General features: G+C 44.4%; 37 protein-coding genes and 10 pseudogenes (1 of these 47 running past the window's edge). 37 read left to right on the top strand and 10 right to left on the bottom strand.

What is annotated here, in order from left to right; genetic code table 11:
- The 5 genes from JCM10512_RS16955 to JCM10512_RS16935 form a co-directional block, all read left to right on the top strand.
- Positions 1 to 753: the 3' portion of a DEAD/DEAH box helicase gene (locus JCM10512_RS16955; RefSeq protein ID WP_044164854.1), read on the top strand. Its footprint begins 498 nt before the window's first position; only the last 753 of its 1,251 coding nucleotides appear in the window; its start codon lies off the left edge, out of view; it ends in the stop codon at positions 751 to 753.
- Between the two features lie 80 nt (positions 754 to 833).
- Positions 834 to 1,043: a YtxH domain-containing protein gene (locus tag JCM10512_RS16950; RefSeq protein WP_044164853.1), complete on the top strand. Its 210-nt coding sequence runs from the start codon at positions 834 to 836 to the stop codon at positions 1,041 to 1,043.
- Between the two features lie 96 nt (positions 1,044 to 1,139).
- Complete coding sequence (locus tag JCM10512_RS16945) at positions 1,140 to 1,502, top strand: phage holin family protein (RefSeq protein ID WP_044164852.1); 363 nt, start codon at positions 1,140 to 1,142, stop codon at positions 1,500 to 1,502.
- A 3-nt stretch (positions 1,503 to 1,505) separates the two neighbouring features.
- On the top strand, positions 1,506 to 1,760 hold the full coding sequence (locus tag JCM10512_RS16940; protein ID WP_044164851.1) for a hypothetical protein: 255 nt from the start codon (positions 1,506 to 1,508) through the stop codon (positions 1,758 to 1,760).
- Between the two features lie 121 nt (positions 1,761 to 1,881).
- Positions 1,882 to 2,445 (top strand): YdeI/OmpD-associated family protein, encoded by a 564-nt coding sequence (locus JCM10512_RS16935; protein ID WP_044164872.1) that lies wholly within the window; start codon positions 1,882 to 1,884, stop codon positions 2,443 to 2,445.
- 191 nt (positions 2,446 to 2,636) lie between these two features.
- Here the strand turns inward: JCM10512_RS16935 and JCM10512_RS16930 are convergent, their stop codons facing one another.
- Positions 2,637 to 3,608 carry a type I phosphomannose isomerase catalytic subunit gene (locus JCM10512_RS16930; RefSeq protein ID WP_044164850.1) on the bottom strand — a complete coding sequence of 324 codons (972 nt, stop codon included), beginning with the start codon at positions 3,606 to 3,608 and terminating at the stop codon, positions 2,637 to 2,639.
- A 438-nt stretch (positions 3,609 to 4,046) separates the two neighbouring features.
- Here JCM10512_RS16930 and JCM10512_RS16925 point away from each other — a divergent pair, with 438 nt between their 5' ends.
- From JCM10512_RS16925 to JCM10512_RS24665, 14 genes and pseudogenes are all read left to right on the top strand, one after another.
- Entirely contained in the window at positions 4,047 to 4,661 is a 615-nt protein-coding gene (locus JCM10512_RS16925; protein WP_044164849.1) for a flavodoxin family protein, read from the top strand.
- Between the two features lie 1,572 nt (positions 4,662 to 6,233).
- Positions 6,234 to 7,329, top strand: a pseudogene (locus JCM10512_RS16920) (aldose epimerase family protein).
- A 63-nt stretch (positions 7,330 to 7,392) separates the two neighbouring features.
- Positions 7,393 to 8,703: an MFS transporter gene (locus JCM10512_RS16915; RefSeq protein WP_044164848.1), complete on the top strand. Its 1,311-nt coding sequence runs from the start codon at positions 7,393 to 7,395 to the stop codon at positions 8,701 to 8,703.
- Between the two features lie 56 nt (positions 8,704 to 8,759).
- Positions 8,760 to 9,898: pseudogene (galK, locus tag JCM10512_RS16910) on the top strand (galactokinase); the annotation flags it as partial.
- 94 nt (positions 9,899 to 9,992) lie between these two features.
- On the top strand, positions 9,993 to 10,556 hold the full coding sequence (locus JCM10512_RS16905; RefSeq protein WP_044164847.1) for a Crp/Fnr family transcriptional regulator: 564 nt from the start codon (positions 9,993 to 9,995) through the stop codon (positions 10,554 to 10,556).
- 73 nt (positions 10,557 to 10,629) lie between these two features.
- Complete coding sequence (locus JCM10512_RS16900) at positions 10,630 to 10,953, top strand: DMT family transporter (protein WP_044164871.1); 324 nt, start codon at positions 10,630 to 10,632, stop codon at positions 10,951 to 10,953.
- Positions 10,954 to 11,076: 123 nt separating this feature from the next.
- The gene (locus tag JCM10512_RS16895) at positions 11,077 to 11,541 is read left to right on the top strand and encodes a cupin domain-containing protein (RefSeq protein WP_044164846.1); all 465 of its coding nucleotides are present in this window, start codon (positions 11,077 to 11,079) and stop codon (positions 11,539 to 11,541) included.
- Between the two features lie 92 nt (positions 11,542 to 11,633).
- Complete coding sequence (locus tag JCM10512_RS16890; protein ID WP_044164845.1) at positions 11,634 to 11,867, top strand: YecH family metal-binding protein; 234 nt, start codon at positions 11,634 to 11,636, stop codon at positions 11,865 to 11,867.
- Positions 11,868 to 12,070: 203 nt separating this feature from the next.
- Positions 12,071 to 12,874 carry an SEL1-like repeat protein gene (locus tag JCM10512_RS16885; RefSeq protein ID WP_044164844.1) on the top strand — a complete coding sequence of 268 codons (804 nt, stop codon included), beginning with the start codon at positions 12,071 to 12,073 and terminating at the stop codon, positions 12,872 to 12,874.
- A 77-nt stretch (positions 12,875 to 12,951) separates the two neighbouring features.
- On the top strand, positions 12,952 to 13,452 hold the full coding sequence (gene eco / locus JCM10512_RS16880) for a serine protease inhibitor ecotin (protein WP_148298456.1): 501 nt from the start codon (positions 12,952 to 12,954) through the stop codon (positions 13,450 to 13,452).
- Between the two features lie 108 nt (positions 13,453 to 13,560).
- Positions 13,561 to 13,893 carry a zinc ribbon domain-containing protein YjdM gene (locus JCM10512_RS16875; RefSeq protein ID WP_044164841.1) on the top strand — a complete coding sequence of 111 codons (333 nt, stop codon included), beginning with the start codon at positions 13,561 to 13,563 and terminating at the stop codon, positions 13,891 to 13,893.
- A gap of 687 nt (positions 13,894 to 14,580) precedes the next feature.
- Positions 14,581 to 15,654: a hypothetical protein gene (locus tag JCM10512_RS16870; RefSeq protein WP_148298455.1), complete on the top strand. Its 1,074-nt coding sequence runs from the start codon at positions 14,581 to 14,583 to the stop codon at positions 15,652 to 15,654.
- 176 nt (positions 15,655 to 15,830) lie between these two features.
- Positions 15,831 to 16,463 (top strand): Type 1 glutamine amidotransferase-like domain-containing protein, encoded by a 633-nt coding sequence (locus JCM10512_RS16865; RefSeq protein WP_044164839.1) that lies wholly within the window; start codon positions 15,831 to 15,833, stop codon positions 16,461 to 16,463.
- Positions 16,464 to 16,865: 402 nt separating this feature from the next.
- Positions 16,866 to 16,991: a hypothetical protein gene (locus JCM10512_RS24665; protein ID WP_262482619.1), complete on the top strand. Its 126-nt coding sequence runs from the start codon at positions 16,866 to 16,868 to the stop codon at positions 16,989 to 16,991.
- 12 nt (positions 16,992 to 17,003) lie between these two features.
- Here the strand turns inward: JCM10512_RS24665 and JCM10512_RS16860 are convergent, their stop codons facing one another.
- From JCM10512_RS16860 to JCM10512_RS16850, 3 genes are read right to left on the bottom strand one after another with little or no spacing between them, the layout of a single operon-like run.
- A complete protein-coding gene (locus JCM10512_RS16860; RefSeq protein ID WP_044164870.1) occupies positions 17,004 to 17,588 on the bottom strand; it encodes a nitroreductase family protein in 585 nt (194 codons plus the stop codon).
- A gap of 46 nt (positions 17,589 to 17,634) precedes the next feature.
- Positions 17,635 to 18,267, bottom strand: a complete 633-nt coding sequence (locus JCM10512_RS16855; RefSeq protein ID WP_044164869.1) for a flavodoxin family protein — start codon at positions 18,265 to 18,267, stop codon at positions 17,635 to 17,637.
- Between the two features lie 16 nt (positions 18,268 to 18,283).
- Complete coding sequence (locus JCM10512_RS16850; protein ID WP_044164838.1) at positions 18,284 to 18,577, bottom strand: Dabb family protein; 294 nt, start codon at positions 18,575 to 18,577, stop codon at positions 18,284 to 18,286.
- Positions 18,578 to 18,742: 165 nt separating this feature from the next.
- On the opposite strand from JCM10512_RS16850, the gene JCM10512_RS16845 reads away from it, so the two are divergent.
- Positions 18,743 to 19,597: a helix-turn-helix domain-containing protein gene (locus tag JCM10512_RS16845; protein ID WP_044164837.1), complete on the top strand. Its 855-nt coding sequence runs from the start codon at positions 18,743 to 18,745 to the stop codon at positions 19,595 to 19,597.
- A gap of 290 nt (positions 19,598 to 19,887) precedes the next feature.
- Here JCM10512_RS16845 and JCM10512_RS16840 read toward each other — a convergent pair whose 3' ends face one another.
- The 6 genes and pseudogenes from JCM10512_RS16840 to JCM10512_RS16815 all read right to left on the bottom strand — a co-directional run bounded on the left by JCM10512_RS16840 (position 19,888) and on the right by JCM10512_RS16815 (position 26,255).
- The gene (locus JCM10512_RS16840) at positions 19,888 to 20,823 is read right to left on the bottom strand and encodes a HipA domain-containing protein (protein WP_044164835.1); all 936 of its coding nucleotides are present in this window, start codon (positions 20,821 to 20,823) and stop codon (positions 19,888 to 19,890) included.
- Positions 20,813 to 21,148: a HipA N-terminal domain-containing protein gene (locus JCM10512_RS16835; protein WP_044164834.1), complete on the bottom strand. Its 336-nt coding sequence runs from the start codon at positions 21,146 to 21,148 to the stop codon at positions 20,813 to 20,815. The genes JCM10512_RS16840 and JCM10512_RS16835 overlap by 11 nt, the downstream gene beginning before the upstream one ends.
- Positions 21,145 to 21,366 (bottom strand): helix-turn-helix transcriptional regulator, encoded by a 222-nt coding sequence (locus JCM10512_RS16830; RefSeq protein ID WP_044164868.1) that lies wholly within the window; start codon positions 21,364 to 21,366, stop codon positions 21,145 to 21,147. Before JCM10512_RS16830 ends, JCM10512_RS16835 begins: the two co-directional genes overlap by 4 nt.
- 241 nt (positions 21,367 to 21,607) lie before the next feature.
- Positions 21,608 to 22,573: a glycoside hydrolase family 43 protein gene (locus tag JCM10512_RS16825; protein ID WP_044164833.1), complete on the bottom strand. Its 966-nt coding sequence runs from the start codon at positions 22,571 to 22,573 to the stop codon at positions 21,608 to 21,610.
- Positions 22,574 to 22,575: 2 nt separating this feature from the next.
- Positions 22,576 to 24,558, bottom strand: coding sequence for an alpha-L-arabinofuranosidase family protein (locus JCM10512_RS16820; RefSeq protein WP_044164832.1), 1,983 nt, complete (start codon positions 24,556 to 24,558; stop codon positions 22,576 to 22,578).
- Between the two features lie 138 nt (positions 24,559 to 24,696).
- Positions 24,697 to 26,255, bottom strand: a pseudogene (locus JCM10512_RS16815) (arabinan endo-1,5-alpha-L-arabinosidase).
- 177 nt (positions 26,256 to 26,432) lie between these two features.
- Between JCM10512_RS16815 and JCM10512_RS16810 the strand changes: the two are divergent.
- The 17 genes and pseudogenes from JCM10512_RS16810 to JCM10512_RS16735 all read left to right on the top strand — a co-directional run.
- Positions 26,433 to 30,712, top strand: a pseudogene (locus JCM10512_RS16810) (hybrid sensor histidine kinase/response regulator transcription factor).
- 295 nt (positions 30,713 to 31,007) lie between these two features.
- On the top strand, positions 31,008 to 32,819 hold the full coding sequence (locus tag JCM10512_RS16805; protein WP_044164831.1) for a LamG-like jellyroll fold domain-containing protein: 1,812 nt from the start codon (positions 31,008 to 31,010) through the stop codon (positions 32,817 to 32,819).
- Between the two features lie 19 nt (positions 32,820 to 32,838).
- Positions 32,839 to 35,967 carry a SusC/RagA family TonB-linked outer membrane protein gene (locus JCM10512_RS16800; RefSeq protein WP_052517274.1) on the top strand — a complete coding sequence of 1,043 codons (3,129 nt, stop codon included), beginning with the start codon at positions 32,839 to 32,841 and terminating at the stop codon, positions 35,965 to 35,967.
- A gap of 11 nt (positions 35,968 to 35,978) precedes the next feature.
- Positions 35,979 to 37,754, top strand: coding sequence for a RagB/SusD family nutrient uptake outer membrane protein (locus JCM10512_RS16795; RefSeq protein WP_044164830.1), 1,776 nt, complete (start codon positions 35,979 to 35,981; stop codon positions 37,752 to 37,754).
- Positions 37,755 to 37,769: 15 nt separating this feature from the next.
- Positions 37,770 to 40,954: pseudogene (locus tag JCM10512_RS16790) on the top strand (SusC/RagA family TonB-linked outer membrane protein).
- Positions 40,955 to 40,975: 21 nt separating this feature from the next.
- On the top strand, positions 40,976 to 41,542 hold the full coding sequence (locus tag JCM10512_RS24250; RefSeq protein WP_244437269.1) for a RagB/SusD family nutrient uptake outer membrane protein: 567 nt from the start codon (positions 40,976 to 40,978) through the stop codon (positions 41,540 to 41,542).
- Positions 41,461 to 42,765 (top strand): RagB/SusD family nutrient uptake outer membrane protein, encoded by a 1,305-nt coding sequence (locus JCM10512_RS16785; RefSeq protein ID WP_244437268.1) that lies wholly within the window; start codon positions 41,461 to 41,463, stop codon positions 42,763 to 42,765. Before JCM10512_RS24250 ends, JCM10512_RS16785 begins: the two co-directional genes overlap by 82 nt.
- Before the next feature lie 20 nt (positions 42,766 to 42,785).
- Positions 42,786 to 44,708: an arabinan endo-1,5-alpha-L-arabinosidase gene (locus JCM10512_RS16780; RefSeq protein WP_044164829.1), complete on the top strand. Its 1,923-nt coding sequence runs from the start codon at positions 42,786 to 42,788 to the stop codon at positions 44,706 to 44,708.
- A 168-nt stretch (positions 44,709 to 44,876) separates the two neighbouring features.
- A complete protein-coding gene (locus tag JCM10512_RS16775) occupies positions 44,877 to 46,016 on the top strand; it encodes an aldose epimerase family protein (RefSeq protein WP_044164828.1) in 1,140 nt (379 codons plus the stop codon).
- 68 nt (positions 46,017 to 46,084) lie between these two features.
- Positions 46,085 to 47,828: pseudogene (locus JCM10512_RS16770) on the top strand (sodium:solute symporter).
- A gap of 24 nt (positions 47,829 to 47,852) precedes the next feature.
- A pseudogene (locus JCM10512_RS16765) lies at positions 47,853 to 48,529 on the top strand (NUDIX hydrolase).
- A 56-nt stretch (positions 48,530 to 48,585) separates the two neighbouring features.
- A complete protein-coding gene (locus JCM10512_RS16760; protein ID WP_044164827.1) occupies positions 48,586 to 49,269 on the top strand; it encodes an L-ribulose-5-phosphate 4-epimerase in 684 nt (227 codons plus the stop codon).
- A gap of 40 nt (positions 49,270 to 49,309) precedes the next feature.
- The gene (araA, locus tag JCM10512_RS16755) at positions 49,310 to 50,818 is read left to right on the top strand and encodes an L-arabinose isomerase (RefSeq protein ID WP_044164826.1); all 1,509 of its coding nucleotides are present in this window, start codon (positions 49,310 to 49,312) and stop codon (positions 50,816 to 50,818) included.
- 118 nt (positions 50,819 to 50,936) lie between these two features.
- A pseudogene (locus JCM10512_RS16750) lies at positions 50,937 to 52,603 on the top strand (ribulokinase).
- An 86-nt stretch (positions 52,604 to 52,689) separates the two neighbouring features.
- Positions 52,690 to 55,067: pseudogene (locus JCM10512_RS16745) on the top strand (beta-L-arabinofuranosidase).
- Between the two features lie 47 nt (positions 55,068 to 55,114).
- A pseudogene (locus tag JCM10512_RS24950) lies at positions 55,115 to 57,051 on the top strand (glycoside hydrolase family 97 protein).
- A gap of 78 nt (positions 57,052 to 57,129) precedes the next feature.
- Positions 57,130 to 57,671: alpha-L-arabinofuranosidase family protein (locus JCM10512_RS16735; RefSeq protein WP_044164866.1), on the top strand; the 542-nt coding region annotated here is incomplete at its 3' end.

Genomic DNA, 57,671 nt, shown 5'->3' with positions numbered 1-57,671 from the left:
AAACGCATTCTTAAGCTGCTACCGGCCAAACGTCAGACACTATTCTTCTCTGCTACCATGCCCCCCGAGATAGAAAAGTTAGCAAACTCTATGCTCACTCACCCGGAAAAAGTAGAGGTAGCTCCCGTTTCTTCTACTGCCGACATGATCTCTCAATCAGTGTATATGGTAGAGAAAAAAGAAAAGAAAGATCTGCTTATCCATTTACTTCAGGATCCTTCCATCGAATCAGTATTGGTTTTTACACGTACCAAATACGGAGCCGACAAACTGGCACGTACACTGACTAAAGCCGGCATCGGAGCTGAAGCAATTCACGGTAATAAAACGCAGAATGCCCGTCAACGAGCTCTGACCAATTTCAAGAGCCATACACTTCGTGCCTTGATTGCCACGGATATTGCAGCACGTGGTATTGATGTCGACCAATTATCACACGTTGTCAACTACGAACTTCCGAATGTTCCCGAAACTTATGTACACCGCATCGGACGTACAGGACGCGCCGGACATGAAGGAATCGCTATTTCTTTTTGCGAATCGGAGGAACTCCCTTATCTCAAAGATATTCAGAAACTGATTGGTAAAACAATCCCGGTGGTACGCGATCATCCGTTTATTACCACTGCAGGAGTTGTTGCACAAGAAGAAAAGACTACTGAATTGAAAGAAAAGGCAAAAGAAAAGAAGATTTACAGAGGTAGCCGGAGCAATGGCGATTACTGGAGAAGAAAGAAAAGCACTAAAAATTAGTGAAAAAAAGTGATTGCTGAGAACATCTTTCCGATTAAAAATGTTATATTTGTGATATTAACATTTAAAAACACATAGATATGAAAGGATTGAATGTTTTAGCAGCTTTTCTGGGTGGTGCCGCTGTAGGTGCAGCCCTTGGAATTTTGTTTGCTCCGGAAAAAGGAGAAGACACCCGTAATAAAATTGCAGAGATTCTTCGCAAAAAAGGAATCAAGCTAAACCGTAACGAGATGGAAACACTCGTTGATGAGATTGCAGCTGAAATTAAAAGCGAAGTAGCCGGTTGATGCAATGGTACTGATTACTACAATTTGAGAATTGTAGTATTTCAGAGCCTGATTTATTTATTACTAATGAAATGAGAATTAAAAAACAGAGCGATCATGTTTGCAGACGACAAGAGCATTGAAAACTTTCAGCAACTTTTCTTTGAATTCAAGAAGTATCTTGAGCTTCAAAAGGAGTATACTAAGTTAGAACTCACAGAGAAGCTAACCATACTTCTCTCTACATTAATCATGGTTTTAGTACTTGTCATCTTAGGCATGGTGGCTCTGTTTTACTTATTATTTGCCCTTGCCTATGTATTGGAGCCACTAGTTGGCGGGCTAACAGTGAGTTTTCTCCTCATTGCGGGAGTCAACATACTACTCATCGCATTGGTTGCTATTTTCCGCAAACAGCTTATCATCTCGCCGATGGTCAATTTCCTTGCCCGCTTATTCCTCAACGATTCAAAAAAGTAAATTATGAACAATACGCCTACGCCGAAAATTACATTAGAAGACATTGCCCGGCAAAAAGCTGAGGTTTTGAATCAGATCAACGAACAAAAGATAGCAATGACGTCTACGGCACGTGCCATATTTGCTCCGCTTGTTCCGGCAGCAACCAAAGCCGATTCATTGATGCGTTCATTCAATACCGGCATGGCTGTATTTGACGGAGTTGTATTAGGCATAAAGATGATGCGCAAGATACGCCGTTGTTTCCGTAACTTTTAGATAACAACTCCCTTTTAATAAAACATCTTACACTGAATGTATTTCGGAAGAGTCAGGTAACCCAACTGACAGTCACTGGAATATACAATCTTATGTGAGGCTTTTTGAATCCAATAAATTGATAACAGATAAGGCACTTCATATAACAACAAGAACTGAATGGAGAGATTGGCTTCAACACAATTTCAATATTGAGAAAGAAGTTTGGCTGGTTTATGCTAAAAAGTCGACTGGCGAAGAACGTATTCAATACAATGATGCAGTTGAAGAAGCCTTATGTTTCGGTTGGATAGACAGCGTAAATAAAACTCTCGACAAAGACCACTCAATTCAGCGATTTACTCCCCGAAAAGCCAAGAGCAGCTATTCACAACCCAATAAAGAACGGCTGAAATGGTTAGTCCAAAACAATCTAATTCATCATTCATTTCTTGAAACAGTTCAAGAAATCATCTCAAAAGAGTATATTTTCCCATTGGACATTTTAGATGAGATAGGAAAGGACAAAACAGCTTGGGATAACTATCTGAAATTTTCAGAGCCATACAAACGAATACGAGTTGCATACATCGATAGTGCGAGAAAACGGCCCGAAGAATTCACCAAACGATTGACTAACTTTATACAAAAGACACGGGATAACAAACTTATTCCAGGCTTTGGCGGTATTGAGAAATATTATTAAGAATATCTACTTCTACACAACAAGAAACAACAAACCACGAACAGAGAACCTAATATTCAATAGATCGTTGAAGACGAAAAAGAATAAAAAGTAATAGACAAAAAACGATTCACCCCATTATGCTAAAAAAATAAGGCCGTCCCAACTTTTCAGTGTGAAACGACCCTATACTATAAAAACTTAGTTGTCGATTATACGTAAGTTTCGAGTAACTTCACTCCACCATCTTCAGGGGTGATAGTCACATTTTCGGTAGTAGCCGGAAGAAGAATAGACTCACCTGCTTTTACATCCAACTCATTCCCCTCATTATCCTTCAGTTTACATGAACCTTCCATGCAGATAAATATAACGAATGAATCAAGTTCGGAGTAATCACAATTAATCTCTTCGGTCATATCATAAAGCGAAGTCGTAAAGTACGGACATGCAACCAACTCTACCGGCTCATTCTGCTCAGCATCGTATTTAGTGCGATAATCATCAAGCACCTCGTAGTTAATAGCTTCGCGCGCCAATTCAGTATGAAGCTCACGCCCTTTACCATTAGCATCCTTACGATTGAAGTCGTAAATTCGATAAGTAATATCCGACGTTTGCTGAATCTCCGCAATAAAAGCACCTGCTCCTATGCTATGCACACGTCCTGCCGGCAAAAAGAAAACATCCCCCGGATGAATTTCGTATTCTTGCAATACCTCGGTGATGGTATTATTCAACACACGCTCTTTGTATTCTTTCGGGTTGATTTGTTCAGAGAAGCCAGAACATAGCTTGGCACCTTTGTCGGCCCCTATTACATACCACATCTCGGTTTTACCCATAGAATTGTGCCGTTTTTTTGCCAACTCATCATTGGGATGTACCTGGATAGATAAATCTTGCTGGGCGTCAATAAACTTAATAAGTAAAGGAAACTTATTACCAAACCGGGCATAATTCTCCTCGCCCACCAGTTCTTCGCGATAGCGCTTAACCATATCAGCCAGCGTAAGTCCGCGATCAGGTCCATTGGCTACAACAGACTCATTGTTTTCTACACCGGAGATCTCCCAGCTTTCTCCGACCCCTTCCAATTCTGAGTGTAAGTGTTTGAACGGGATAATCTTGTCGCCTCCCCAAAGCGTTTGCTTTAGAATAGGTTCGAATTTTAATGGATACATTTTCGTTTTTCTTGTTATAAACTTAGATTATTTTCTCACGGATTGTAATTATCCGGGGACAAACATACGAAAAAAAACAGAAAACAATATACGAAAAGTAAAAAGTTTCCGCATTTTTTAAATAAAGAAAATGAGTGTAACTTTCTGGTAGTTTATCCTCACCGACAAAATTGCTTTACGAGTTGAAACTGAGCATTCAACAACCGGAAAAACAAAGAGCGGAACTCAAAATAAATTAGTACGAGATAGGTAGAAAGGCAAATTACCAACCTTTATTTGCCTAGCTTCGGAACAATCTGCGGAAAAAGCCTATGCAGCTTTGCATATCCGGCAAATCAATTAACAAATAATAAGCCGCACACCAACACTTCTTTCAAGCGTTGTTTGTATGTTTGTGCATAATCTGTCAAACAGATAAAGATACATAAACAAGCGCATATGAAAGTTTTATTGATTAACGGAAGTCCCCGTAGAAAAGGGAATACAAATTTGGCACTCGAAGAAGTTGCCAAGGCGTTGGAAAGCAACGGTGTGGAAACGGAAATTATAGGAATTGGAGCCAAAGCTGTACAAGGTTGCATAGCTTGTAACAAATGTGCGGAGTTGGGACGCTGTACATTTCAGGACGATTTATACAATAAGGTAAGAGATCGTTTGGAGGAATCCGACGGAATCATTATCGGCTCACCGGTTTATTATGCCGGCCCCAACGGTTCGCTTTGCGCACTCCTAGATCGTTTGTTTTATTCTAGCTCGAAGCTATTAAGATACAAACCGGCTGCTGCTGTTGCTGTATGCCGCCGTGGAGGAGCTAGCGCAACCTTCGACCGACTAAACAAGTATTTCACCATAACTAATATGCCGGTGGTTTCTTCTCAATATTGGAATATAGTGCATGGCCTGTTGCCGGGTGAAGCCGCTGGTGACGCTGAGGGTTTGCAAACCATGCGTACATTGGGAAATAATATGGCTTGGCTACTTAAAAGCATAAAAGTAGGTGCTCAACCGATTCCTGAATCCGAACCCCGTGTAGCTACCAACTTTATCCGATAATTCTTCGGTGTAAAGGTATTCGTGGCATAACTATTTAGCCCATCTTATAATTTAATTGATTTCAAAGAGCGTGCTTTTTACACGCTCTTTGAAATATCCAGAAGTGTAAACTATTATCACACCACTAATCGATACTAAAAGACGTTGGCTTGATCTACCTCGCTCATTTTAAGTCGAGACAATTTCCACTATTTCAAAAAGGACCGATGTGGCCTCATACTTTCTGAGTACTACTTAAATTCCGACTCTTTACAAACTTTATAGTATCCGAGTAACCAATCTATGTCTATAATTTCATCATCGGGGCTTGATAGAAGCACTTTGCACAATGATACATCACTCTTATGTCATAGTCACTTTTTTGCATATCATTCAGTATATCAACACATTGCAATGCGCCTTCTTTTTTCAGATCACTTTGTTTTGAAAAGCGACAGCTAATGTAATGGAAAAAGATGCCTTTTACTAGTTGTTTACTACTATCTACCGAGGATATCTTGCAAAGTGCATAGCCTTCGGAAATCAGTATTATCTAATGAGTAGATCAGCCTGAGAAAAGTAGACGCAATATATCAAAATTATCAATCAGCTGTTTATGACAAAGAAATAGGATTATGACTAGATGTATTTTTACCTTTTGTTGCTCGCTTAAATTACCTATTTTACTGGTTGATTAGTTTATAGATGTAGGCTATTTTTCTCGTCTTTTGACTGATTTCAGTTAGGGGAAGTAATGAGCATTCTCTTATTAATGTGTAGATTAACAAAGAGTTATGTATAGTCCCCCATACTTTTGTAAGCGATCCCCTATTTTAGCAGTTTCAGCAGCATAATCAACTCCAAAAAACATTCTTCTCAATCCTGCGAAATTATCTAAATATAGTTACATACCACAAGCATTTAGAACAAAAAACAGAAATAACGATTTGCGAGTAGACACATTTAGCTGAGGAAAACACATTTTCAGCTTATACAAAATCAGCAAGCGTTAAAAAAGAAGCATTTCACAAATAATCAATAACTTAAATACCAATAGAACAAAATGGTCAAAAGTTAGAGGGATATATAAGCCTTTTGTCTATTTGTCCATCTTAAAATCGCCCTTAAATATCTAGATCTTTAAAAAAAAACGTTTGGACAATTCTTCCAAAAAATCGAGATATTTTCATACAAACGCTCCTAAGTTTTTCACCCATAAGCCCCATTCTTTTCATAATTCGCCTACATACCAAAATGATCCGATAGGAATAAGCTTCCGGAAGAGTATCCAATTCATAGCAAACACATCCCAATTAATCTCCCCATTTATGTGTGCAACATCCTGCATAGGAACATAAAAAGAGGCAATCCACTCAGACAATCATACTCAAAGCACCTGTATTCGAACAACCAGACTACAAACTAAATTTATTACCTTTTAATAACGTCTTTACGCTCACCTAAAAACAGATGTTAAAACATATGCAAAGCAATAAGAAAAATATGTAAAAAATGCCATAGATTTAAGGGGAATAATTTGGGAGTACCAAAGAATTTCCCTTTATTTGCAGGAAAATTTTAAATATACCAAACATGAATAACACATTCCCAGTAGAAGGAAATCTCTCAGGCTCAGCCGGAAAGATTTTCAAAAGGAGATAAACAATAAGAAAACCGATTTATTTATCCTTAAAAACGATATGGGAATGGAAGTAGCCGTGACTAATTACGGATGCGCCATTCTTTCGATTATGGTACCAGACAAAGCCGGAAAATACGCGAATGTCGTTTTAGGACATGACAGTATTGACCACGTCATCAATAGTCCGGAACCTTTCCTCAACACAACGATCGGACGCTATGGCAACCGGATTGCCAAAGGGAAATTCACCCTTTACGGTGAAGAACACGAATTGGCAGTCAACAATGGCCCCAACTCCCTCCATGGAGGCCCAACAGGTTTTCATGCTCGCATATGGGAGGCGACTCAACTTGACGAAAGCACCGTTCAATTCCACTACATATCAGAAGACGGCGAAGAAGGTTTCCCCGGAACACTGGAAGTAGACATGACCTATCACATAGAAGAAGAAGCGAATGCGCTAACCATCGAATACCGGGCTACAACCGATAAAGCAACCGTTATCAACCTGACAAACCACGCTTCTTCAATCTCGCCGGAATAGCCAACCCAACTCCTGTCATCGACAAACAGATTGTTACCATCAACGCTGATTTCTATACGCCTATCGACGAAGTTTCCATCCCTACCGGAGAAATAGCCAAAGTAGAAGGCACTCCAATGGACTTCCGCACTCCACATGCTCTAGGCGAACGCATTAACGACAAATTCCAACAACTTATTCATGGTGCAGGCTACGACCATTGCTATGTACTCAATAAACTAGAAGTAGGATCACTCGATCTGGCTGCTACGTGCAAAGATCCGGAGAGCGGACGTACCATGGAAGTATATACAACAGAAACAGGCGTTCAACTCTACACCGGCAACTGGCTGGGTGGATTTGAAGGAGCACACGGGGCTACTTTCCCCGCCAGAAGCGCATTTTGCTTCGAAGCACAATGTTTTCCCGACACACCAAATAAAGCACACTTCCCATCGGCTACCTTATTGCCGGGCGACGAATACCAACAGATTACCATTTACAAGTTCGGAGTGGAAGAATAAGTGTAAACTACATTGAAAAATATAACTAACCTAATTTTTATAAACTAACATTATTTTATAACCATGACACAAGAAAGAAAGAATGGTAATCTCATCGCGATTATTACGATGATTTTCCTTTTCGGTATGATTTCATTTGTTACAAACCTCGCTGCTCCAATGGGGATTGTGTTGAAAAACCAATTCTCCGTATCCAATGCACTGGGTATGCTGGGAAACTTCGGTAACTTTATTGCTTATGCCGTAATGGGTATTCCGAGTGGTATCTTATTACAGCGCGTAGGCTATAAGAAAACAGCACTCATTGCAGTAGCTGTCGGCTTTATCGGAGTGGGAATCCAGTTCCTATCCGGACATTCAAGCCCGGAAATGGCTTTTGCTGTTTATCTGACAGGTGCATTCGTTGCAGGTTTTTCCATGTGTTTGCTTAACACTGTGGTAAATCCGATGTTGAACAAACTTGGCGGTGAAGGAAACAAGGGAAATCAGCTGATTCAGGTCGGTGGCTCTTTCAACTCCGTAATGGCTACCATCACTCCGATGTTTGTAGGTATCCTTATTGCCGGATCAATTGAAAAAGCAACCATTTCTCAGATATTCCCTGTAATGTACACTGCGATGGCTGTGTTTGCATTCGCTTTCTTCGTATTGTTGTTTGTTCCGATACCGGAGCCTAACGCAGCTACATCAACCGAACCTATCGGCAGACTGATGGCGGGTGCATTAAAGTTCCGTCACTTTGTATTGGGAGCTGTTGCCATCTTCGTATATGTAGGTATTGAAGTTGGTGTACCGGGTACATTAAATCTATTCTTGACCGACCCATTGGAAAAAGGTGGTGCAGGCATTCCTTCCACAATCTCTGGTTTCGTAGTAGGAACTTACTGGTTCTTGATGCTTATCGGACGTTTGGCCGGTGCTTCACTGGGAGCTAAGATTTCCAGTAAAGCTATGGTAACTTTCACATCCGGACTAGGCTTAATTTTAGTACTCCTTGCCATCTTCTCTTCCACAGGAACAATGATCGACTTACCTGTACTTCAACAAGGTGCTACCGGAAGTTTGTCTTTCGGACTTGCCAAAGTGCCTATTAATGCCATGTATCTGGTATTAGTTGGTCTGTGTACTTCTATCATGTGGGGCGGTATCTTCAACTTGGCTGTTGAAGGATTGGGCAAATATCTTGCTGCTGCTTCCGGCTTGTTCATGGTATTAGTTTGTGGTGGTGGTATCCTACCGATTCTCCAAGGTTGGGTTGCCGACGTGGCTGGTTTCATGCCGAGCTACTGGGTAATCATTGTTGCTCTTGGATATCTGTTGTTCTACGGCCTAATTGGTTGCAAGAATGTCAACAAAGACATTCCGGTAGAATAATATATTGTATTAGATAAAGGTATTAAGATTTATTTATCAATTAAACTGTAAATATCATGGATATAGAACACGTAAGAAGCCGTTTTGCGAAACATTTCGACGGAGCTACCGGAGCTGTTTATGCTTCGCCGGGCCGTATCAACCTTATCGGCGAACATACCGACTACAATGGTGGATTCGTATTCCCCGGCGCGGTAGACAAAGGAATGATTGCTGAAATCAGACCTAACGGAACCGATCAGGTTAAGGCTTACTCCATCGACTTGAAAGATTATGTAGAATTCGGACTTAATGAAGAAGATGCTCCACGTGCAAGCTGGGCGAGATATATTTTCGGTGTATGCCGTGAAATGATCAAACGCGGTGTAGACGTGAAAGGTTTCGACACAGCTTTCTCGGGCGATGTGCCTCTAGGTGCTGGTATGTCTTCATCGGCCGCATTGGAAAGTACATACGCTTTCGCTTTGAACGAATTGTTTGGCGATAACAAAATAGACAAATTCGAACTTGCCAAAGTTGGACAGGCTACTGAACATAACTACTGCGGTGTAAATTGCGGTATCATGGACCAGTTCGCTTCTATATTTGGTAAAGCCGGTAGCTTGATCCGTTTGGATTGCCGCTCACTGGAATACGAATATTTCCCATTTAATCCGGAAGGCTACCGTTTGGTATTGCTCGACTCGGTTGTAAAACACGAACTAGCTTCGTCTGCATACAACAAACGTCGTCAAAGCTGTGAATCGGCAGTAGCTGCTATCCAGAAGAAACATGCACATGTAGAGTTCCTACGTGATTGTACCATGGAGATGTTGGAAGAAGCAAAAGCTGATATCAGCGCGGAGGACTATATGCGTGCCGAATATGTGATTGAAGAAATCCAACGTGTACTCGATGTTTGCGACGCACTCGAAAAAGGTGATTACGAAACAGTGGGACAAAAGATGTACGAAACTCATCACGGCATGAGCAAGCTTTACGAAGTAAGCTGCGAAGAACTCGACTTCCTGAACGATTGCGCTAAAGAATGCGGCGTAACAGGTTCTCGTGTTATGGGCGGTGGCTTCGGTGGCTGTACCATCAACTTAGTAAAAGACGAACTATACGATACTTCGTTAAAAAAGCACAGGAAGCTTTCAAAGCTAAATTCGGCAAAAGCCCGAAAGTGTACGACGTTGTGATTGGTGACGGTTCACTCGTTTGGCATAATACGCACAATCGACAAATAATACAGAGGGCTGTCCAACTTCGGGCAGCCCTTACTATTTAAACCATTGAAAAGAAAAAGGATGAACGCAATAGACCTTATTAATAAAATATATACCCTCCCTTCCGAATCGGGCCGTCGGCTGGAGGAGTTTATCACGGAAGCTACTTTTCCTAAAGGACACATTCTGTTAAGGGAGAACAAAATAGAGCGGGATATATACTTTATTAAGCAAGGGATTGTTCGTGCATACACATGCAAAGATGGAGACGAGGTTACTTTTTGGTTCGGCAAAGAGGGGGAAGTGATTCTCTCGATGAGAAGCTATATCCAAAACCAAAAGAGTTACGAGACTATCGAACTGCTGGAAGATTGCCTGTTGTACAAACTCCCCACCGATCAATTGCAACAACTATTCCGGGAAGATATCCATATAGCCAACTGGGGGCGCAAACTAGCCGAACAGGAGCTTATCCAAACAGAGAAAAGACTCATTTCCCGCCAGTTCAGCACAGCCGCCGAACGTTATGAGGAATTGATTCAGCATGATCCTCAACTGCTTCAACGCGTACAACTGGGACACATCGCTTCCTACCTGGGCATTACCCAAGTGAGTCTGAGCCGCATTCGCGCCGGCATCAAATAAAGTACCCTTCATTATTTATCATTTGTAAAAAACCGCCGCCCGCATTTTGCCTACCTTTGTCGCTAAAAAGAAGATGAACTGGATTATATTAGTTATAGCCGGGCTATTTGAAGTAGCCTTCGCATTTTGTTTAGGTAAGGCCAAAGTCGTAACAGGCAACGACGTTTACTGGTGGTACGGTGGTTTTCTCGTAACACTCACAATCAGCATGACCCTATTGATGAAAGCGACTCAACAGCTACCGATAGGCACGGCATACGCCGTATGGACAGGTATTGGGGCCGTAGGAACGGTGTTAGTGGGTATCTTTATTTTCAAAGAACCGGCCTCATTCTGGCGTATTTTATTCCTCATTACACTGATCAGTTCCATCATCGGATTGAAATATGTATCGTAGCTAACAACCCGGCTTCAGCCGCAATTCAACTCTTTTGAACTTTTTTTTTTTGTTTTGATTCCCGCATACAATTTGTATATTTGCATATCAGAGCAGTCTATCAAAACAAAAAAACGTACAATTATGAATGCAGCAGCTTGGATTAAGCATCTCGATCTACGACTTCATCCCGAAGGTGGATACTATAAAGAGATATACCGCGCCGAACCCATATCCGATGACAGTAAGGCTTCTGTCACCTCCATATATTACTTATTGGAAGATAATCAGAAATCCGCATTTCACCGGCTCAAGTCGTCTGAAGTATGGTACTATCACACCGGCTATCCTTTGATGTTATACATTATCCATCCGGATGGTGAACTGACTACCCACTTGATGAATGCCGATCCTGCCGGCGAACAGCAGGTAGCCATTGCACCGGGATGTTGGTTTGCCGCCGAACTTCCCTCCCACTTCGGGTATGCATTGGTCAGTTGTGCCGTTGCTCCCGCTTTCAGTTTCGATGATTTCGAACTGGGAAGCTTTAAAGCATTATCGCAACTGTATCCACAGCACGAAGAGTTGCTGGAACGCTTGTGCAAATAAACTTTTTCTATTCCTTGTAACATAAGTTACAGAGCCATTCGGATAACAAGCTCTATCTTTGTCGCAGTTAAATGAATTAAAAGCTCAAAAGTATGGAACAGTTACATGCACATGAAGTCCTCCACATGATGGAAGGCAACAGTTATAGCATCGCGTCACTCAAAGAAGCGATTATCGAAAAGTTCGGCAAAGAACAACGTTTTCACGCCTGTTCTGCTGACAATATGGATGTAGACGACCTAATCGTCTTTCTGCAAAACAAAGGAAAGTTTATGCCTGCTGACAATGGTTTTACGGTAGACATAACTAAAGTTTGCGATCACTAATCTCTCCAACGAGAATACATAGTCAAATTTCGCAAGCCATCAGTCTGCTAACAGATTGAACGGCTTGCGAAATTTTAGTTTATCCCCCTTCCCTCGCATCACTCGTCAAAGCGCATTAGGTAGTGATATTAATTGAAAGGACTTCTTTATTCATTGAAAAAGGATATATTTGTACGATATAAACTATTCTGAACTAAAGACCAATGAATCAAATTAAACTATTCGTTCTGACTATTCTTTCTCTTTTCGGCATAAACAGTGCCGCTTATGCTCAAGAATGTTCTATTACGTTATCGGGAACTTACCAGTTTCATCCTCAAGGAAACGATGCGACTTTGTATAATAGCTTCGTTTTCGATGGTGCCGGAAAGGTCGATATTCAGAGTTTGAGCCATGCAAAAGGTGACTTCTTTCAGGTAGGCGATACTGTGATTATTTATCCCGACCGAAGCACTTTTATCTTTTTGCTAAAAGACGAAAACACATTGGTGGGTATTAGCACATGGGTTGAGGATTTGATTTACAAAAGAATGGAAAACGACACGGTTGCGCCTCCGGCAGTAATTCGGGACCCACGTTATGCTTCACTCTTTTATGAATATTACAAGCTGACCAACCGAGAGGCGCCTACGCTTTTCACCTATATGAATATCAATACCGATACTACGCTTCGCGAATCGATGGAACGGCTATGCGACGAAGGTTTACCAAGAGCCTGCATAACCATGGCTAATGCGTTTATGCTCAGCAGCCCGGAGTTACTGTCTTTATTACACGACCCTAGCGAGGTGAAAGAGAAATCAGCTCCTAACAAGGAGGTCTTAAATTATTTCGCAAAAGCAATCGAACTGAATGAGTTGGATGCCATTGCACAGCTAGGAGCCTATCTTCTATTGCTCGGTCACAAAGAAGAAGCAATCAATATTTTTGAGAAAGGATGTGAACTTGGACATGCAGGATGCTGCTTCTCACTAGCCGGAATCGAATTACAACCGGACGAAGAATAAGCAGGCCCTGAAAACAATTCCCACCACTCATATGTTATTCAGTTGGTAATTCATGTAAAATATAAAGAATAATGAAAATGAAAAATCTATCTACATTCAGTTTAGCTTTAATAGCAATCTGTTTTTTCTCATTCATCGGAGTTGCTGCCCAAGCACAAAACAATAAGAAGAGTGAAAGCGAAAAAGCGCTCGAGGCTTTCCCCGCTGCGAAGACCGGTATGGTGAGACACATCATCCAGGTTAAGCCACAGAAAGATGAATCGGCGTTCCAGGTAGAGATCATACCGGGCAAAACAATGCTTGTGGATTGCAATCGTCACCAACTGATGGGTACACTCGAGCAAAAAGACCTGCAAGGTTGGGGCTATAATTACTATGACTTCTCTTCCGACGGTAAAACGATTTCTACTTTAATGGGTTGCAATCAGCCGGACGAATACCGATTTGTTCAGTCAAGAACTCTAATTGTGAGATACAACAGCCGACTGCCAATTGTAGTCTATGCGCCCGAAGGCTTTGACATCAAGTATAAAGTATGGAAAGCTGACAAAAAAATGTCCGATTCGGTTATCAAGTAATATCGAAAAATCGTTCTCGTAAACAAGTTGATTCTCATTCCACGCTCGATGGTGATTTGCCCAATACTTATATTTGTAGTATCTTTGCGCAAAACATTATAAAAAATTATGAGCGAAATTACCGTATGCCCACAATGTAGCGTAGATAACTGCTACTTTGACGGCACATTGAATGTATGCCCCGATTGTAGTCATGAGTGGAATGAAGGATCAGAAAGTGATGAAGAGACAACTGCTGTTGTCCGAGACAGTAACGGAACTATTTTAGTGGATGGTGATGCGGTGACGGTTATCAAAGACTTGAAAGTAAAAGGATCGTCAATGGTCATTAAACGCGGTACGAAAGTGAAAAGTATCAAGCTTACCGATAACGTTGAAGAGGTTGATTGTCGAATCGATGGAACTAGCATGGTACTGAAAACTTGTTTCCTCAAGAAGTAACACAGCAGTAAAGGTACCATCAAGTCTATTCTAGTACTAATAAAGATAGTTTCTAGTACTAATAAAATTGTTTTTATCAAATAGATAACTGCTTTTTGGTTACCAACAATCTATAATTGAAGGCTTTGATTTTATAAATGAAGCTTTCAATTTTATAAACCACGCTTTTGTTTATATAAACAGAAGCGTGGTTTATAGTTTATATATAGTCGACAGGATGTTAGCGGCAGCAAATAAGAACTTATCCAGCGATGGATCGGAAGTTATCTATTACTAGTTTAAGGCCAAACAATAGGACATCGAACCTCATTGAACAGAACCCCGACACACAGCAAACAGACAAAGAAGTACATTTCCAACATTTGCATGGCAATGTTATAGCATAAGAGATGGCAAAAACAATCAAATTAGTATGAGAGATAGGCAAAATTGAATGAGAGATACCCCTTTTGAAGCCCTTTTTTACCTCAAAATGATGAGAGATAGCCTGTTTGAAAAGTATCTCTCATTCAATAAAACATTTATTATCAGGATATTAAGGTAAAAAGAATGAGACTATGAGAGATAAAAAAAAATCTTTCTAGTAGAGGGGAGAGAGATAAAGAGTAGCAATTATAGATTATAATAGAAATAGTTTTACTATCTTAGCAACCAACGACAATTAATCCTACTAAAACCCCAAGCAACATGAGAAACCTATTACAGTTAACCACCCTTATGGCAATGTGTATCCTCATCTTATCCTGCCAAAAGGAAAGGCCTGCCAGCAATGCATCTATCGTTGTAAATGAGTTCCCTATCAACCTGAAACTTACTCCAACCATAGCTCCTGAGTTTGATGAAGAAATAGGGCTTATATCTATTAGCAAAGTCGGTAAGTATATCTTAGCCACAAAAGCGAAACAAGATTACTTTTTTACAATTTTCGATTCCGAGCATACTAAACTAATTGATATATGCCGCAAAGGGAATGGTCCTAATGAGTTTATAGCTCCCATCTACCTGGAACAATATGAAGTGATCGGCGGTGAAACGAAAATATGGGTACTTGAACGGGTAACAAACACTTTTTGCTTAATAAATATAGAGCAAACTATCAAAGAAAAGGAACTAGTTATTGATAACCAGTATGACTTTCACAAACTAAACAAAACTGAATTACGACATCTATTCCAGATCAATGATAGTATATTTATCGGAACGGCCCAATGCAGCGAATCGTTAGAATTCAAAGTCACGATATTCAATATAAAGAATAATACAGTTACACCCAAAGATAACTTTCTTCCTTTTATCGAAGATGCCCCTGCACAAAACTATCAACTAACTCAAAACTGGCTTTCTCTAAAGCCTGATAAGAGTGCTTTTGTTTCCTCTTTTTCCCAAATACCGGAACTCGATTTATATAAAATATCCGGAGAAAGGTACCTATCTTTGTTTTATAAAGAGATTTTAACTCCTGCCGACCTTTTAAAAACAGACACTTCTGTTGAAAGAGACGAATTAGGACAAACATATGCTACCGATTCTTATATCTATGCACTCTCCACCGATTGGAAAGAGCAAGGTCTGTACGAGTATTACATACTTGTATTCAATTGGGATGGCAAACCGATCGTTCGGCTGAAAATAGCTCCAACCGATAGCTTCTTCGTCGATGAAGAAAGTCGCAAGATCTATACGGTTTGTTTTGAGAAAGATGAAGGCAATGTGATGACATACGATCTTCCCGATTTAACCCAAACAGTCTCAGCAGAGTAAAGAGATGCACCCCGCACGAACAAAATCAGGTGAAACAATTTTCTAATTAAATCTTCAAAAAAGAGACGGTAGTGAGGTCGATTTATCAGCAATTGAATGTATATTTGCCATAAAGAATCCGGAGACCCCGTAAAAATGTGGGTCTCTATATCCATTCATTCTAAAGAGAAAAAACAATGAAAAAGCTATTTCTAACGTCTGCGTTCACAGAAGTAGCTGCTTTATTAGCAGCCACTGTCAATGAAGATCTCCAAGGAAAGACAGTTACGTTTATCCCTACGGCAAGCATTCCCGAATCAGTCACGTTCTATGTTGGAGCAGGCAAGAGAGCACTTAAAAAGCTCGGGCTGATAGTCGACGAACTGGAGCTGACTACCGCTAGCACGGAAGAGATTGCACAGAAGTTGAAAGCGAACGATTATATCTATGTAACAGGTGGTAATACATTTTTCCTTCTTCAGGAGTTAAAAAGAACAGGAGCCGATAAGATACTGATCGAACAAATCAATAATGGGAAGTTATACATCGGAGAGTCGGCGGGATCAATCATCATGGCATCTCAGATTGAGTATGTGAAAGACATGGACGATTGCAGCGAAGCTAAGGATCTGGAAGATTTCTCCGCACTTAACATCGTGGACTTCTATCCGTTGCCCCACCACACCAACTTTCCTTTCAAGAAAGCTGTGGAGAAGATTATCGCTAAATATGAAACGGAGTTAAAGCTCTATCCTTTTAGTAATTCACAGGTCCTATTCGTTGATGGTGCCAGCGGAAAGGAGATAGAGGTTATCACGAAGCAGAAGTAGAGATATTCAGTAACTATAAATACACGCTTGCTTTCAGAAGAAGATGAAAGTCGTGTTTATCCTGGTTACTATTACCTGTAAATTACCCAGCAACCTACTTTAGTGTACCAACGTAACTGCTGATAACCACCAATATTAGCATATAGTATTGGTGGTTATCAGCAGTTCGTTATAAGAAACAATCAACAGCACAAAGGAAACTATGACAGGAGTAGTAACGACCAGCCACTGAGCCCCATACATAAGTAGTGGACCAAATGGCATTTTATCGTTTACGCTATATCAGAAATTCATAGAATCTGCATATTTTACTTTTCATACTATTGCCAGCGTATTGTGTATCATATAAATAAATTCACTACATGCCTGAATAGGTCCACTGCATAGTATTCCGTATCGGTTATGAATATTCTGACACACGGCTCTTTCACTTGGAACTTCCTGTTTTTACAAAAGATGTTTTATCAAGATGTCACTCCTCCCCATCTGAATCGGATTGGTAGTGCAGGCATTTGGAATTACACATAAACGTATTTTTTCCTAAGGTTGACCATAACGACCGAAGTGCTGTTTGTCAAAATTCAATTCACTATCATCATGTGCAGGCGTATCGGTTATTTTGTGACCTAAAGAGATATAACAAAGCACTTCGAAGCGATTAGGTATATCAAGCAATGCCTTGATTTCATCACTGGCAGAACGTTGTTGACCACTGCGTAGGTGTATCTGATTCCAACAAGCCCCCAGCCCCTCAGCCTCTGCGGCGAGGAGGACATAAGTAGCTGAAACCGAAGCATCCTCTACCCAAAGTTCACCTTCGGCTGTTGTGGTATCAGTGATCACCACGATGGTTGCGGCAGACTGTGCGACAGAAGGGGCACCCATACGCTTACAGGCAGCTAACTTTTTAAGCATTTCTTTATCATCTACTACCACAAACTCTGTAGTGTGCTTTCCATAAGAGGAAGGTGCATACTGAGCCACGTGAAGGATACGCTTTAGTGCAGCCCGATCTATTTTCTTATCGGCATATCGACGCACGGAACGGCGTGACTTTACCAGTTCAAGCAGAGATTTGTCGTCACTCTCTTGTTTCGTCCGAGCATTTGTACAAGATGTTGTCATAAATAGCATGAATAATAATAGAATAAAATATCTTATTGTCATTTTTTTAGCGAATGAAATTGGTTGGTGTAAATTCTTCTCGCTCAGGGGCGTCCAGCCCATTCTCCCTGCCCAGAGCAAAGCATTTTAGCATCCATGCCATATTGTTACCCAATAGACGCATGATTTGCAGTCCCTCCTTGTCTTGCTCGACCTCTTCGGGAGTGTTTCCGTGTACTTCATTCCAATACTGAGAGGGAACAATAGGCATAGAGCTGAAAGCTAAATACTTGTTGAGTTGATCAAAGGTAGCGGTGGCACCGGCACGCCGGCTGCTGGTAATAACTGCGGCTGGTTTGCCCTTGAATATATTCTGGCCAAAACCGCCTGCAAAGAACACACGATCCATAAAAGTCGTCATTGTACCAGTCGCTGAGGCGAAGTGTACCGGCGAACCAAAGATGAAACCGTCATACAAACCGGCTATCTCCAAAAACTCGTTCACTCGGTCTCTGTGAACACACTTACCGCCAAGTTTCATGCAGCTATAACATCCGGTGCAGCTTTGCAGAGGTGAATTACCCACCCAAAAGAAGTCAATTTCTATCCCCTGTTTCTTCAGAGTTTCTGCTATTTCTTGTAGAGCTCGGTTCACACAACCATTTTTATGAGGACCGCCATTTATCATCAGTACTTTCATTTGTATTTTCTTTATATTAATATTCAATCTGATATCCACATGATTTCTCTAAGTCAAATACTTCAGAAGCCACCTCATCGAGTGCTGTATGTTCAGCGCTCGTGACAAAAGCTTCCCAATCTGATTTGTTTTTAAAGTCGGCTATTACAATCAGTACTTCCTGAGGTGTGTACCACTGTAAATTGCGACCAATAGTAACCGACTTGGCTTGAGGAAGGGTCTTCAATACCTGAAGGGCATCTAAACGGGCTTCAATAGTTTCTTCACTGATGCCTTCTTTTACTACTCCATTAAAAATGTGTCTGTACATACTAATATATTTAATTGTTTTTATTACTTGTGCAAAGGTAATCTGCAATGGCCATAACCCCGTTATCCATTTCTATTCATTATTTATCCATTCCTACACGATTATTGTTTTTATGTGTTTTTTCAATGAAAAGAGTTATCTTTGTATTCATAATCCATGTGTATTATGACTAAAAAGATAAAAGAAGTACAACTTATATCCATCAGCGACTTGCTGGATATTGAAAAATATAAGGAGAATGGCGCATATTTCTGTGAACGCTTTGGGATTATGATGAACTTGGGAGATGTTCCGGAAAATGAATGGATGAATCCATATCAGCCGTACCGTTCAAAAGAATGGCGTATAGCAAGAATAACAAGCGGGGTGAGCAAATATATCATTAATTTGCAAGAACATGTGCTGCAAAAGAATACGATCCATATTCTACCTCCCGGAACTTTAGTGATGAAAGTTTCGCAAAGCGACGACCTCTCCGCGGAGTTTCTCTCCATTTATGATTTGGATGAACTAAATTCACGTATTCCGCAAGGTCATACATTATATTATACGGCAGATGAGGAGACAGGGTTGCGTTTTCATGAATATTACAAACTCATTTTGCGTATGACTCAAGATTCACGCACGCCTTTCACCTCCATACGTCTTACAGCATTTGCATTAGCCGAAGATATGATCTCCCAACAAGAAGAGATACAGGGTAAAAACAAAGATAAAATAAAGCTCAACCGCCACCAGTTACTTAATGACCAGTTTATGGAATTGCTTAATCAACAGGGAACGCTCAAGCATGAAATCCGCTTTTACTCCGATCTGTTGTTTGTAACGCCCAATTACCTGAGCAATGTAGTGAAAGAGATCAGCGGACAAACTGTTTCTTGGTGGATTAATTATATGGTAGTAATGGAAGCCAAGATGCTTCTGCTTCACAGTAATCTACAAATAGGTGAGATTGCGACCGGCTTGGCTTTTCAAATCTTCCTTTCTTCAGTAGGTTCTTCAAGCGTGAAACAGGAATGACGGCAGTAGCATTTCAAAAACAGTTCAGCTAAACAAGTTCTACGAGCAACAGACTCAAATGGTTAATATGTAATAACACTTGAATCCCAAAGTCAATATTTGATTTCACGGACATATTTCCGTTCGTTAATTGTCTTTTTTACAAAGTACACATAGAAAGAATTGTAGGTAGCAATTACAATATAGAAAAATATAGGATGGCGAATATATGCAGTTTACTCGTTTCTAAATCGTTACCCATTATAGAACAGACCTTTTACTATATCCATGAGGCTATCTATATTATATCTCTATATTCTATTTTGAATAAGCTCCTTGTACTCCTCCTTCATCTCCTCGTTCAGAAATGACTTATCAATAAACTCTAGCCATTGAGGAACAATCTTTTCAAATTTAGAAAAGATGTTTTCTCCCACTTTTTTATCCAAACCTGAATTGGCAAAAGCGGTTTCAAAATCAGATCGCTTCAGTTTTCTCTTTTTCCCATTAAGATTAAGAGCTAGTTCCTCCGTATCTTCTGGCATCACTAGCTTTGTCGAAAGCATATCATAAGCAGGAGTCAACGAATAGAAACCTTTTTGAGTACTGTATAGCGAAAAGTTCTTCAAGTGCATATCGGAATTTCCAGTCAGCCAACAAAAATAGACTTGTTCCCAAAAGTTAACCAGATCCAACATAGGGACATTGGAGTATTTTGAGATTAACTTAGCTATTTGTTCATAAGAACCTTTGTACTTATACTCGGTCAATCGTTCAGCGAGTTGGCACATATCTTCCATCGGAAACTTATTTCCGTGCTCATCCCGATCGATACGGCGAGTGATATAACAAAGTTCACCATCAGCAAACCGAATTAACGAATGAGGTACGGTTTTAATTTTAGCTATTTCAGCAAGATGCATCGTTAAGTCTTCCAATTCGGGCAGATTTGGATACAAATCTGTTTGAGGCTTTAAGATGTATCTCCCCCATACGCCTACAATCGTAAAGCGTTTCGGATCATTTTTCTTTTCCGATGACTCTATATCTAAAGACAACTTTGGCTGTACGCCGGTTATAGTCGTTTGACTGCGTACTACTTTTTCTGCCAAGCCAGCAATATTATCCTTTGTATACGGTAACTCAGGAACAGTTGTTGTCCCGAATATATTTTTCGCACAAGCAGGATGAAAGTCCGTTTGCCCTTCTTCCAAATCCTGATAGCAATACAAACATCTATTCTTCATCGTTTTCATTTTTTACAGATGCAACACTAACAGCCCCAATACAATCTTTACAGCAAGCCAATAACAACGACATTCGATCTCGTTGACTTATTTTCCAACTGCGTTCTGCGATATCCAAGAGCCAACCCTCAGGTATTAAACCATCAAAGAATGGAAACAATACTTTATCGTGATAGGGTTCGTTTTTCAAAGGCATCGTTAAGCTAATCGCTTCCGAAGCCGCATCATTTAAGTAATCGGAATCGTACTGAAAAGTAAAACCGTTCTCATCTTCGGTCAGCATTCCTGCTAACTTATCGTGCATATATATTTTAGCCTGTTTCATAATCCGAATTTACTTCTATCCATTGGAGCGGGGGTAAGTTCCGCACCAAATAGATTTAATACTTGATTGACTTTATCCATTCGCAGAGTTTGTTTGCCTTGTTCCAGCTCACGAACAAAACGAAGTCCGACCCCTGCCTTTTCAGAGAGGTCGACTTGCGTTAAGTCATATTGCTTTCGCATTTGCTTAACATAGGCTGACAACGATAACTTTTCCATAATTATACCCTTTTGGGTGCTAATATAGTAAATAATCACAGAAGTACACCTCTTAGGGTATAAAAAGTGATTCAGAATAGCGATTATACCTTTTAGGGGATAATTACGCATGAATTCAAATAGAAAAGGAGGCACCCTTTTGAGACACCTCCTTTGTTGCAAGACAGTCCGAAAACAGTCTTTACACCTACCAAAAACTAAACCTATTAATATCTAACCCTATTATTAATCTTCTAACAAATTATTGTATGCCCTCGGTAGTCATCTGTACGCGTTTCATCGTACCATCTTCGTTGTAATACAAACGGTCGATACAAGTTGACCGACGGAAGCTTCCCCCTGTGGGATTGATGCTACCGTTGTGGTAGATAAAGTACCAATCGCCTTTAAACTCGATGATGGCCTGATGGTTGGTATTCGAATTACCCGCCAATTCGTTCAGTATTCCTTTGTATTCCCAAGGTCCGGTGATGCTGCGACTCATCGCGTAACAGATCTTCTCCGGAAACTCGGACGCATAAGAGAGGTAATACCAATCACCACGTTTGTGAATCCACGGCGCTTCAGTGAAGCGAGGCAAGCTAACGGGAACAATCGGACCGTCTAGCTCAATCATATTCTTTTTCAGCTTGGCGTAGTAACATTGCGTATTTCCCCAAAAGAGGTATGCCTGGCCGTCATCGTCAATAAAGACCGTAGGGTCTATATCATCCCAACTGATCTGTGTATATTGAGTAGTCATATCGTTGGTAACTAAAGCCGAACCACGCGCATCGACAAACGGGCCGATCGGCGAATCGGAAACAGCCACACCGATGGATTTACCCCGAATGGCTTTATGCTCTACCGTAACGTACCAATAAAACTTCCCGTCGCGTTCGATCACCTGACTGGCCCATGCTTCTCCCCTCGCCCAATTGAAATCTGTTGCTTTCAAGGGGATGGGATGCTCGGTCCATGTTTTCAAATCGGACGTAGAGAACACATTCCAATGATTGATCAAGTAATGTTCCTTGGGTGGTGGGCATTCGTCCTCTCCGGCATACAAATACACCTTGTCGCCGTGCACCAAAGCAGCAGGATCGGCTGTATACTTATATTTCACAATCGGATTCCCATTCGCTACGAATGTCGTATCATTCTGCGCTGACAACCCCCAAGAGGTTGCCAGTGCGAATGAGCAAACAATTAATCTAACCCTATTCATTATTATTTCTTTGCAAATTTATAAACAGCGAAAGTCTTCGCTTCCAGTTCCGTGCTGAATGTATTCCCTTCCATGCTCACCGAACTCTCTTGCGGAGTGATAGCCGAAGGCTGTTCAATTGTATTGTCTTTATCCAGATCGAGAGAGCTTAGCTTGATGCACTTTCCATCGGCCAAGACATCTTGCTTCTTCAATCCTTGGAAGTTCAGTGTCAGCGATTGAGCTTTATCCGATGTATTTGCCACTTTAACGATATATTCATTCTTGTTTTTGTCGAATACGGCACTGGCGAAAAGCCCGTTCTGGCCTTCTGCACCCGTCACCGCCTTCTTATCCATCGTAAGCGGAAGTACATTCGTTCCCATGTTATGAGCAAACAACTGTTGCACATAGTAACTTACCGTACGTACAGAGTTCAAGTTATCGAACCAGATCATATCCGGACGCCACTGCCATCCTTCTACATGAGCGAACAGCGGTGCATAAGTAGCCATGTGTACAATGTCAGCATTACGTTCCAAGCCTGTCATGAAAGCCGCTTCCAACAAAGCCGCGTGGAAGTGATTCCATTTCTTTCCCTGACCGTGACAAGCATATTCACCGGCAAACACTTTCGGTCCCTTACGATCGTAGTTATCGTAACGTGCTCCTTGGCTGAGGAACCAGCTTTCCGGACGATAAAAGTGCTCGTCCACCAGATCTGCTTTCAGACGTTTCATTTCCGGCCATAGGTAATCGAACTCTTTGCCTTCCGAGTTTGGACCCGAACTACCGATTATTTGGATTTCAGGATGCGCTTTGCGAATCGCTTTGATGAATGGTTCCAGACGTTCCGGATATTCCTTGCCCCATTGCTCATTACCGACACCTATAAACTTGAGGTTGAACGAAGCGGGGTGTCCCATATCTGCACGTACTTTTCCCCAAGTGGTATTTACATCGCCATTGGCAAATTCAATCAGATCGAGAGCGTCCTGAATATAGCTATCCAGATTGCATACATCGACATGCGCTTTCGCCTCATTATTTTGATACTGACAAGCAAGGCCACAATTCACAATCGGAAGTGGAGCGGCTCCCATCTCTTCAGACAGTAGGAAATATTCATAGAATCCCAGCCCGTAACTTTGGTAATAGTCGGGGAAGAAGCGATGCGCGAAGGTGTACTGCCAACGATTCTCATTCAGCGGACGGTTCTCTACAGGACCAACCGATTTTTTCCAGTCGTAACGAGTATCCAGATCGGTTCCCTCTACAATACAACCGCCCGGAAAACGGAATACACCCGGATGAATATCCGCCAAGGCTTGTGCTAAGTCTTTACGCATTCCATTCTCATGCCCGTTCCAAGTATCAACCGGGAAAAGTGAAACGTGTTCCAGATCGACTGTACCTTTGGAAGCTAAGAAGATACGCAAGGTAGCCTTCGGATTAGTCTCTCCCGGTTTCAGAGTCACTTGATATTTTTTCCATTCTTTAGAATCGATCGTAAGTGTTTCGGCAGAGAAAGCCTGGCGTTCGCCCATTGACTTGGTATCTACCAGTTCGATACGTATTTTCTCACCCGCTCCTCCTTGCGGCAATCGGGCCCATACAGAGAAACGGTATTCTTCACCTTTCTTCACGCCAATACCGAAGAAGCCTTCGTTATCCAATCCGGTATGTTTGTGATCGTGTCCGGGATAAGCGAGACGAACATAGTGTGGATTACGTTCAAACGGTCCGTCGTTCATCAGTTCCACTTTCCCGTACGTATTCCATCCCATCAGATGTTGAGGAAACTCGAAAGAGCGGTTCTTTACCAATTCGGCATACAAGCCACCATCGGCAGCATAGTTAATGTCTTCGAAGAAGAGTCCGTACATGGTCGGTTGTATTTCCGCGCCCAACTTCTTCGTTTGTACCACCAACTCATTGGTTTGCGCATGAAGTGTCATGCTTGTTGATAAGGCCAATACAGCCCATAATTTAGTGTACATATTCATGTTTTTTAGCCTCACCCTCCTTCCTTTCCTTTGCGAAGGACGAACAGGGTTACTCAGGTTAATTAAATTTATATTTCGACTATCTTTTCTTTATACTTGGTTGTACGTATGTTTTTCAAAAAACAAAGGTGCTTTCCGCTACTTCCCCTTGGTAGAAGATTGAGCAGAAACTTTGGGCGACATAATTCGTTTGCCCCATACGGAACGTCCCCGACTATCGAGTCCGGTAAAAAGAACCGTTTCCGTTTCATTCTCCCAATCGTGTCCTGCAAAGATAATCAGATTATCGATTTTCTCTGTTCCAAAATCGAGCGTTAATAGACGTTTATCCTTCAAAAAAGACCAATTTCCATTCACACCCATCCGTTTGCCGCTGATGTCAACCAGTTCGCCGGAACAAGTTCCATCTGTTGCCAACGCCATGCGAGTTGAGAAATTGCACTCTTCCTGCTTCAATTCACCCTCGCCCCAGAGAATTTGTCCGGCTTCAAGTTGCCGTTCGTACCGGGGTTCCTGCACCCGGATCACTTCCCATACACCGGCTAAATCGGCTGCCTTGAAATTACGGGGAGCCGTACCCGCATATCTTTCGGGGGAAACAACCGGCCAGCCCTCAGGCGTAAAAAAGAGTTGTCGGAGATGAAGCACCATCAATTGGTTTTGCGGTGAAAGCCGTCCCTGATGTGCCAGGTAGTAGTTGCCTTCTCCATCGGAAAATACACCGCAATGCGCTGTTCCTGCCCACCCCGGATGGTTCTCGAACCGGTAAGGTGCTGTCAGTATCGGTACATTGTTGGTGGTATCTTTCACCTCTTTTCCGAAGTAATCGGTAAAGCCGTCTTCCACACTCGCCGAACGACTGACCCGAATATTGTATGTTGTCATCAACGGGTCGTACGAGGTGAAGAGGAAATATTGTTTCAGTTCCGGGTTATAGATAATCTCTGGTGCTTCCAGGTTGTCTTTCTGATAATTGGCACGACGGGCAACCAAATGTCCCAGATCGCCCTCATGCAAAGCGAGTCCTGTCTCCGGATTCAGTTCCATGCAATATAGTCCGCCGAAGAAGGAACCGTAGTGCATCCACCACTTCCCGTCTACAGGATCGACAATAACGCTCGGATCAATCGCATTCATCGCAGTCGACTCGTCCGTCTTTGCCACACAACCCAGTTGCGTCCACGGGCCTTCGGGAGAATCGGCTTCAGCCAGTCCGATGTACGAGGTTTTACGTCCGAATGCCGAAACACAGTAATATAGGCGATACTTGTTTTTATACGGAATAATATAAGGCGCCCAGATATTAGTCGCTCCTTGTCCGTCGGCATGTTCCTGCACCCAGCGCACCGCTTCTTCCGGTATGCGGGGAAAAGCCCACCCCACGAACTCCCAGTGTACAAGATCTTTGGAACGCCGCATTTGGACATAGCCCAAAGGTACGCCTTTCTCCTTCGCCTCTTTCCGGTTCTCTCCGAAAATGGCATCCGTAGAATACATATAATAATAGTCGCCCAGCTTTCGGCAGGACGGATCGTGTACGTTGTATGTGCCCCATTGGCGGTAATCTTCCATTTTCGCTACAGATAAATAATTATCAGCCAAGGGTTCGGAGAATGGGTTGGTGTAAACACGCCCGTATGGCAACTTACAAGCAAGCTTCCTGCCAGCAGAAGTGCCGGTAAAAATAGGTTTCTCATAACATCAGTTTTTTCGTTACATCAATCATGTCACAAAAATACGCCCGCATAGCCTCAAGGAGGGTGGACATACGAACACGAATGGTGGACAAACCGACAACCAAGCGAAAAGCGCCCTACACAGTTTTTGCAATTTGAGATATTCTCCTAACTTTGTATCTAATAATACGCACGTAGATGAAAAAGCACCTATCCACCTATCTTATATTCTATATTCTTTGGCTTGGCGTGTCCGCAAAAGGACGAGCGCAAGAGCTTTTCGCCGATCGCTATAACGTCACCTACGTAACGATGAATGAGGGGCTACCTCACAACTTCATCGATGATTTATACAAGGATAGCCGGGGATTCTTATGGATTTCTACAGCCGGAGGAGGCTTATCGCGGTATGATGGCTACGAGTTTGTAAACTACAACCCCAATACCCCGCACTGCAAGCTGAAAAGCAACTTTATCCGCAATGTCTGCGAAGATAATTTCGAAAGACTCTGGATGGTTTCGGAGGGTGGAACGGATATTCTCGATCTGAAAACCCTGAAACCTGTCGCACCTGCCGATCTGGGCGACGTACTCCCCAAGCTGACCGACCAACCCGCTACCCATGTGATGAAAGATTCACAGGGTTGTATCTGGCTACACTGCAACAATGCACTCTACCGCATCGCATTCAACGCAAAAGGGGAAATAGACAACCTATCGACCTGAGCCCTGTCTACCTGAATGGACCGGACATTGCCTTGCAAGATATTGACAGCGATGGAGAGATCTGGATCGGGATGAATGGGAAGATACGTAAAATATCGCCTACCCCACAAGGTAGCCTGACTACAGTCCCCATGGCCGACGCTGTCTCTTTTGAAGCCAACACCTATATATCGGACTTCGTGAAGCGGGGTGATGAGGTGTGGATTGCTACCGACCGTGGGCTATACCGGTATAACAAGAAGAAAAATACCGTGAAACGATATGAGAATAACCCGGGCAACCCTTCGTCGCTTTCACAAAACTACCTGACTGATTTAGCTCTCACCCCGAACAATCAGCTGATTGTAGCGACTTTGCGGGGAGTCAACATCTATAATCCCGCGATAGATGGCTTCGAGCGGATCGCATACAACCTTCAGAACGGCGGAACGAATCTGCTGAATAGTAATTTTATAAACTGTATACTGGCTGATGGGGACAATATTTGGTTTGGAACGGAAACCGGAGGTATCAACAAATTGAATCCGCGCCGACTGGCAATCCGCAGCTATCGGCACGACAAAGAGAATCCATCCACGCTTTCGGCTAATCCGGTGAATGCAATCTATGAAGACGCTTACGGTAATTTATGGATTGGTACGGTGGAGGGCGGACTGAACCGGAAAGAACGGGGAAGCGATCAGTTTACCCACTATACCCGGGAACAAGGCGGGTTGAGCCATAACTCCGTCAGCGCATTGGCAGCGGATAACGACAACCGGCTGTGGGCAGGTACATGGGGCGGTGGAATTAATCTGTTCAACTTAAAGAATCCCAAGCAAGTAGTGGAAGTTATTTCCTCGCAGACTAACGACTTCCCAATCGACTTCATTGGCGCGCTGACTTATGACCCCATAAACAAAGGCATGTGGATCGGAGCCAATCAGGGATTATATTTCTACGACTTGGCTACGCAGCGCATCATTTCTCCGTTACCTGACAAGACAGCCGAGAACATCCACGGATGCGTCGGCTCTATTATAGATAAGGAGGGGCAGCTTTGGGTGGGCTGTATGGAAGGGGTATATATTATCGACTTACACACGCGTTCTTCCAAAGGCCTTTTTCCGTATCGACATCTACATTATAAGCTCGACGATCCGTCCTCCCGGCTGGTGGAGAAGATCACCTGCTTCTATGAAACAAAGGACGGGGTACTCTGGTTGGGTAGCAACGGATATGGCATTTATAAAAGGGAGGTGGATGAGAAGGGGACGGAACATTTCGTTTCATACAGCACCGCACAGGGATTGCCGAACAACAGCGTGCGTGGCTTGTTAGCCGACAGTCATGACCATCTCTGGGTATCTACCAACAACGGGCTCTCCTGTTACCGTCCGCAAGAGAACCGCTTCATAAACTATACGCCGCAGGATGGACTTTTGGACGCTCAGTTCTACTGGAACGCATCCTATCATTCGGCCAACGACCTTCTTTATTTTGGCAGTGTCAGCGGACTGATAGCTATCGAGAGTAACCGACAGGTTGCATCGCTCCCTACGGCCAAAGTATGCTTCACTCGCCTGCGCATCGGCAACGAAGAGGTACTGCCGGGAAGTGAATACCTACCACAAGATATCGCCATTACACATGAGCTACGGCTGCACGAAAAGGAAAAGTCTTTCTCGTTGGAGTTCTCGGCTTTGAACTTCGCTCCGAGTAATGCGGCTACTTACAGTTACCGCCTGCTGGGTTTCGATGATAAATGGATTCAGGTAACGGGCAACCGACGTTTTGCCAGCTACACCAACCTTCCTCCGGGCACTTATACTTTACAAGTGAAATATTCGCTCGACGGAGAGAACGAAGGCGAGAATGTTACGGAACTTACAATCACCATTGTACCTCACTTCTACAAAACAGGTTGGTTTATTCTCTTGATTATCGTTCTTTTATCAGTCAGTATCTGGCAGTTCTACCAGTGGCGTATCCGTACCTTGAAACGGCAAAAGGAGCATCTGCACCGCACGGTAGAAAAGCGTACCCGGGAACTCGAACAGCAGAAAGAATTGCTCGAGAACCAAACGGTGGAACTCTCCCGCCAGAACCAAATGCTGACGCATCAGAATGAGAAGATTACCCGGCAGAAGGCTCAACTAATCCGTATGTCGCGCAAGGTGCAGGAGTTGACGCTCGACAAGATTTCGTTCTTCACCAATATTACGCACGAGTTCCGCACGCCGATCACGCTTATTATCGGTCCTATCGAACGTGCGTTGAAGTTGAGCTACAACCCGCAGGTGATTGAGCAGCTGCACTTCGTAGAACGTAACTCGAAGTATTTGCTTTCGTTGGTCAATCAGCTGATGGACTTCCGCAAAGTGGAGTCGGGCAAGTTGGAAATAGTCAAGACACAAGGTGACTTCCGAAAGTTCGTTGAGACGCTGATCCGACCGTTCGAAGTCTTCGCCGGCGAACGGAATATCGTCTTACAGCGTTACTATCGCATGGATGTCCCCGAAATCTTATACGATGAAGAAGCGATGCACAAGGTAATGACCAACCTACTGAGTAACGCAATCAAATTCACACCCAACGGGGGAACGGTGTCAATCTACATCGCTTTTCTTCCGTCTTCCCCCAAAGGACAAAAAGAGAATCTTTACATCAACGTGAAAGATAGCGGAACGGGAATCCCCGAAGAAGATCTCAACCGGATATTCAATCGCTTTTATCAATCGCAAAACCAAGTAAAGTTCCCCGTGTACGGACAAGCCGGAACGGGCATCGGTTTGTATCTATGCAAACGCATCGTACATCTGCACGGTGGAATGATCAAGGCGCATAATAATCACGGTGGCGGATGTTCATTTCGGGTCCTACTCCCCTTGCAACGCAAAGAAGAGCAGGACAACAGCGGCATCATTATCCACAGCGACACAGATTCTATCTTGCAGGTTTCATCTTCTCCGACAGACAATAAGCCGAAAGATACGCTTACAATTCTGGTTGTGGAAGATAACGCAGATATGCGAGGCTATATCCGATCCATCCTTCTCGAACAATATCATATTCTGGAAGCAGCCAACGGTGAAGAGGCTTTACATATACTGAACAGCAACCCGGTGGACTTTATCGTCAGCGACCTGATGATGCCTGTCATGGACGGTATCGAGCTTTCACGCCGGGTGAAAGAGACGTTTGCCATCTCTCACATACCCTTCCTGATGCTGACTGCCAAGACTTCACCCGAATCTCGTTTGGAGAGTTACCGCATCGGTGTAGACGAGTATTTGCTGAAGCCTTTCGATGAAACGTTGTTGCTCACGCGCATTCAGAACATTCTGGACAATCGCAAACGTTACCAGCGGAAATTCACGATTGATATGGATGTAGAATCGCTTCACATCGAAGAAGAATCGAGCGACAAGAAATTCCTCAACCAAGTAATGGAGGTCATTAAGCAGAACTACAAGAACTCTTATTTTGAAGTAAGCGATTTTTGCGAGGCCGTAGGAGCGAGTAAGAGTCTGCTAAACAAAAAGCTGCAAAGCCTCATCGGACAACCTGCCGGACAGTTTATCCGTAACTATCGCCTCAACATTGCCCGCGAGTTGATCATCAAAAACCGGACCACCAAGAACATGAATATTGCCGAAGTAGCTTACGAAGTAGGGTTCAATGACCCGAAATACTTTACCCGTTGCTTTACGAAGCATTTCAATGTTACTCCCAGCAGTATGCTAAACAATGAGGAGTCCGCTACTTCTTGATTCTTTGCCCTGGGCTTTCTGTCAACAGCCCTGGGCTCTTTATCCAATTGCCCTGGGCTTTCGACCAAGTAGCCCTGGGCTCCGAATCATGTCCCCGGTAAGTCAAGAAAGTAGAGAATAAAGAGGAAATGCTTAAAGCTAAGAGCTGTTGACACTCGCAGTGTAGAAAAGACACTCATAAGATCAATTATCCACCTCGCAAAATCATTTGTCCACCTGAAATACTACCCTCGATTGTATCTTTGCCGCAGTACAAGTAAATAATTTAATTGTTTAACCATTAATATCAATACCTATGAAGACAAGAAAATGGCCATTCGTGTTTATGGCGTTTCTCACTGTTCTTACATTCAGTTCCTGTCAAGATTGGGGAGAGTCAGATCCTCCGGCAGGAAACCAGATCTTTCCTACCCTCGAAAAGGTAGCCAGCCTGACCTTCGATGAAGAACTTATTCCCGAAGAAATTCAAACGTTCGCTTATGAAGGGGGAGAAACTCCTACATTAGCAACTGATGACGTTCACGGACAAGTACTCCACCTCAACAATGGCTACGCGCGCATCTCTAATCCTTTGAATAAAGTTAAGATACAAAATGGCGTCTCGCTCACTTTCTGGATGAAACAGAGTTCCACACCCAAAGCTGATTCCGTTGAAAAGCCGGAACAGGATGTGAAAGGGGCTCTCTTCTCATTCCAAAACGAGAACGGTACGCAACGGATGTTCTTTACGGCCAACGGATGGCTCAACTATGAAGGCGTAGACGGAAGTTATGAGGATAACAATCCTTCCGACTATAAGACCGGACTGATGAGTGCCGATGAATGGCATTATGTGGCTGTGAAGATACGCAACAACGGTTATGAGATATATGTGGACGGACTAAAGAAGATCGATAAAGAAGTCAGCGGCTTCGATTTCAATAAAATCATCAAGTTCATGGGTGCCGTACCTTATATATATATAGGATACGGTTCGGACACACCTACTCAGGAATGGTACATAGACGACTTAACAATTTACCGCAATCAAATCACCAACAACGAAATCAAAGTTCCGGGAACCGGCGGAGGTGAAGAAGAGAATAATTACATCCTCGTAGGTAACAAAGATTATACGACCGGTTGGTGGTCTACTTTCTCGGATGTGGTGTCAATGAAAGGCAACCAGACAATTCACTACGGCTTCTACAACTATACCAACGGAGCCAACAACTGGAACAACTGGATTGTAGTGTTAAGCAACGGAAAAGCTCCGGGTGCAGCGGGCTACGCTGAATACTTTGTACTTCGTGCCGATGCCTACGGATGGTCCGGCGGTACATCATACCCGGGCGACGGGCCGAACATTACCCATAATTTCAATTTTGACACATTCAAGACGGATATGCAGGGGGCATACGTTGATATGACAATCAAACGTACCGACAATCGGATCGATCTGGTTGCCAAGATTACGACCAAGACCGGTTTGACATACAACTACAGCTTCTACTATGTCGGAGAAATGGAAGAGACAGTGGGTGCCTTTCTCACCTGTGAAGGGTCGTACTTGGAAATCGTACCGGAAACGGTTTACGCAGGCGAATCATACGCAGCCGGTTCGTATCGGGTCGGACCTGCCGATTGCAGCGCCGGTTGGTGGGCGTATTTCTCCAAACTGTCGGTCATCACAGGCAACACACCATCGCCTTTCGTTCATACATTCTACAACTACACCAATGGCATCAATAACTGGAACAACTGGTTATTGGTTATCACGAACGGAAAAGACAGAGATGAAGCCGGTTATGCCGAACACCTGGTACTCCGTGCCGATGGTTTCGGATGGGGGGACGCTTATGTAGCTGCTAATATAGCACATACTTACAATTGGGACACATTCAGAGAGCAAATGAACGGAGCGTATTGCACAATCCTTCTGAACCGTACCGGTACCCGATTAGACCTGACCATTAAAGTAGTCACGGCCTCCGGAGAGAAATTGGGAGACTACACGTACTACACCGAAGGGATTACAACGAATAACATCGGCATATTCTTACTCGTAGACGGTGCCAGTCTCGACATACGTACGGTAGGTTACTATCCGTTCTTAAACAAAGAATAATTACTATAAAACACTAGATATGAAAAATAAGAACTTATATACGCAGTCAGCACCGGGAAGTATTCTTTCCCGACTGCTCCTGATCGTTTGCTTCGCAGCGCTGGCTCCCTGGGTTCAGGCACAGAACAAGCAGATAACCGGACGCATCGTCGACTCGAAAGGGGAAGCGGCCATCGGAGCAAGTATTCTCGAGAAAGGTACTACCAACGGTACCATTACGGACTTCGACGGTAACTTCAAACTGAATGCCGGACCGAAAGCTGTTTTGCAAATCAGCTATATTGGCTATAAGACACAAGATATAGTGGTAGGCAACCGTACCAAGCTCAACGTCACCATGGAGGAAGATTCCGAAATGCTGGAAGAAGTAGTAGTGGTAGGTTACGGTGCTCAGAAGAAAGAGAGTGTCGTTGGAGCCATCTCTCAGGTTTCATCCAAAGAGTTATTGAAGTCTCCGGCAGCTAATATCTCACAGGCTATCGCCGGTAAGATTTCGGGTGTGGTAACCTCGCAAACCTCAGGTGCTCCGGGTGCCGATGACGTGAAAATCTACATTCGCGGACGTGCTTCTTTTGCTGGCGACAACCAACCCCTGATTCTGGTGGATGGTGTAGAGCGTCCGTTCTCACAGATCGCTCCGGATGATATCGAATCGATTTCGACATTGAAAGACGCTTCGGCTACTGCGGTATATGGGGTACGTGGAGCGAACGGGGTTATGTTGATTACCACCAAACGTGGTAAGGAGCAGAAACCGACCGTGAGCCTGACCGCCAACTGGCAAACTCAGTCGCCTACACGTAGCGACACCTATCTTAATTCATACAATTCGGTGGTACTGCTCGAAGAAGCTTTGGCCAACGACGGACTGGCTTCTCAGTACTCGGCCTCGGATATCGAGATGTACAAGAAGTCTTCTGCCGGACAGTTGAGTGGAATCGATGCACTCCTCTACCCCAATGTAGATTGGTACGACACGGTATTACGCAACAGCGCACCGGCTCAACGCTACAACATCAACATTCAGGGCGGAACCAAACGTATGCGTTACTTCACGTCTCTGGAATATTACAACCAACAAGGTTTGTTCCGTAACTTCAGTCTGGATGAATATGGTAACAAATCGAATACCAGCTTCAAACGCTACGCTTTCCGTGCCAATCTGGACTTTCTGCTGACAAAGGATCTCACCGCATCGATCAACTTCGGCACACGCTTTGAAGAACGTCACGGCCCGAACTCGAATGAAAGGTTGGATGGCACGTATAGCCAGATATTCTACGAATTGAATCATACACCGAGTTGGCTATTCCCCGTTTCTTACAACGTAGGCGAAGGCGAAGATCAGAAAACACTGTATGGTGGTAGCTCACAATACCAGAACAATGCGGTAGCTCGCTTGGCTAAAGCGGGTTTCTACAAAACGACGAATACCATCAACGAGACAAACTTTATTGTCGACTATAAAATGGACTGGCTCACGCCGGGATTGGCTGCCAAGGGTATGTTGTCATTCGACTACGACGCACAGTATCTCCGCGCATTTAATGCCAATTTTGCTACATACGAACTAAACGATCGCGACAATTATACTTCGATTGATGCGTACAACCAGTTCAATACAGATACTGAGTTAGCGTATCAGGGCGACAATCAGGTGACGACTTACAAACTTTATATGGAGTTTCAATTGAATTGGGCACGCAAGTTTGGCAAGCATGATATAACAGCTATGATGCTATACAACCAAAATGATTATCGCTATCAGGCTAACTTAGCCGAACGCTATCAGGGTTTGGTGGGACGTGCCACTTACGGTTACGACGATCGTTACCTGGCTGAGGTAAACTTCGGTTATAACGGTTCGGAGAACTTTATGCGTGGCAAACGCTTCGGCTTCTTCCCTTCTTTCTCCGTTGGATGGAGAATCAGCAACGAAGAGTTTATGAAAGGCACGGAGGATTGGCTGAACAACTTGAAACTCCGCGCATCCTACGGACAGGTCGGTAACGATGTTTATAAGGTTAACGGGGTTAAGCAACGTTTCCTCTATCAGGCCGTATGGTCACAGGTTGCCAACGACTATTTCTTCGGAACAACCGGATATACGGGTATTTTTGAAAGCCAATATCCAAACTATGCAGTAACCTGGGAACGTGCAAACAAATATAACCTGGGACTTGAGTTCGGTTTCTTCAACGGCCTGCTGAATGGTAATATCGACGTATTCTACGAAAGACGTAACGACATTCTCACGCCATACCTCACTCGTCCGCAATGGGTAGGCGTCAACATGGCTGCCGGCAACTTGGGAAAGACGAAGAACAAGGGATATGAAATCGAGCTGAAGCACGCGAACCATATCGGTAAAGACTTCTCTTACAATGCAGGGCTGACTTACTCGCATGCACGTAATGAGATTATGAATATGGATGAACCTGCACTGAAAACGGCTTACCGTAAACAGGAAGGGCATCCGATTAACCAATATTTCGGACTTCTATGCGATGGCTTCGTCACGCAGGCCGACTTGAATAGTCCCGATTTCCCTGTATCGAGCTTTGGAGATGTGAAAGTTGGTGACCTGAAATACCGCGACATGAACAACGATGGCTTTATAGATAGCCGCGACGAAACATTCATCGGCTACAGTGATATTCCGGAAAACACGTACGCTTTGACGCTGGGATGCGACTACAAAGGTATCGGATTCAGTGTCATGTTTCAGGGTGTAGATCATGTATCACGCTACTATGACGCGGAAGCGATGTTCGCCTTCGTCAATGGCGGTAAGGTGAAAGAGCATCATTTGCAACGTTGGAATCCGAACGAATCGGAAGAATACAACCTGGCGAATGCCAAGTATCCGTTGCTGCACTACGATAACTATGGTGATCACAATCAGCGTAAAAACTCGTTCTTCTTGAAAAACGGCAACTTCCTCCGTCTGAAGAATATTGAACTAAGCTACTCGCTTCCGGCTAAATGGATCAGCAAAGTGGCCATGAGTGAATGTCGCCTTTATGTAAACGCGAACAACCTGATTACTTGGGATAACCTCGACGGGCTTGGCGATCCGGAAAGCGAAGGATCTAATCGCTATCCGATCATGAAAACCGTGAACTTTGGTGTAAACATTAAATTCTAATACAAAGAGATATGAAGAAGACAATACTATACGCAGCTTTCTTACTGGCTATGGCAGGAACGTCGCTAACCTCTTGCGAGGATATGTTCGGCGGTTTCCTCGACAAGCAGCCTAGTAACGAACTGACCGAAGAACAAGTGTTCAGCGAATGGAAAACAACCATGCAGTTCCACTTCGACACGTACAATTTCCTGCGCCACGGTGCTTGCCGCATCAACAACTCTTGGATGGATGCTGCTACCGATCTGGCAGAAACAAGTTATGCTTCGGGCGGAGTACGCACGAGCTTCAACATCGGTAACTATTATGCAAGCAGTGCCGCCGCCGAACTGGTAGACACCTGGGAGCATTATTATCGCGGCATCCGCAAATGCAACATGATAATCGAACGGATTGACAATGTACCGAAAGCTACGGATGACAGTCAGGAGAAGTACGAAACGGATAAGAAGAACTACAAAGCGGAAGCTCATTTCCTGAGAGCTTACTTCTATTGGGAAATGTTCTTGCGCTACGGTCCGGTACCCATCGTTAAAGAGGTACTCGATCCGGATGGTGATCTGCTGAGCAACTACACAACACGTCCTACGCTCAAAGAGTTTGTAGTCGATTTCGTACTCGAAGAATTAAAGCAGTGCGAAGCCGGCCTGATGGACAAGGAGACTTCTACCAATGCAGGTAATCAAGGACGCATCAACCAGCCCATGGCACGGGCACTTTATGCTCGCATCATGCTTTACATGGCAAGTGATCGTTTCAATCAGGCTTCCGGCATCACATGGAGTCAGGCAGCAACTGCCGCTAAGGGCTTTATTGATACCTACGGATCACTTTACGGACTGTATACGACCGACACAGATGCGTCGACTCGCTACGTAAATGCGATCCTGAAAAATGCGCACGATGGCAAGAACAATGAAGTTATCTTCTGGCGTAATGATGTTAAAGTCGGCTTTGGGGCTATCTATAACGACACTCCGGTGGGAGAAGGTGGGAATGGCGGACTTTGTCCCTCACAAAACTTAGTGGATATGTACGATATGGCTAACGGCACTTCTCCGTTTACGGGGTATGATGATACGGGAGCTCCGTTATACAGCATAGCTAACGCACCGACCATCAATGCGGCAAGTGGTTACAAAGATACCGATCCATATGCCGGACGTGATCCACGCTTGAAAGCAACGGTGCTTTACAATGGATCGAAATGGGGCAATGGAACGATCAATGTTTTATCAGGACAGCGCGACAATCCGGTAGGTAATGCGAATGCCACTCCGACGGGTTACTATGTACGCAAGTATATTCCTGAAAATATATTGGACGACAACCATACGGGAACAAACTACCGCAATTGGATCATCATCCGTTATGCCGAAATCTTACTCAACTATGCGGAGGCGCTGAACGAGTCGGGAGAAGGTACACGCGAAGAGGTTCTCAACATCTTGCAACCGATACGCGACCGGGCAGGTATGACAGCGAAACTAATCAACCGAACCGATCTGCAAACCAAAGAGGAACGCCGTAACTTCATTCGCAAGGAACGTACCGTCGAACTGGCCTTTGAAGATCACCGTGCTTGGGATGTACGCCGCTGGAATGTAGCCGAGGAAGCTTTGTCTCGCTCCATCTACGGCATGAATATCACGCAGTCAAACGGCAGTTTGGTATATACACGTAAGATTTCCCAAAAACGGGTATTCACGGAGAAGATGTATCTCTATCCTATTCCCGAAGGCGAAGTATGGAAAACAAGCATAGATAATAATCCGGGGTGGAACTAATAAAGCTCAATAGATATGTATACAACAAAACTTAAAAATATACGGGCGGGATTCAGTAAACTCCTGCTTACCGCTTTCTTCCTGCTGGTTGCCGGTAGTGCCGGGGCACAAGAAGCGAAAGTCCTGAAAGGACGCATTGTAGATACCGATGGAAACCCGATTGTAGGAGCTGTCATCAATGTGGCGGAAGCAAGCCGCATTGCGCTCTCTGATAAGGAGGGTTACTTTTCTCTGAAGAACGTAAAGAATGCCGACGAGCTCTGCATCAGCAGTGTAGGATATCTGTCGGCTACAGCTATTGCCGAGTTCACCCACGATTTCAAAGTGGTGATGGAGGAAGATAAAGATCTTTATGCCCACACCACTCCGGTAGCTTTCGGACGCAAACCGATCAAGCTGATAACGGAAGCTACTTCGGTCGTAACTGGTCAGGAGCTAGTGAAACATCCGGTGACGGTCTTGCAGAATGCGTTTACTTCTACCGTTACAGGCGTAGAAACTTACGAGCAACGTTCTGAACCGGGATGGAGTGAAACAGCCATGTTCATACGTGGTATACGTACCATGAATGCACAGGCACGTGCCCCGCTGGTAATTGTCGATAACGTGGAACGTGACTTATCGTTCCTCGACGCTTACCCCATCGAAAACGTTACGATATTGAAAGACGCAGCCGCATGTGCCATTTATGGTATGCGCGGAGCCAATGGCGCAATCATCGTAACGACTAAACGAGGCGAAACGGGCAAGACGAAGATCAATTTCACGCAGGAGTTCGGCTTCCAGACCTTATCGGGTGTTCCTGAAAATCAGAACTCATACAACATGGCACTGACGCGTAATCAGGTTGCTTACCTGGATGGCGGAAAGCGGTATATTCGGATGAGGATATTGAGAAATACCGTCGGGTAAGCAATGGCGAGCAACTGGATGGTATGGACAAATATAAATACTTCAATACGAACTGGAATGACGTAATGTATCGCGATGCTGCTCCTCAATATAAGACGAACTTGTCAATCAGTGGTGGAAACGCACGTGCTCGCTACTACGTTTCTTTCTCTTACCTACGTCAAGAGGGTATGTGGAATAGCGAATGGACTGGTCAGAATGACGGTTACAGCACACAACATGCACTTAATCGCTACAACCTGCGTTCCAACATCGATATTGATGTTAATAAATTCCTGAACGTATCACTTGATTTGGGCGGACGTATTGATAATATTTCGCAGCCGGCTGCCACAACCTGGACACTGACTACGATGGGTTATGTGGAGAACAGTCCGATGAATCCGATATTCTGTCCCAACGGTGAGTTCTTCTTCCCGAGTGATAACGACTCAAAGAACGGTGCGGCGTTATTGGTCGGTTCCGGTATGGAGAAGAATCGCCGCCGTAACCTCTACTCAACTGTGACGGCTACCGGTGATCTGGGTTCTCTCGTTCCGGGGTTAAAAGCAAACGTTACTTTCAGCTTTGACTCCTACGAAACGTTCCAAGCTCGTCAGACAGCGGACATCAATGGTTATTATTATAATATGAACGAGGCGGTTTCGGATGTATCGGAATACAAATATACACGTATGCGTACGTATGCCGCACTCTCCAACCCGACTACTACGCCACGTGAATATTATTACAACCTGAATATGAATGGCGGTTTGAGCTACGATTATACGTTTGGCAAACATTTGATAAACGCACGGGCTTTTGTACGTTCATATCAAAATGTAGTGCGCGGACAAGAATCCTCTCACCGGTATTTGTCATACAATGCACAAGCAACGTATGCGTACGATAATCGATATATCTTCTCCGGTAATATCTCCCGCATGGGATCGGATAACTATGCCGACGGTGAACGTTTCGCTACGTTTCCCGGAGCTTCCATCGGCTGGGTAGCTTCCGAAGAAAGCTGGCTCAAGAACTCTTTTGTTGATTTGCTGAAACTACGTGCTTCGTACGGACGTGCGGGACAGGCTGCAACCGGTGCCGGTCGCTATCCTTACCAAGGTACATTCCAAGAAGGGTCAGGCTATAACTTCGGTACATCACAATCGTATACGGAAGGGGCTTACGAAGCAACAGCTGGTAACCGCAACAATAAATGGGAACTATCCGATATGCTGAATCTGGGTGTCGACTTCGACCTGTGGAATAAGAAGATATATGGTGCAATAGATGTATTCAAAGAGTGGCGCTCGAACATCCTGGTAAACCGCTCGACCGTCCCTACCCTCTTTGGTTTGAATGCTCCCCAGGACTCCTACGGAAAAGCGGAAAGCAAGGGTATGGAGATAACATTGGGACACCGCAACAACATCGGCAAGTTCAATTATTATGTAGAAGGAATGTTGAGTTGGAACACCAACAAGATTACGGAAATGGATGAACTGACTCCTGACTATGAGTACCAAAGAAAAACCGGAAGCCGTATCTTCGACTACGGGCAAGATTATCTCGGTGGCAGAACGGTAGGTGGATTCAATATGTTAATCTTCGACCAATGGGCAAGTGATCCGAACTTGGTTGCGACTTCTCAACAAGATGCGATCGATCATCCGGAGAAATACCCGTACCATGTATCCAGCAACGGCAAACAAACCCTAGGTACTGCTGTATTTAAGGACTTAAACGGTGACCGTCAGATTGACACGAATGATAAAAAGCCTAATGGATATACGAATATTCCAGAGTTACTTCCTTCGCTACGTCTGGGATTTGAATGGCATGGTTTCGATGCTCGCGTGGTATTGACTGCCTATCTCAACCGCACAGTAGCTACACGTGAAAACATGGCTTACTCCGCCTGGGGTAAAATGGGTACACATGAGGTGACTAAAGCATGGGGATACTATACGGACGATCCGACGGATTCACGCAACATCAATGCTAAGTATCCTCGCATCTCGAACACGTTCAACAGTATCGACAGTAGTTATCCGTACAACGAGAACTCGATCTGGCTTGTGAATGGCGACTTTCTTTCTTTGCGTAACGTAGAGTTTGGTTATTCGCTTCCCAAAACCTTGATTTCCAAAATCAGCCTGACGCAATGCCGTTTCTATTTCAGCGGTTACAACTTATGCAGTTGGAGCCATATGCCGAAAGGTTTTGATGCGGAGAATCCACAAAGTTATGTATGGAACTATCCTAAAACCAAATCGTTCTCATTTGGTGTAAACATTGGTTTCTAACCCCTATAATATAACGATAGTATGAAAAAAGTATATATATATATCGCCACAGCGTTGTTCCTGCTAATCGGGAGTTCGTGCAATGACTACCTTGATAAGGAATACGACGCGTCATTGTCGGAAAAGAAAACGTTCGGTAATCCCAACCTGACCCGCCAGTTTCTGGCTAATATTTACACGAACTTACCCGATGGGTTTGCTCCGCTCAATGATCCTCAGTTTACGGGAGCATCACGCGACTGCATGACGGATAATGCAACCTCTTGGTGGAGTCTGCACTATTACGACAAAATTGGTTCGGACATCTATACGGCTGCCGACCATCCGCTACTCGGATTCTGGAATGTTGATGTTTACGGCATTCGTAAATGCAACGTTTTCCTGAAAAATGTACAAGCGTCTGTTGTGGGAAATAATGAAAAAGAAGGTGACGATAATCGCCTATACGAACGTTATCGCGCAGAAGCCACCTTCTTACGTGCACTCTTTCATTTCGATCTGATCTCTTGGTTTGGCAATGCGCTATTATCGCTGAAGATGAATCGGGCACACCTATTGTATTCGACCTCGCCGATCCTTCAGCCATGAATATGCACCGTACATCTGCTGCGGAAGCGTTGGAATGGGTAGCCGCTCAATGCGATCTGGTCAAAGATGTGCTCCCTTTCCGCTACGCTAACGAAACCTCCAACTGGGGACGGGTTAACGGAGCAGCTGCTTATGCGTTGAAATCAAGAGCCTTGCTTTATCGGGCTTCTCTGCTCAACAATCCTTCTAACGAGAAAAGTTATTGGCAAAATGCCGCTACGGCAGCCAAAGACTTTATCGCCAAGAACCTATTGCAAAGCGATCCATACAAACTATACGATACCGGAAAGCCTAACAATGACTATTACGAGTGCTTTACGACGAATCCGGTATATAACGACGAGTTTATTCTCTGTCGCTCAGTATGGAACACCAACCAGATTGAGATGGTATTCCTCCCACCGGGATTCACCGGCTCGTTTACAGCCAACGGACGTACCAACCCGACACAGAACTTTGTAGACTGCTTTGAAACAAGTAGCGGCAAGACAATTGAAAATGATGCGACATACGACCCGAGTCATCCTTATACGAATCGTGACCCACGTTTGGAACAGATTATCTTCCATCAAGGATCTGTATGGGGACGTGCGGATAAAGATGAACAGCGGAAGATCGACGTACGCTTCAACTCTGAAACAGATTTTGGTGTCGATTATAAGACCGCACACTCCGGTACGCTAACGGGGTATTTCCTAAAGAAGTTTGTCAACAACATTTCGAGTAAAGAACCTTCGACTTTCAATCATGCGTGGACTATCTTCCGCTATACAGAGATTCTGCTGAATGCGGCAGAAGCTATTAATGAAGCTGAAGGACCGGCTAACGCTTATCAGTATATTAATGAAATACGTGATCGGGCCGGTATGCCGAAATACAAAGATATGACTTATGCGGTATTACAGGAACGTATCCGCAACGAACGTCGAATTGAACTTTGTTTTGAAGATCACCGCTTCCTGGACGTGCGTCGTTGGAAGGTTTTCGAAGGCGTAACAGCAACCAGCGAAAAGAGCAAACCACGTTACCAACAAGTATACAACCTCTACGGAGTGTCGGTAACCGGTACAGCAGACAATCCAACGCTGACTTATGGACCTGCGCAGACGAATAATTTACGCGTATTCAATAGTCCGAAGAATTATTACTTCCCGATTCCGAATGACGAGGTGAAACGCGCACCGAACCTCGGACAGAACCCGGGATGGGAAATTGGTAATTAACCCTCTAAATTGTTTTGAATATGAAATACTTAAAAAGCATATACCTTTTACTATCTTGCACGCTCGTTTGGGGAGCGTGTACCGATGACGAGCCGGATTACGGTACTTCGGGGATTGCCATCAATGCACCCACTACGGTTGAAGTTTCTTCGTCCGTAGTAACATTGAGTTCTACAATCCGAGTACGCAATGATGTGCGCTACACGAGTACCGGATTTTGTTACGCCACGCACTCCGGCCCTACTATTTATAATGCAACGGTCAAAGCCAATGTTGAAGAAGGCAGTATTACATCTTCCCTGACAGGATTGGCTGTAAATACGACGTACTATGTGCGTGCTTTCGCCTGTGTTTATGAAGGAGATGTCGTTTACTCGCCTGAAATTAGTTTTTCAACAGCCGAAGGTTCGCTCGAAGAACAATTAGCCGCCTACAAGGCTCCATCCTATGCAGATGATTATACCAGCATAGCATCTTGGGATAACAGAGGCAAATGGAACTTAGCCAATGTACACGACCCTACTGTGATGAAAGCCGACGATGGATATTATTATATGTATCAAACGGATGCTTCATACGGCAATGCGCACAGTGGTAACGGACACTTCCATGCACGCCGTTCCAAAGATCTGGTAAACTGGGAATTTCTCGGAGCTACCATGAGCGAAACGGCTCCAACATGGATCAAAGAAAAACTAAACGCGTACCGGGCAGAGATGGGATTAGCTCCGATCGAGAATCCGTCTTATGGTTTCTGGGCTCCGGTAGCTCGCAAAGTATCTACCGGCAAATACCGCATGTACTACTCAATCGTGATCACCAACTATATCAAAACAGGTGCTCCGGACAACACAGCGTTTGATGGTTCTTGGGGTGAACGTGCTTTCATCGGCCTAATGGAAACCTCCGATCCGGCAAGTAATATATGGGAAGATAAAGGTTTGGTTGTTTGCTCAGCCAGTGATAAAGGGAAAACAGAATATACCCGTTCGAGTACAAACGACTGGAACGCCTACTTCAAGATCAATGCAATCGACCCATCCTATATTATTACCGAGAAAGGAGAACATTGGTTGATTTACGGTTCATGGCATAGTGGCATCGCTGCACTCGAACTGAATCCGGCAGATGGTATGCCGAAAAAAGCATTGGGCAAACCTTGGGATATCACAGGTGACGACAATTCCGGTTATGGAAAGATCATCGCTCAACGAGGTTCCAGCCGCTGGCAAGCAACGGAAGGACCGGAAATAGTTTATCATGATGGATACTATTACCTTTTCCTGGCCTATGGAACGTTGGCTGTAGAATATAATACCCGTGTATGCCGCTCGACTTCCATTAATGGTACTTATGTAGATATGTATGGAAATACAGCCATAGGAAGTGCTCAACTATATCCCGTGCTAACCGCTCCTTACAAATTCAATAACAGTTACGGCTGGGTAGGGATCTCTCACTGCGCGATCTTTGACGATGGTAACGGAAATTGGTTCTATTCTTCTCAAGGACGTTTCCCCGAAAATGTCGGAGGTAATGAATACTCCAATGCGATCATGATGGGACACATCCGTAGTATCTGCTGGACAGAAGACGGTTGGCCGCTCGTTATGCCGGAACGCTACGGGGCTGTACCCAAAGCTCCAATTCGGGAAGAAGAAATTGCCGGCAACTGGGAACATCTGGCGCTGAACTCAAGTACGAGTAGTCAAAAAACATCCGAGACGCTCACCTTCGACTTGGAAACTCATAAAATCACTTCAGGCTCATGGAACAATGCAACGTGGACCTTTGATGCAGAGAAACAAACGGTCACTACCAGTGCGGGGGTGATACTTCACTTACAACGCGAAGTAGATTGGGAAGCCAGTCCTCGAAAACATAGCATTGTTTATGCGGCCCAAGGAAATCAAAAGACGTATTGGGGCAAGAAAGTCCAATAAATAAGGATAGTAAGTGAGTGGGAACTGCTTCCGGTTTTTTGATACCGGAAGCAGTTTTCATCTTTTTATGCTGCATAACATATAAGAGTGTATTTGTTACACCAAACAAAAGTGTTACTTTTACACCCAAAATAAGATAAACATCTCATTTACATTAATAATAAAACCATGAAAAAACATTTTCTATTTGCAGGAATTGCCGCACTACTCCTTTCTGCGTGCAATAGTAAGCCAGCTGCGGAGCTAACCTTATCCGGCCTGGATCCGTTAAAATTCCAAACAGAAGTGAACAATGCCCAAACAGCGCTTTATACGCTGAAAAATAAGGCAGGTATGGAAGTTTGCATTACCAACTTCGGCGGACGAATCGTTTCCGTAATGGTGCCCGACAAGAATGGTAACATGAAAGATGTTGTATTAGGTTTCGACAGTATTACCGATTACATCAATGTTCCGAGTGATTTTGGAGCATCAATCGGACGCTATGCCAACCGTATCAATCAAGGCCGTTTCGTACTCGATGGCGACACGATTCAGCTACCTCAAAACAACTTCGGGCACTGCCTACACGGAGGTCCGAAAGGATGGCAGTACCAAGTGTATGATGCGAAACAAATTGATCCTACTACATTGGAGCTGACGCTTGTTTCACCGGACGGAGATGAGAAATTCCCCGGAAAAGTAACCGCTCAAGTACTTTATAAACTGACCGACGACAACGCTATTGACATCAAATATAGCGCTACAACAGACAAAAAGACGATTATCAACATGACTAACCACTCATATTTCAACTTGGCTGGTGATCCGTCTAAAGCGTCAACTGATAATATATTATATGTAAATGCAGACTATTACACTCCGGTAGATAGTACATTTATGACAACCGGCGAAATAGTTCCGGTTAAAGACACTCCGATGGATTTCACCACTCCGAAAGCAGTTGGACAAGACATCGACAAATACGACTTCGTTCAATTGAAAAACGGTAATGGATACGACCACAACTGGGTGTTAAACTCTAAGGGAGACATTCAGCAATTAGCTGCTAAATTGACTTCTCCGGAAAGTGGCATTACATTAGAAGTATACACCAACGAACCGGGTGTACAGGTGTACACCGGTAACTTCCTGGATGGTACAGTAACTGGTAAAAAGGGCATCGTTTACAACCAACGCGCTTCCGTATGCCTTGAGACTCAACACTACCCCGACAGCCCCAATAAAGCAGATTGGCCTTCGGCAGTGCTCGAACCGGGACAGACCTACCACAGTGAATGCATCTTTAAATTCGGTGTAGAGAAGTAATTCAACACCACAAGTAAAGCAACAGTTCAAGAAAAGAAATAATTAAAATCTAAAAAAAGAGTAATAAAATGAATTGGAATTCACATGAATTTATTTGGCTCGACTGGCTGATTATTGTCGTTGGTATTATAGCCGTAACATGGGCCGTATGGCGTACTGTGCAAAAAGATAAGCGTGCGCAACAAGGTGCCAGTAGTGAAGATTACCTCTTCGGTAAAGGCGAGCCATGGTATATTATTGGAGCAGCGATTTTTGCTGCAAACATTGGTTCGGAACACCTTGTTGGACTTGCCGGTACAGGTGCGAAAGCAGGTGTAGGTATGGCGCACTGGGAGATGCAAGGTTGGATGATACTTATCTTGGGATGCTCTTCGTGCCTTTCTACCAACTGATGAACAATAAGTTAGGGAAAATCATTACGATGCCCGATTTCCTAAAACATCGCTATACACCTAGAACAGGTTCATGGTTGTCTATCATCACACTGATCGCATACGTACTCACGAAAGTGAGTGTAACAGCGTTCACTGGTGGTATCTTTATGGAGAGTCTTTTAGGCTTACCTTTCTGGTACGGAGCTATCGGCTTAATCGTCCTAACGGGTATCTTTACCGTACTGGGTGGTATGAAGGGGGTTATGACGCTTTCGGCCATTCAAACTCCAATTCTGATCATTGGTTCATTCCTTGTACTCTTCTTAGGTCTGTCGGCACTTGGTGGCGGAAGCATTACCGAGGGTTGGACTGCATGATGGATTACGCCAAAACACTGAACGTCGGCGAGGATGGTGTTGCATATGGTACCAATCATATGTTCCACTTTGAAACAGGTGACCCGTTGTACGATGACTATCCTGGTTTCTGGGTATTTATCGGAGCATCAATCATTGGTTTCTGGTATTGGTGTACCGACCAGCATATCGTTCAACGTGTACTTGGACAACGCAAAGGTGAATCGAATGCGGAAGTTATGAAACGTGCACGTAGAGGTACGATCGCTGCCGGTTATTTCAAACTGTTGCCAGTATTCATGTTCTTGATCCCGGGTATGATCGCCGCCGCATTGGCAGCACGCCCCGACAGTGGATTCTCATTATCTGACCCCGACACAGCCTTTGGATCAATGGTTAAATTCGTATTGCCCGCAGGTGTAAAAGGTTTGGTTACAATTGGCTTTATATCGGCATTGGTTGCTTCTTTAGCAGCATTCTTTAACTCTTGTGCTACCTTGTTTACTGAAGACTTCTACAAACCAATGTTCAAAAACAAGAGCGAAGCTACTTACGTAATGGTAGGTCGCGTAGCAACGATTGTAGTAGTAGTACTTGGTATCGTATGGATTCCTATTATGAAGAGCCTCGGTAGCCTTTATGACTATCTGCAAGGAATCCAGTCGCTACTTGCTCCTGCGATGGTGGCTGTATTCGCCCTTGGTATATTCTCTAAACGAATTACACCGAAAGCAGGTGAAGCTGGTATGATCGTCGGATTTATTCTTGGTATGATACGCCTACTCACCAACATCTTCACCAATTCAGGTAAAGATGTGATGACAGGCTGGTACTGGGAATGCACGGGCTGGTTCTGGCAAACCAACTGGCTTATCTTTGAAATTTGGTTGCTCGTCTTCATCATGGTCTTGATGGTTGCCGTATCGTTCTTCACTCCGAAGCCGACAGCAAAACAGATCGAAGCTATCACTTTCACAGGTGACTACAAAGCACTCATCAGACAGAGTTGGAACAAATGGGATGTTATCGCCAGTGCTGGCGTAATAATCTTATGTGCACTGTTCTACACTTACTTCTGGTAATATTCATAAAACAGGGAATGCTAAATGACCACTTATTATAGTTCAAATCCAACCTTCTACGTCGGTATCGACTGTATCATCTTCGGTTTTAGCGAAGGTGAACTGAACCTCTTATTGCTTAAGAGAAACTTTGAGCCGGCAATGGGCGAATGGTCCCTGATGGAGGATTTGTTCAAAAGAATGAAAGTGTTGATGACGCAGCCAAACGAGTATTAAACGAACTGACCGGCCTGGAAGATGTATACATGGAACAGGTCGGAACGTTTGGAGAGATTGACCGTGACCCGGGTGAACGCGTAATTTCGATCGCGTACTATGCATTGATCAACATCAATGAATATGACCGGAAGCTGGTACAACATCACAATGCGTATTGGGTGAATATCAACGAGCTCCCTCCACTCATTTTCGACCACCCGCAAATGGTTGAAATGGCAAGGAGGATTATGAAGCAGAAGGCATCCATGGAACCGATCGGTTTCAATCTCTTGCCTAAACTGTTTACACTGTCTCAATTGCAAAGTCTGTACGAAGCGATCTATGGGGAAGCCATGGATAAACGGAACTTCCGCAAACGGGTTGCAGAAATGGACTACATTGAGAAAACTGATAAAATAGATAAGACCGGGTCGAAACGCGGAGCAGCTTTATATAAGTTCAATGATAAGGCCTACCGCAAAGATCCGAGATTTAAACTCTAAAATTCAATTCCGGATGATGAGTCGGAATTCATTGTCCGGAATTCAATAAAACAAATATGCTGGAAGAATTAAAAGAAAAGGTATTTCAGGCCAATCTGGATTTAGTTAAACACGGATTGGTTATCTTCACATGGGGCAACGTATCAGCTATCGACCGTGAAACGGGATTGGTAGTAATCAAACCCAGTGGAGTAAGCTATGACAATATGAGAGCGGAAGATATGGTTGTGGTTGACCTTGACGGCAAAGTGGTGGAAGGGAAACTGAAACCTTCTTCAGACACTGCTACCCACATTGTGTTGTACAAAGCATTTCCGGAAATCGGTGGCGTGGTACACACCCATTCTACCTATGCTACCGCTTGGGCACAAGCCGGATGTGACATTCCGAACATCGGTACTACACATGCCGATTATTTTCACGATGCCATTCCTTGCACCGCTGACATGACCGAAGCGGAAGTGAAAGGTGCTTATGAGCTGGAAACAGGAACCGTTATCGTGAAACGCTTTGAAGGACTTAACCCTGTACACACACCGGGCGTATTGGTGAAAAACCACGGTCCTTTCTCATGGGGAAAAGACGCGAATGATGCTGTACACAATGCCGTTGTTATGGAACAAGTGGCCAAAATGGCAAGCATCGCTTATGCAGTCAATCCCAATCTTACCATGAACCCATTACTGGTAGAAAAGCATTTCAGCCGTAAACATGGCCCGAATGCTTACTATGGACAATAATAATAACAATTACTAATAGACAATTCTTAAAAACAACATTATGAACGCATTTGATCAATATGAAGTATGGTTCGTAACAGGAGCACAGCTTCTGTACGGAGGTGACGCAGTTATCGCAGTAGACGCACACTCAAATGAGATGGTAAAAGGTCTGAATCAATCGGGTAAACTTCCGGTTAAAGTAGTATATAAAGGTACGGTTAACTCTTCCAAAGAAGTAACTGCTACTTTTAAAGCAGCTAATACGGATGAGAAATGTATCGGTGTTATCACTTGGATGCATACATTCTCTCCTGCTAAGATGTGGATTCATGGTTTGCAGGAACTTCGCAAGCCGTTGCTTCACTTCCACACACAGTTCAATAAAGAAATTCCTTGGGATACAATGGATATGGACTTTATGAACCTGAACCAGTCGGCACACGGTGACCGTGAGTTCGGACATATCGTAACCCGTATGCGTAAAAACCGTAAAGTAGTTGTAGGACACTGGCAAGATGAGAAAGCACAGACTCAGATCGCTTCTTGGATGCGCGTTGCCGCTTCTTGGGCTGATTCACAAGACATGCTGATCATCCGTTTCGGTGACCAAATGAACAACGTAGCCGTAACAGACGGTGACAAGGTTTCTGCTGAGCAAGTTTTAGGCTACCACGTAGACTACTGCCCGGTAAACGACCTGATGGCATACTACAATGCAGTCGAAGATAAGGACGTAAAAGCACTTGTTGAAGTTTACTGGAAAGATTACGACCACGCTCCTGAATTAGAAAAAGAAGGAACAGAGGCTTACACAAAAGTGTGGAATTCGGCTAAAGCTGAAATCGCTCTTCGTCGTATTCTGAAAGATACCGGTGCTAAAGCATTTACGACTAACTTTAACGACCTGGGTGACTTCGATCAGATTCCGGGCCTTGCTTCTCAACGTTTGATGGCAGAAGGTTATGGATTCGGTGCTGAAGGTGACTGGAAAACAGCTGCCCTTTACCGTACCATGTGGTTCATGAGCCAAGGTATGCCTCACGGATGTTCATTCCTTGAAGATTATACACTGAACTTCGACGGTGCAAATAGTGCCATCCTGCAAGCACATATGCTAGAAGTTTGTCCGCTGATTGCTGAGCACAAACCGAAACTTGAAGTACATCGCCTAAGCATTGGTATCGACAGCGAAACAGCTCGTTTGGTATTCACTAGCAAACAAGGTGAAGGAGTTGCCGCAACAATCGTTGACTTGGGCAACCGTTTCCGTCTGATCGTAAACAAGGTAGATTGCGTTAAGAGCAAGCCGCTTCCGAAACTTCCGGTTGCTTCCGCCCTATGGATTCCACGTCCAAACTTGGAAGTAGGTGCTGCTGCATGGATCTTGGCAGGTGGTACTCACCACACAAGCTTCTCTTATGACCTGACAGTAGAGTATTTGGAAGATTACGCAGAAATGGCCGGAATCGAAATGGTAGTTATCGACGAGAATACAACCATCACCGATTTCAAGAAAGAACTGCGCATGAATGAAGTATACTATATGCTAAACAAAGCTCTTTGCTAATTATAAATGACGAATTGTGAATTACGATCGATTGGGTATGTCCTGGTTATTAAAGGTCGTAATTCATAATTCTGACTTCACAATTTCTCTTATTCACAATCCATAATTCGGAATTACCATGAAATACGTTATAGGACTCGACTACGGAAGCGATTCCGCTCGTGCCATCGTAGTAAATGCAGCAACAGGCGAAACGCTTGCCACTGCCGTTAAATACTACTCGCGTTGGCAAAAAGGATTATATTGCAATCCCGCAATCAACCAATACCGCCAACATCCGCTTGACTATATTGAAGCATTGGAGATCAGTGTGAAAGAAGCCTTGGCGCAATGCCCGGCAGGAACTGCCGAAAATGTAGTCGGTATTGCATTCGACACAACCGGTAGTACACCAGCTTTCACTGACGCTAACGGTACGCCACTGGCTCTATTACCGGAATTCGCTGAAAACCCAAACGCTATGTTTGTGCTTTGGAAGGACCATACAGCTATCAAAGAAGCTGCTGAAATCAACGAAGCATGTCAGAAGTCGGATGTTGACTACTCGGCTTATGAAGGCGGAATCTATTCTTCGGAATGGTTCTGGGCAAAAGCTCTTCATGTACTCAGACAAGATGAGGCTGTACGCGCCAAAGCATACAGTATCGTAGAATACTGTGAATGGTTGCCGGCACTGATAACCGGAGTAAACAAAAGTGATGATATAGTTCGCAGCCGTTGTGCATGTGGACACAAAGCGATGTGGCACGAGAAATGGGGAGGACTCCCCCTGAAGAATTCCTCACAAGTATCGATCCGGTACTGGCAGGATTCCGTGCACGTTTGTTTGATAAAACAGAAACAGCTGATAAACCTGTAGGACACTTAAGTGAAGAATGGGCTAAACGCTTAGGATTAACGACGAATGTTGTGGTTGCCGGAGGTGCTTTCGACTGCCACATGGGTGCTGTTGGCGCCGGAGTAACTCCCCACACATTCGTTCGTGTTATTGGAACGTCCACTTGCGACGTAATGGTAGCAGACTATGAAGAGATCGGTGATAACCTGATCAAAGGAATCTGCGGACAGGTAGACGGATCTGTTATTCCGGGAATGGTAGGACTGGAAGCCGGACAATCCGGTTTCGGTGATATCTACGCCTGGTTTAAGCGAGTACTCGAATTTCCGCTTCACAACATCATCGGACAATCTACTTTGATCGATGACAATCTGAAAGCTCAACTGATCGAGGAAGCTGCCGACCGCATCATCCCCGCATTGACTGTTGAAGCCGAGAAGATTCCAATCAGCGAGAGCACGATCATTGCAACCGACTGGATGAATGGACGCCGCACACCGGATGCTAATCAATTACTGAAAGGTACGATTACCGGATTGACTTTGAGCAGCACAGCTCCACGCATCTTCCGTGCTCTGGTAGAAGCTACGGCATTCGGTTCAAAAGCGATTGTCGACCGCTTCCGCAATGAAGGCGTACGCATTGACAACGTGATCGGTATCGGTGGTATCGCACTGAAATCGCCATTTGTTATGCAAACCTTGAGTGATGTGTTGAACATGCCGATTAAAGTATGTCGCACAGATCAGGCTTGTGCACTTGGTGCCGCTATGTTTGCCGCAACTGCTGCCGGCGTATACAACAAAGTAGAAGAAGCTCAGGCTGCAATGAGCTCAGGTTTTGCTGACGAATACCAGCCAAATCCGCAGAATGCAGTTGCTTACCAAGAGATATATGACAACTATCTCAAACTGGGACAATTCACTGAAAAGGAACTGTTTTCCTAAATTTATAAGGACCTAGCGTCCTATCTCGCCTCCTTAAACCTGAAGGAGGCGAGATTATCTTTTCAACCATCAACACTCTAATTATTATGAAAATAGCCTCGTTCTTACTTGCCATATATCTATCCGTTTGTCTGGGAGAAGCACAAACCCAACAAAAAGTAACCTACTTCCCCCTGCAAGATGTTAAACTCCTGGATAGCCCTTTTCGGCAAGCACAACAGACTGATCTTCACTACATCCTTTCACTCAACCCGACCGTTTACTGGCTCCGTTTCTGCGGGAAGCCGGCCTAACCCCGAAAGCTCCGAGTTACACCAACTGGGAAAACACCGGATTGGACGGACATATCGGTGGACATTATCTATCCGCACTTTCACTCATGTATGCTGCTACCGGAGACACGGCCGTATACAACAGACTCAACTATATGTTGAACGAACTACATCGTGCTCAACAAACTGTCGGCACGGGATTCATAGGAGGAACTCCGGGAAGTCTCCAACTTTGGAAAGAAATTAAAGCAGGAAACATTCGTGCAGGCGGCTTCGACCTGAACGGCAAATGGGTTCCTCTCTATAATATACATAAAACGTATGCCGGATTGCGAGATGCTTATCTGCACACCGGCAGCGATTTGGCACGTCAGATGCTCATTGCATTCACCGATTGGATGATTGACATAACCTCCGGACTCAGTGACCGGCAGATGCAAGATATGCTCCGTAGCGAGCATGGCGGATTAAATGAAACATTTGCCGATGTTGCCGCTATGACGGGAGATAATAAGTATCTGGAATTGGCACGGCGTTTCTCACACCTGACCATTCTCGAGCCTTTGATCAAAGATGAGGACCGGTTGACCGGTATGCACGCCAACACGCAAATACCCAAAGTTATCGGTTACAAACGAATAGCTGATCTGTCGCAAAACGACCGCAACTGGAACCATGCTTCCGAATGGGATCATGCAGCACGTTTCTTCTGGAATACCGTAGTCGACCATCGGTCGGTTTGCATCGGAGGAAATAGTGTGCGCGAACACTTTCATCCGGCGGATAACTTCACCTCGATGCTGAATGATATACAGGGACCGGAAACCTGCAATACATACAACATGCTCCGCCTGACACAGATGCTTTATCAGGACTCTCCCAACCCACGCTTTGTCGATTATTACGAACGAGCACTCTACAATCACATTCTGAGTTCACAAGAACCGGATAAGGGAGGGTTTGTTTATTTCACACCGATGCGTTCGGGGCATTACCGTGTGTATTCCCAACCGGAAACCTCGATGTGGTGCTGTGTCGGTTCAGGACTGGAGAATCACACCAAGTATGGAGAGTTTATTTACGCCCAACAGAAAGATACGCTCTATGTCAACCTCTTCATCCCTTCCCAGTTAAATTGGAAAGAACAGGATGTTGTTCTGACCCAAGAAACACGCTTCCCGGATAACGGGCAAGTAACCTTGCGGATCGACAAAGCACCGAAGAAAGCTTTTACCCTGATGATACGACGTCCCGCATGGCTGGACAAAGGAAAAGGCGACTATATTGAAGTGAATGGCAAACGGAAGATCGTTGTCGCTCCACAAAACAGTTACTATTTCCCGGTTCGCCGCAAATGGAAGAAAGGTGATGTTATCACATTCAACCTACCGGCGAAAGTAAGTCTGGAGCAGATACCCGACAAGCAAGATTATTACGCTTTCTCATACGGTCCGATTGTGCTCGCAGCCAAAACCGGAACCGATCATTTGGACGGATTATATGCCGACGACAGCCGTGGCGGACACATCGCCAACGGTAAACAAATACCTCTTCAAGAAGTGCCCATGCTGATCGGAAGTCCGCACACGGTATGCAACGCGCTTCATAAAGAGAACAACGACCTGTTGACATTCAACTACGAAGGGACATCTTATCCGGAATCACAGAAACCGTTGGAGTTGATACCTTTCTTCCGACTACATAATGCCCGCTATGCGATCTACTTCCGTCAGGCGAGTGAAGAGCAGTTCCGGGTGATTCGGAAAGAAATAGAGCTTGCCGAGCAGAAAGCTACCGAACTGGCTAATCAAACGGTCGACCTGATCTTCCCGGGTGAACAGCAACCGGAATCCGACCACGGCATACAGTATGAACAGGCAGAAACAGGCACACACAAAGACCGTCACTTCCGCCGTGCTAAAGGTTGGTTCAGCTATCAACTGAAAGTGAAAGAGAAAGCAAGTCGGATTATGATTACCGTACAAAAAGAAGATCGGAATCAAATGAGTATCCTGCTGGGAAAAGAAAAGCTGATCGGCACGCCAACAGTTAGCGAAACTGATAAGGACGGATTTGTCACACTGACCTATCGACTACCTCAGGAACTATCAGCTGCCAATAGCCTCATTCGCTTTGTCCCTGAAACGACCGAGTGGACACCTGCCGTTTACGAAGTACGCCTCTTAAAATAAGTAGCGTATTAAAGAAATAGAGCCAACAAACAAACCATAAAATTACCATGAAAAAGTCAACATTAGCCGTCGCCCTCCTCTCCCTCTCCACTGCACTGGCAGGACAAGAGGTGAAAGGGCCGGACGGAGCATTAAGCGTACAAGTAGAGTTAGCAAACGGAAGTCCGGTATATGCGGTTAGCTATAACGGGAAAGCCATGCTGGAATCCTCCCCTTTGGGACTGGTTACCTCTATTGGTGACTTCTCGAAAGGGCTGACCGCTGTATCGCATCAGGTACAGCCCATTGATGAGACCTATACAATGCCTCACGCCAAAGTTAGCCGCATACATTATCAAGCCAATGAATTAGTATGCAAATACCTCAATGCTACCGGAGATACTTTGCAGATCATCTTCCGGGTAAGCAAGAACGATATCGCTCAGGCGTACCGCATCACCTCTCCTAAACGCACGCATTGTACGATAGAGAAAGAGTTGACCGGATTTGACTTCCCCTCGCATGCCACCACCTTCATTACTCCACAGGCTCCTGCCGGAGACGGATGGATGGGGACCAAACCCAGTTATGAAGAAGAGTACACGATAGAGGAAGCACTTGGTACCCCATCGAAATATAAATTGGGATATACCTTCCCTGCTCTCTTCCATATTGGGAATGACGGTTGGTACTGCTTTCCGAAACCGGAGTCAGCAGTCAGTATGCCGGAACCAAGCTGAGTGAAGGAACGAAAGACGGTTTGTATTCCATCTCTTTTCCGGAGAAAGAAGAAAACGGAGGTATGGGAGATGCTACGGTAACTGCCGCCATTCCACTACTTACCTCGTGGAAAACAATCACCGTAGGCGAAACGCTGAAACCGATTGTAGAAACGACCTCTGCTTACGACAACGTACGTCCGCTCTACGAGCCGTCACAAGTCTATAAACCGGGACGAGCTACATGGAGTTGGATTCTCTGGCAAGACAGAAGTTGCAACTACCAAGACCAAAAAACATTCATTGACCTTGCCGCCGATATGGGGTACGAATACATCCTGATCGATGCGCTTTGGGACAAACAGATTGGCTATGAGAATATGCCTTCGCTGATAGCTTACGCACAATCCAGAGGGGTCGATGTCTATCTGTGGTATAACTCTAACGGCAGTTGGAACGATGCTCCGCAGGGACCACATCACCGGATGGATACGGCTCCTGCTCGTCGGAAAGAGATGGCTTGGATGAAGACGTTAGGTGTAAAAGGAATCAAAGTGGACTTTTTCGGAGGTGATAAACAAACAACGATGAAGTTATACGAAGATATCCTGACGGATGCCAACGAGTATGGAATCGGTGTTGTGTTTCACGGCTGTACGCTACCCAGAGGTTGGGAACGTATGTACCCGAACCACATGAGCAGTGAAGCAGCTCTGGTCTCTGAAAACCTCGTATTCTCACAATACCATGCCGACCGGGAAGCTCAGAAAAGTACATTGTATCCGTTCATACGCAATGCTGTATCGGCAATGGATTTCGGAGGTGTATTCTTCAATAAACACTTCTCCAAAGATGGCGTATCGGGTGTCGAACGTAAAACAACCGATGCTTTCCAGATCGCAACTTCCGTACTCTATCAGTCGGGTGGTGTACAACACTTCGGCCTTACTCCGAACAACCTGAAAGAGCAACCGCACTTCATCCTGGACTTCATGAAGAACGTGCCTGTGGCATGGGACGAAACCCGTTTCATTGACGGTTATCCGGGAAAGTACAGTGTAATCGCCCGCAGGTATGGCAACCAATGGTATATCGCGGCTACCAATGCTACGGATAAAGTATTGAAGTTAGATCTTTCAGTGCCTTGGCTCAGCGGTCAAAGCTTGTCGATCATTGGTGACAACGAAGCACGTACAGCCGACTTCAAACAAGGCAGTGTGAACAAGAAAGGAACATTGACTATCGAAATGCAACCGATGGGTGGAGCGATGGTATTTACCAAATAAAGCTTCATCGATACTTTCGAAACGGATGAAAAGAATAATCAAACAAACTATATAATTACATTAAACAATTTTCCAATTATGAAAGCAAAACTATTAGTTAGCACTGCCTTCATGGCGGCTTCAATCTCTCTTTTCGCACAAAAGAGTGCTACCCTGACAGTACACACAGATCAAGGTAAAGAAATTATCCCGAAAGAGATCTATGGGCAATTTGCCGAGCACCTGGGTTCCTGCATTTATGGCGGCCTGTGGGTCGGTGAAAATTCGGACATTCCTAATATCAAAGGATATCGTACAGACGTATTCAATGCACTCAAAGACTTATCTGTGCCGGTACTTCGCTGGCCGGGAGGATGCTTTGCTGACGAGTACCATTGGATGGACGGAATCGGTCCGAAAGCGAATCGTCCGAAGATGGTGAACAACAACTGGGGTGGAACCATCGAAGACAATAGTTTCGGTACACACGAATTTCTGAACCTTTGCGAAATGCTGGGTTGCGAACCCTACATAAGTGGCAACGTAGGCAGTGGAACGGTTGAAGAGCTAGCCAAATGGGTGGAATACATGACCTCCGACGGAGACTCGCCCATGGCAAACCTGCGCCGTAAGAACGGACG

This window comes from Bacteroides reticulotermitis JCM 10512 (genome assembly GCF_000517545.1).
GTDB lineage: Bacteria > Bacteroidota > Bacteroidia > Bacteroidales > Bacteroidaceae > Bacteroides > Bacteroides reticulotermitis.
This window is presented reverse-complemented; position numbering and strand designations above follow the sequence as displayed.

Bases quoted from the DNA above. Each gene is read 5' to 3' on its own strand.
- JCM10512_RS16950 (WP_044164853.1), top strand. From the start codon at position 834: ATGAAAGGATTGAATGTTTTAGCAGCTTTTCTGGGTGGTGCCGCTGTA.
- JCM10512_RS16945 (WP_044164852.1), top strand. From the start codon at position 1,140: ATGTTTGCAGACGACAAGAGCATTGAAAACTTTCAGCAACTTTTCTTT.
- JCM10512_RS16940 (WP_044164851.1), top strand. From the start codon at position 1,506: ATGAACAATACGCCTACGCCGAAAATTACATTAGAAGACATTGCCCGG.
- JCM10512_RS16930 (WP_044164850.1), bottom strand. From the start codon at position 3,608: ATGTATCCATTAAAATTCGAACCTATTCTAAAGCAAACGCTTTGGGGA.
- JCM10512_RS16925 (WP_044164849.1), top strand. From the start codon at position 4,047: ATGAAAGTTTTATTGATTAACGGAAGTCCCCGTAGAAAAGGGAATACA.
- JCM10512_RS16915 (WP_044164848.1), top strand. From the start codon at position 7,393: ATGACACAAGAAAGAAAGAATGGTAATCTCATCGCGATTATTACGATG.
- JCM10512_RS16905 (WP_044164847.1), top strand. From the start codon at position 9,993: ATGAACGCAATAGACCTTATTAATAAAATATATACCCTCCCTTCCGAA.
- JCM10512_RS16900 (WP_044164871.1), top strand. From the start codon at position 10,630: ATGAACTGGATTATATTAGTTATAGCCGGGCTATTTGAAGTAGCCTTC.
- JCM10512_RS16895 (WP_044164846.1), top strand. From the start codon at position 11,077: ATGAATGCAGCAGCTTGGATTAAGCATCTCGATCTACGACTTCATCCC.
- JCM10512_RS16890 (WP_044164845.1), top strand. From the start codon at position 11,634: ATGGAACAGTTACATGCACATGAAGTCCTCCACATGATGGAAGGCAAC.
- JCM10512_RS16885 (WP_044164844.1), top strand. From the start codon at position 12,071: ATGAATCAAATTAAACTATTCGTTCTGACTATTCTTTCTCTTTTCGGC.
- eco (WP_148298456.1), top strand. From the start codon at position 12,952: ATGAAAAATCTATCTACATTCAGTTTAGCTTTAATAGCAATCTGTTTT.
- JCM10512_RS16875 (WP_044164841.1), top strand. From the start codon at position 13,561: ATGAGCGAAATTACCGTATGCCCACAATGTAGCGTAGATAACTGCTAC.
- JCM10512_RS16870 (WP_148298455.1), top strand. From the start codon at position 14,581: ATGAGAAACCTATTACAGTTAACCACCCTTATGGCAATGTGTATCCTC.
- JCM10512_RS16865 (WP_044164839.1), top strand. From the start codon at position 15,831: ATGAAAAAGCTATTTCTAACGTCTGCGTTCACAGAAGTAGCTGCTTTA.
- JCM10512_RS24665 (WP_262482619.1), top strand. From the start codon at position 16,866: ATGAATATTCTGACACACGGCTCTTTCACTTGGAACTTCCTGTTTTTA.
- JCM10512_RS16860 (WP_044164870.1), bottom strand. From the start codon at position 17,588: ATGACAACATCTTGTACAAATGCTCGGACGAAACAAGAGAGTGACGAC.
- JCM10512_RS16855 (WP_044164869.1), bottom strand. From the start codon at position 18,267: ATGAAAGTACTGATGATAAATGGCGGTCCTCATAAAAATGGTTGTGTG.
- JCM10512_RS16850 (WP_044164838.1), bottom strand. From the start codon at position 18,577: ATGTACAGACACATTTTTAATGGAGTAGTAAAAGAAGGCATCAGTGAA.
- JCM10512_RS16845 (WP_044164837.1), top strand. From the start codon at position 18,743: ATGACTAAAAAGATAAAAGAAGTACAACTTATATCCATCAGCGACTTG.
- JCM10512_RS16840 (WP_044164835.1), bottom strand. From the start codon at position 20,823: ATGAAGAATAGATGTTTGTATTGCTATCAGGATTTGGAAGAAGGGCAA.
- JCM10512_RS16835 (WP_044164834.1), bottom strand. From the start codon at position 21,148: ATGAAACAGGCTAAAATATATATGCACGATAAGTTAGCAGGAATGCTG.
- JCM10512_RS16830 (WP_044164868.1), bottom strand. From the start codon at position 21,366: ATGGAAAAGTTATCGTTGTCAGCCTATGTTAAGCAAATGCGAAAGCAA.
- JCM10512_RS16825 (WP_044164833.1), bottom strand. From the start codon at position 22,573: ATGAATAGGGTTAGATTAATTGTTTGCTCATTCGCACTGGCAACCTCT.
- JCM10512_RS16820 (WP_044164832.1), bottom strand. From the start codon at position 24,558: ATGAATATGTACACTAAATTATGGGCTGTATTGGCCTTATCAACAAGC.
- JCM10512_RS16805 (WP_044164831.1), top strand. From the start codon at position 31,008: ATGAAGACAAGAAAATGGCCATTCGTGTTTATGGCGTTTCTCACTGTT.
- JCM10512_RS16800 (WP_052517274.1), top strand. From the start codon at position 32,839: ATGAAAAATAAGAACTTATATACGCAGTCAGCACCGGGAAGTATTCTT.
- JCM10512_RS16795 (WP_044164830.1), top strand. From the start codon at position 35,979: ATGAAGAAGACAATACTATACGCAGCTTTCTTACTGGCTATGGCAGGA.
- JCM10512_RS24250 (WP_244437269.1), top strand. From the start codon at position 40,976: ATGAAAAAAGTATATATATATATCGCCACAGCGTTGTTCCTGCTAATC.
- JCM10512_RS16780 (WP_044164829.1), top strand. From the start codon at position 42,786: ATGAAATACTTAAAAAGCATATACCTTTTACTATCTTGCACGCTCGTT.
- JCM10512_RS16775 (WP_044164828.1), top strand. From the start codon at position 44,877: ATGAAAAAACATTTTCTATTTGCAGGAATTGCCGCACTACTCCTTTCT.
- JCM10512_RS16760 (WP_044164827.1), top strand. From the start codon at position 48,586: ATGCTGGAAGAATTAAAAGAAAAGGTATTTCAGGCCAATCTGGATTTA.
- araA (WP_044164826.1), top strand. From the start codon at position 49,310: ATGAACGCATTTGATCAATATGAAGTATGGTTCGTAACAGGAGCACAG.